Genomic DNA, 55,482 nt, shown 5'->3' with positions numbered 1-55,482 from the left:
AAAGGCACCTCGGCGCGGCTCTTCGTAGGAGCGAGCTCCTACAGGACCAGTGCGACGGCGGGCGCCAGCAGCAGGTTGAACAGCCCGGTGAGGACCATCAACAGCCCCGCCGTGGAGCCCTCCTCGCCGCCGAACTCGTAGGCCCGGCTGGTGCCCGCGCCGTGGGCGCCGACGCCCAGCAGCGCGCCGCGGGCGAGGGTCGAGCGCAGCGGCAGCAGCTTCATCAGCAGACCGCCGGCCAGGGCGCCGAACACCCCGGTGATCATCACGAAGGCGGCGGTCAGCTCCGGCACGCCGCCCAGGTCGTGGGACATCTCCATGGCCAGCGGCGTGGTGATCGAGCGCGGCACCAGCGACAGCGCCACCTGGCCGTCCAGCGCCAGGGCGTTGGCCAGCATCCAGGAACTGCCGATGGCCACCGCGGAGCCGGCGCACATGCCCACCAGCAGCGCCGGCCAGTGCCGCGCCAACAGCGCGCGCTGCTGCCAGATGGGCACGGCGAAGGCCACGGTGGCCGGGCCGAGCAACGCCACCAGCCAGTTGGTGTCGCGCGAGTAGTCGGCGTAATGGGCGTGCAGCGGAATGGCCACGGCGAACAGCAGCGCCGGGACGAACACGATGGGCGCGAAGCCGTACCAGCGCACGCGCTTGTACAGCTGGCGGCTGAACAGGTAGCCGCCGAGGGTCAGGGCCAGCCAGAACAGGGCCTGCTTATCGAGACTCATGGCGCGACCTCCAGCGATACATGCCTTCCACCGACAGCGCGGTGACCAGCATCACCAGCAGGGTGCTGCACATGATCACCAGCAATATCTTCCAGCCCTCGCTGCGCAGCAGCGGGCCATAGTCCAGCAGGCTCATCAGCGCGGGGATGAAGAACAGCAGCATCTCCGCCAGCAGCAGCCCGGCGCCGCCCTGCAGCAGGGCCGGGCGGATCGCCCCGCTGGCGAACAGCGCCAGCAGCAGGCCGAGCCCCACCACCCCACCGGGCAGCGGCAGGCCGGTGGCTTGCGCCAGCCAGCCGCCGAACCACCAGAAGGCGATGAGGACGGCGAGTTCGAAGCCCAGTCGGGCGATGCGGCGGATCATTTCGGGTGCCTGCGTGGCGGTGTGCTGTGGATGGCGCTCAGGTTAAGCCCGGGGCTACTATCGCCAAAGCGAATTGTTCGAATCGAGGCCATTCCAGAATGGAATTCAAGCAACTGCGCAGCTTCGTCGAAGTGGTGCGTCAGGGCAGCTTCACCCAGGCAGCGCAACGCCTGCACGCCAGCCAGTCGGCCATCAGCAAGCAGGTGGCCCAGCTGGAACAGAGCCTGCAGGTGCAACTACTGGAGCGCAGCGGCCCGCACGTGCGCCTGACCGCCGCCGGCGAAGTGGCGCTGCGCCGCGCCGAAGATATGCTGCGCCTGCGCCGCGAACTGCTGATCGAACTGGACGACCTCAGCCAGATGCGCCGCGGCGAACTGCGCCTGGGCCTGCCGCTGCTGGGCGCCGACGCCCTGTTCGCCTGGCGCTTCGCCGAGTACCGCAAGCGCTACCCGCACATCCAGGTGCACCTGGTGGAAGGCGGCAGCAAGAGCCTGGAACAGGCGCTGCACGCCGGCGAACTGGAACTGGCCGGCGCGCTCGCGCCGAACGACCCGGCCTTCGACTGGCAGCCGTTCTGCAACGAGCCGCTGGACGCCCTGCTGCCGGCCGAACACCCGCTGGCCGGGCGCGAAAGCATCGCCCTGGCCGAACTGGCCGACACGCCCTTCCTGCTCTACCAGCAGAGCTTCACCCTCAACGACCGCCTGCTGCGCGCCTGCCGCGAGGCCGGCTTCGAACCCCGCGAAGGCGGGCGCAGCGGCCAGGCCGACTTCCTCGGCGCGCTGGTGGCCGCCGGGCAAGGCGTGGTGCTGCTGCCGCGGGCGGTGGCGCAGGAAGTGGAACGGCCGGGGGTGGCGCGGGTGCTGCTGAGCGAGCCGGACCTGCGCTGGGACATCTGCTTCATCTGGCGCCGCGACGCCTACCTGTCCCACGCGGCCAAGGCGTGGCTGGCACTGCTGGACGAGTTTCCGCTGCATCCGTAGGGCGTATAACCGTTCGCGGTTATACGCCGATACACCGAAGCCACAGCCCACGCCAAGGTCAACCCCGCCGCCGCCGGTAACCAAGGCCAAACGGCGGATAACGTGGAACGTTATCCGCCCTACACCAAACCATGACGTAGGGCGTATAACCGTTCGCGGTTATACGCCGTTTCACCCAGCCCACAACCCACGCCAAGGTCAACCCAGGCGCCGCCGAAAACCAAGGCCAGGCGGCGGATAACGTGGAACGTTATCCGCCCTACACCAAAAATCAACCCTTCAACGCAGCGATGAACTCGGCGATCCAGGGCTCGGCATCGGTCTCCGGGGTGACCGTTTCGCTGGCGTCCAGGCGCAGCATCGGCAGCACCTCGCGCAGGCCCAGTTCGGCGTACAGCTCGCGCACCTGCTCGCCGCCGCCGCAATAGGTGTCGCCGTAGCTGGAGTCGCCCAGGCCGATCACCGCGCCGGGCAGGCCGCGCCAGTTCGGCAGGCGGTCGCGCAGGGCGTAGTACAGCGGCTGGATGTTGTCCGGCAGCTCGCCCAGGCCGGTGGTCGAGGTGACCGTCAGGAAGGCGTCGGGCGCGGCTTCGATCAGCGCGTCCAGGGTGGCGCGCGGCTCGAACCAGGTCTCCAGGCCCGCGGCCTCCAGCAGGCGCCTGGCATGGCGCGCGACCTCTTCGGCGGTGCCGTAGACCGACCCGGACAGAATGGCGACTTTCATGGAAACTCCCGGTTCATGCGACAAACGCCCATTATGCCGCAAGCCGGCCACGGGTGTTCGCCGGCGCCGCCGGGCTGGTATAGTTTTTTCCCACCGCGCCGCTCGGATATGCCTCCGCCGGCGGTTTTCCACCAGCCACGAGGCTCGCATGAGCGCATCCCCGGCCCCCATCCTGATCACCGGCGCCAGCCAGCGCGTCGGCCTGCACTGCGCGCTGCGCCTGCTCGATGCGGGCCAGCCGGTGATCGTCAGCTACCGCAGCGACAAGCCCGGGCTGCAGCAACTGCGCGAGCGCGGCGCGACCTGCCTGTACGGCGACTTCGCCGAGGAGGCCGGCATCCTCGCCTTCATCGAACGGCTCAAGGCGCACACCGACAGCCTGCGCGCCATCGTCCACAACGCCTCGGCGTGGCTCGCCGAGACGCCCGGCCACGAGGCCGAGGCCTTCCGTGCGCTGTTCAGCGTGCACATGCTCGCCCCCTACCTGATCAACCTGCACTGCGCGCCGCTGCTGGAGCGCTCGCAGCCGGCCGACATCATCCACGTCAGCGACGACGTGGTGCGCAAGGGCAGCGCCAAGCACGTCGCCTACTGCGCCAGCAAGGCCGGGCTGGACAGCCTGACGCTGTCCTTCGCCGCGCGCTTCGCGCCGAAGATCAAGGTCAACACCATCGCCCCGGCGCTGGTCATGTTCAACGCCGGGGACGACGCCGACTACCGCGCGCGCACCCTGGCGAAATCCGCCCTGGGCATCGAACCCGGGCCGGACGTCGTCTACCAGGCCATCCGCTACCTGCTGGACACCCCCTACGTCACCGGCACCACCTTGACCGTCAACGGCGGCCGGCACCTCAAATGACCGCCCGGCGTGGCGCGAGGAACCCTGCAATGACCGATTCCCTGTCCGCGAACTACCGCGAGATACTCCTAGGCCTGGGCGAGAACCCCGACCGCGAAGGCCTGCTCGACACCCCCAAGCGCGCCGCCAAGGCCATGCGCTACCTGTGCCACGGCTACGAGCTGAGCCTTGAGGAGATCGTCAACGGCGCGCTGTTCGCCTCGGATAACGACGAGATGGTGATCGTTCGCGACATCGAGCTGTATTCGCTGTGCGAACACCACCTGCTGCCCTTCATCGGCAAGGCCCATGTGGCGTACATTCCCACCGGACGGGTGCTGGGCCTGTCGAAGGTGGCGCGCATCGTCGACATGTTCGCCCGCCGCCTGCAGATCCAGGAGAACCTGACGCGGCAGATCGCCGAGGCGGTCGAGCGCATCACCGGCGCCGCCGGCGTGGCGGTGGTGATCGAGGCCCAGCACATGTGCATGATGATGCGCGGGGTGGAGAAGCAGAACTCGCAGATGTTCACCTCGGTGATGCTCGGCGCCTTCCGCGACTCCAGCAACACCCGCCAGGAATTCCTCCAACTGATCGGACGGAGCAAGTGACAATGACGCAATTGCAGCCGGGCATGGCGCGGATCCGCGTGAAGGATCTGCGCGTGCGCACCTACATCGGCATCAAGGAAGAGGAAATCCTCAACAAGCAGGACGTGCTGATCAACCTGACCATCCTCTACCCCTCGCAGGAGGCGGTGCAGGTCAACGACATCGAGCACGCGCTGAACTACCGCACCATCACCAAAGCGATCATCGCCCACGTCGAGGAAAACCGCTTCGCCCTGCTGGAGCGCCTGACCCAGGAAATCCTCGACCTGGTCATGGCCCACCCGGCGGTGCGCTACGCCGAGGTGGAGGTGGACAAGCCCCACGCCCTGCGCTTCGCCGAGTCGGTGTCGATCGCCCTCGCCGCGCAGCGCTGAGCCGCGCGGCGCCGCCTGGCCAACGGCCATTGCTGGCGCCCGCCGCGGCTCTTATCATCTGCCCAGCCCCGAAGAGCCCCGACGTCCCACGACGACGCGCCACGCGAGAGCCCGCCCCATGAGCAAGCCCGAACACAGCATCCTCGACCTCAGCCAGGAACAACGCACGGAACTGGAAGCCGCGGCGTTCCGCACCCTGGTCCAGCACCTGCGCAACCGCAAGGACGTGCAGAACATCGACCTGATGAACCTCGCCGGCTTCTGCCGCAACTGCCTGTCCAAGTGGTACAAGGCCGCGGCCGACGACATGGGCCTGGAACTGAGCCCGGAACAGGCCCGCGAGGAGATCTACGGCATGCCTTACGCCGAATGGAAGGCGAAATACCAGAAGGAGGCCTCGCCCGAGCAGCAGGCCGCCTTCGACACCGCCAAGAAACACTGACGAGCCCGCCTTGATGACCCTCACCGATTTCCGCGCGCGCCTGCGCAGCGAGCAGCACCTGTTCACCGACACCCTGGCGTTCATCGCCGAGCACTACAGCTACAGCCCCAGCGCCTTCAGCAACGGCCCGGTGGAGAACCCGGCCGGGCAGAACGAGGGCTCCTGCAAGACGCTCGGCTTCGCCATCCTCGAGGGTCTGAGCCTGGAGGAAACCTTGCTGGCCTTCGGTGAGCATTACCGCGCGGTGCGTGACACGCCCGAGGGTACTGATCACGCCAATATCCGGGCGTTGCAGAATACCGGTCTGGCTGGTGTGCGTTTCGAGCGTCAGCCGTTGTCGCGGCGGGGCTGAAGACTCGGAATGTAAAAAAGCCCCGCGATGCGGGGCTTTTTCTTGGGGGGCGTTTTGGGGCAGGGCTCGCTCGAGTGTGAGATTCGGTCCCACGCTCCTTACCCACCCTCGTCATTCCCGCGAACGCGGGAACCCAGTGGCTTCTTGTTTGGGTGTAACGCGCCGCTCCGAGTCTGCGGAGATTTTTTGTTTCGCCCCCTCGGGCGAGTCACTTCTTTCAAACGCCAAAGAAGTAACCAAGAAGGCTTGCCCCGACATACGGGCCCGATGAAGCCGGGCTACCCTCACGAATTCCCCCGCCACGGAGGCCCGCCCCGAGGGTACGTCCCTGTAGCCCATCGGGGCTCTCGCGACATCCATGTCGCATGACCTCCTGAGCGCCGGTTTCGCTCGGCCTTCTGAAGGGGCGTTCCGGTGCGCTCGGATGTTTCTCTGGAAGTCCAAAATCCAGAGCGAGAGCGGACAGCTCTTCGTAGGAGCGAGCTTGCTCGCGAACCGCCCGTCACTGGATTCCCGCGTTCGCGGGAATGACGGGGTTGAAGGATGGTGCCTGCCTCCAACGCCACTCCGAACAGCCCCCTCTCCCTTCAGGGCGGGGCGCGCAGCCGAGGGCTGGGGAGAGGGAAAGGACCTAATCCAAACACCAACAGCCCCAAGTGAACCCCATTCACAAGCAACCCCCTCCCCACAAAGGAAAAAGCCCCGACCAGCGGGGCTCCGTCCTGCACGCCGGCTCTTGGGGCCGTTACAACGAATCCAGGTAACGCTCCACGTCCAGCGCCGCCATGCAGCCGGCGCCGGCCGAAGTGATCGCCTGGCGATAGACATGATCAGCCACATCACCCGCCGCGAACACGCCGGGAATGCTGGTAGCGGTAGCGTTGCCATCACGGCCGCCGTTGACCACCAGGTAGCCGTCCTTCAATTGCAGCTGGCTCTCGAACAACGAGGTGTTCGGCGTATGCCCGATGGCCACGAACAGCCCGTCCACCTTCAATTCCTCGGCGCTGCCATCGTTGTTGCGCAGACGCACACCGGTGACACCCATGTCGTCACCCAGCACCTCTTCCACCCGGGCATTGAGCTTCAGGGCAATTTTCCCCTCGGCGATACGAGCGCGCAGCTTGTCCTGCAGGATCTTCTCGGCACGGAAGGTCTCGCGGCGGTGCACCAGGGTCACCTTGCTGGCGATATTGGCCAGGTACAGCGCCTCCTCCACCGCCGTGTTGCCGCCACCGACCACAGCCACTTCGCGGTTGCGGTAGAAGAAACCATCGCAGGTGGCGCAGGCGGAAACGCCCTTGCCCATGAACGCCTCTTCCGAGGGCAGGCCCAGGTAGCGGGCGCTGGCCCCGGTGGCGATGATCAGCGCGTCGGCCGTGTAGGTGCCGCTGTCGCCCTTGAGCACCAGGGGCTTGCCAGCCAGGTCCACGGCGTTGATGTGGTCGAAGACGATCTCGGTCTCGAAACGCTCGGCGTGCTCCTGCATGCGCTGCATCAGCGCCGGGCCGGTGAGGCCGTGAGGGTCGCCGGGCCAGTTGTCCACCTCGGTGGTGGTGGTCAGTTGGCCGCCGGCCTGCAGGCCGGTGATCAGCAGCGGCCTGAGATTGGCGCGGGCGGCATAGACGGCGGCCGAGTAACCGGCAGGGCCGGAGCCCAGGATGATGACGCGGGCGTGACGAACTTCAGACATGACTGACTCCTCGTCGAACAAGAAAGGGAGCTGCCAAGGTACCTGGGGGAAGGCTGGGAGGAGCGGCAGCTCCCGCTAAACGCACAGATCGCGAGGAAGGCAGGGCCGTCAGGAGCGGGCGGCGCTGCCGTGGAGTCATCCACGGCGTGAAGTCTGTCAGACGTTTCCCAATACCACCTTGAGATAAGTCAGGGACATCCCGCTTCGCCGGCCGGCCGGCCGGTTCGCGACTGGAGATTGCCGCGCAGCGTATAGCCCGCGCGGGCCCAGGCGAAATGCCCAATCTCAATGCCTCCGATAGAGCCCCACTATCTCCCGCGGCGGGCCAACTAGACTCAGGAGGTCCGCCCCTCTCCACCCGCCACCTGCGTGCCCGGCATGACCCTGAGAAACCGCCTGCTCCTGCTGTTCCTGCCGCTGCTCGCCCTCATCCTGCTGGGCATCTGGCAGTTGTCGGAACACATCCTCCTCGCGCGCTTCGACCGCGACGACCGCCAGCGCCTGTATGACGAGGTGCGCGTGCTCGACAGCCGCCTGGCCTTCGAGAAGAAGCGCCACCTGGACCTGCTGCGCAGCTATGCCTGGTGGGACGCCAGCTACCGCTTCGTCCTGCGCCCCACGCCGGGGTTCGTGCGGGAGAACCTGGACATCGACATGCTCGGCAACCTGGGCTTCGACTTCGCGCTCTACCTCGACAGCCAGGGGCGCGTCGTCGCCCAGCGCTGGGAGGAGGCGCGGCTCACAGCGCCCCAGGCGATAGCCGGCGCGCCCAGCCCCGAGCGGCTGCGCCAGGCCCTGCTGCGCAGCGCCCTGGACCTGGGCGTGCTGGACCTGCAGGGCGACCCGTCGCGCAGCCTGGCGCAATGGCTGCTGGTGGACGGCACCCCGCTGCTGCTGCTCAGCCAGCCGATCAGCGATAACCTGGGCCAGGCCGAGCCGGTCGGCGCCATCGTCGCCGGCTACCTGCTCGACCAGCGCCGGGTGAACGCCCTGCAGGAACAGATGGACGCGCGCCTGCAGGTGCAACCCGGGGTGACGCCCGGCGACGGCTGGCGCGCCCTGCACGTGCCGGGGCGCAACGGCGGCGCGTTGCTGAGCCCGCGGCAGGTGCTGGACGCCGACACCCAGCAGGCCACCCTGCTGTTCCTCAGCTCCGCCGACACGCCGCAGTTCAGCCTGGCCATCAGCAAGTCGCGGGTCGCCTACCGCCAGGGCCAGGAGGCCATCCGCCTGTTCCTCGGCATGACCTTGCTGATCACCCTCGCCGGCCTGCTGCTGGCCTACCTCGTCCTGGAATTCTGGGTGATCCGCCGCGTGCAGCGGCTCAACCGCGGGGTGGCGAACATCGGCGCCGACGCCGGCCCCGCCCGCCTGGCCGACATGGGCCGTGACGAAGTCGGCCAGCTGGCCTGCGAGGTCAACCAGATGCTCGAACGCCTGGAACGCAGCGAGGCCCGCGACCGCGCCATCCTCGACAGCATCCGCGACGGCTACTTCGAGATGGACGACAGCGGCGTGGTGCTCACGGTGAACGCCGCCTTCTGCCGCCTGCTCGGCTACACCGCCGAGGAAGTGGAAGGCCACTCCTACCGGGAACTGCTCGACGAACAGGACGTGGCGCGCGCCCGCGGGCTCTACCAGCAGGTGCGCGACGGCGAGCAGGAAACCACCTTCGCCGCGCCCTTCAAGCGCCGCGACGGCCAGCGCATGGTCTTCGAGACGAAGGTCTCGCCGATCGTCGACGCCCAGGGGCAGTTCTGCGGTTTCCGCGGCATCCTCCGCGACATCAGCCTGCAGGTGGCCTACCAGCAGCGCCTGCTGGACCTCGCCTACCGCGACGCGCTGACCGGCCTGGGCAACCGCAAGGCCTTCGGCGAACAGCTGCCCCTAGCCCTGCAGCGCTGCGCCGAAGGCACCGGCCTGGCCCTGCTGTACATCGACCTGGACCACTTCAAGCCGGTCAACGACCGCTATGGCCACGCCGCCGGCGACGCCGTGCTGATCGCCGTCGGCGAACGCCTGCGCAACAACCTGCGCCAGCCGGACATGGCCTTCCGCCTGGGCGGCGACGAGTTCGCCGTGATCCTCGCGGACGTCGACTGCGCCACCGCCGAAGCCCTGGCCGGGCGCCTGCTGGCCAGCCTCAACCAGGACTACCACGCCGGCGAGCAGCGCCTGGAATTTCTCTCCGCCAGCATCGGCATCGCCCTCTACCCGGCCGATGCCGGCGACACCGATGGCCTGCTCCAGGCCGCCGACAGCGCCATGTACCGCGCCAAGCAACAGCGCAACCACTACAGCCGCTACCGCGCCTGAACCCCACACAACAGGCAAAACAGACGGCTCGCGGCCCCGCGTCGGCCCTGCTAAGGTCGCAAGCTGGTTTCCTACGGAGATGTTCCATGCCCACCCTGAGCGGCCCGCAATACCTCGGCGAAGGCCTGAAACTCATGATGCGCCCGGGGCTGCGCCTGTTCGTGCTGCTGCCCCTGACGGTCAACCTGCTGCTGTTCGTCGGCCTGATCGGCTTCGCGGTGAACCAGTTCAGCCACTGGGTCGACTGGCTGATGCCCAGCCTGCCGCAGTGGCTGGACTTCCTGCAGTACATCCTCTGGCCGCTGTTCGTCCTGCTGGTGCTGCTGATCCTGTTCTTCAGCTTCACGATGGTGGCCAACCTGATCGCCTCGCCGTTCAACGGCTTCCTGGCCGAGAAGGTCGAAGTGGTGGTGCGCGGCCAGGACGACTTCCCGGCCTTCAGCTGGGCCGAACTGGCCGCCATGGTGCCCCGCACCATCGCCCGCGAACTGCGCAAGCTCGGCTACTTCCTGCCGCGGGCCATCGCCCTGTTCGTCCTCAGCCTGATCCCCGGCCTGAACATCATCGCCGCGCCGCTGTGGCTGGTGTTCGGCGTGTGGATGATGGCCGTGCAGTACATCGACTACCCGGCGGACAACCACAAGCTCGGCTGGAACGAAATGCTCGCCTGGCTGCGCAGCAAGCGTTGGGCCTGCATGGGCTTCGGCGGCGTGACCTACCTGGCGCTGCTGATCCCGTTGGTCAACCTGGTCGCCATGCCCGCCGCCGTGGCCGGCGCGGTGCTGTTCTGGGTGCGCGAGGACGGCGACAAGGCGCTGGTGAAATAGCGTCGCGATCCAGGTGCCCTTTCCCTGCCGATACACAAGGCAGGTACACAGGGCACCCTGTCCGGCATCCCGTTGGGGCTCGGTCAGCGCATTTCCCACCAGGATTGCCCCTTGCCTCGCCCCCGGGAAGCGCCATAGGAAGCGCCATTGCCGGGCGCAATTGTCACCGAATATTTTCTGACGCCATAAATCTGACAACCATCAAAAAAATACGAAAATTCCTACATAAAGGCGAATAGTCAAAAAATCCGCCTGACCTATATCAAGCGATTCCCCTCCTCCCGCCCCCAAGAATGTCCCCGCACCCCGATGCCGCGAAGGCAGCGGGGCGGCGCGGCCCGGCCGCGCATCCACCAGTGCCTGGCGAGGCCAGGCCACATCGTCCAACGACCGCGGATCGGCATCGGCAGCCCGCGTCTGCCGCGCAGTTTCCCCTCGTGCCCTCACGCCCGTTGGCTCACGCCCCGCCCTTCCACGAAACGGCGGTGCAAGGAGGTGAATCATGCGATTCCAGAAGACGGTCCTGGCGCTTCACATCGCCCTGGCCACGGCCCTGGCTTTGTCCACGCAGGCGGCCAGCGCCGGTTGCAGCGGCGATGCGGCCAGCAGCACGCTGACCTGCGACGTGCCCCTGTACTACGGCAACCCGAACGGTTACGACAACATCGTGATCAACACCACCGCCACCGGCGGCACCTCGCCTTCACTGGCAGGCTTCGGCATCTACGGCAACGGTTCGACCTACAACCTGAACAACGTGGCGATCACCACCAGCGGCAGCAAGGCGGACGCCATCCAGGCCAACAACGGCACCAACAACATCCGTATCGAGACGTTCAGCGTCGTCACCACGGGCTCTTCGGCCGACGGCATCAACGTCACCGAGAACGCGGTCAATTCGACGGTCACCATCGGCGACGACGCCTCCATCAGCGCCGAGGGCGGCGGCATGGGCGTCCGTGCCAATACCTCGAAGAACGGCGGCAAGAACCAGATCGTGCTCGGCGAGAATGCGCACATCACCACCGCCGGCAGCGGCGGCAACTGGCTCGACGGCACCGGCTACGCCGTCTACGCCGGGAACCGCGACCTGAGCAACACCACCTACAGGGGCGACGCCGAAGTCACCCTCGGCGATGGCAGCGTGATCCTCACCAAGGGCAGCTCGGCCCACGCCGTCTACGCCAACCGCGGCGGCGTGATCAACCTCGGCGACACCCGCATCACCACGGAGAAGGCCAACGCCTACGGCATCTACGCCCAGACCTTGAGCGACGCCAATGGCCCGCGCGGCGGCCAGGTCAACCTGGGCGGCGACACCCAGGTGACGGTGACCGACGGCAACCGCGCCCTCTACGCCAGCGGCGCCGGTTCGCACATCAGCAGCAGCGGCGCCGCCGTCTACCGGCTGGACAGCAGCGCCGCGGCCGACCAGGCCGGCCGCCTGGGTGCCGCACTGCTGGCCGACCAGGGTGGCGTCATCGACCTGAAGATGGCCGCCGGCTCCTACTTCAACGGCAGCACCGCCACCGCCAGCGACGGCCAGGTGCACCTGGCCCTGGACGGCGCCAGCAGCTGGGTCATGACCGCCGACTCCAACCTCAGCAGCCTGGTGCTGGGCAGCGGCGCCACCCTGGAGTACGCCCGCAGCGGCGAGGCCGCCGACTACAGCCACAAGACGCTCACCGTGGACGGCGACTTCAGCGGCGGCGGCCGCCTGATCATGAACACCCACCTGGGCGACGACGGCTCGGCCACCGACCAGTTGCTGGTCAAGGGCAGCACCACCGGGCAGACGCAGGTCACGGTGAACAACACCACCGGCGTCGGCGCCGAGACCTGGGAAGGCATCCGCATGATCGAGGTCGCCGGCCTGTCCGAGGGCGAGTTCCGTTCCGACCGGGTCACCGAGGGCGGCTACGAATACGTGCTGCGCCGCGGCGGGACCTTCGTCGGCTCCAGCGGTTCGGAGAAGGACTGGTACCTCACGTCCTACAAGCCCACCGTCGACCCTGATCCGGAACCCGAGCCCGAGCCGGAACCCGGCCCCGGTCCGACGCCCGAGCCGCAGCCGGACCCCGATCCCGAACAGCCGCCGGTACCACCGGTAGCGCCGCCGCCGTCCAGCGACAAGGACCGTATCCGCCAGCCGGAAGGCGGCGCCTACACCGCCAACCTGGCGGCGGCCAACACGCTGTTCCTGCACCGCCTGCACGACCGCACCGGCAACCTGACCTACGTCGACCCGGATACCGGCGAGGCCCGCACCTCGATGCTATGGATGCGCAACGTCGATGGCGCCGGCCGCTGGAACGACAGCACCGGGCAGCTGAAGACCGAGAGCAACCGCTACGTACTGCAGCTCGGCAGCGACCTGCTGCGCTACAGCAACGACAAGGGCGACTGGGTGCTCGGGGTGATGGGCGGCTACGCCAACGGCAACTCCAGCAGCCGCTCGCGGATCACCGGCTTCAGCGCCAAGGGCGAGATCGACGGCTACAGCCTGGGCCTCTACGGCACCTGGTACGAGGACCGAGAAGACGAGAACGGCGCCTACGTCGACACCTGGGTGCTGTACAACCGCTTCGACAACGAGGTGCGCGGCGAGCAACTGGCCAAGGAGCGCTACGACTCCGACGGCATCACCGCCTCCATCGAGACCGGCAAGACCTTCCGCGTGGTGAAGACCGGGAAGGCCAGCGTCTACCTGCAGCCCCAGGCGCAGGTGGTCTACATGGGCGTCAAGGCCGACAGCCACCGCGAGGCCAACGGCACCCGCGTCACCGGCAAAGGCGACGGCAACCTCATGACCCGCCTGGGCGCCCGCGCCGCGCTGCGCAGCAACGACGAAACCGGCTTCGCCAAGCGCTACGCCGTGGAGCCCTACCTGGAAACCAACTGGATCCACAACTCGGACGACTTCGGCGCGAAGATGGGCAGCTCGCGCTTCGAGATGGACGGCGCCAGCGACATCCTCGAGGTCAAGCTGGGCGCCACCAGCAAGGTCAACAGCCGGGTCAACGTATGGGGCGAGGTAGCCCGCCAGCACGGCGACAACGGCTACCGCGACCAGGCCTTCACCCTCGGCCTGAAGATCAACTTCTGAGCCCTGCCCGCGCCCCGGCCTCTGCCGGGGCGCGCTTTCTCAGCCAACGAAACGCAGCGCCGCGGTCAGATCGCCCATGGGCTGCTGGCCGCGGGCGCGCATGGCGTCGTCGCGCAGCTTCAGGCCGTCGAGCTTCTCCAGGTCGAACACCCGGGTGATCAGGCGCAGGATCGAGGCGGTGTCGTAGACGGTGTGGTCCACCGTGCCGTGGCGGGCGAAGGGCGAGACCACCAGCGCCGGGATGCGCGAGCCGGGGCCCCAGCGGTCGCCCCTGGGCGGCGCCACGTGGTCCCACCAGCCGCCGTTTTCGTCCACCGTGATGACGATCACCATGTTCTGCCACTGCGGGCTTTCCATCAGGTGCTTCACGGCGCGCACCATGTGCCGGTCGCCGCTGGCCACGTCGGCGTAGCCGGCGTGCATGTTGAGGTTGCCCTGGGGCTTGTAGAAGCTCACCGCCGGCAGCTTGCCGGCGCGGGCGTCGGCGAAGAAGCGGTTGCTCGATGGGTCGTCGCCCAGGCCACCGTCGCGCAGGCGTCTCGCGCGTTCCTCCGGGTGTTCCGGGCCCTGCTGGACGAAGTAGTTGAACGGCTGGTGGTGGTACTGGAAGTTGGGAATCTTCGGGATGCCGGCGGAGTTCCTGTACTGCTCCAGGGTGGCTTCCCAGGCACCGGCGTACCAGGCCCAGTCCACGCCCTTCCTGCTCAGCTTGTCGCCGATGTGCTCGTGGCGCTGCGGCACCATCACGTTGGGCTGGTCCGGCAGTGCGTAGTCCGGGCGCTTGGGGTCGCGCTGCACGGTCGGCCAGTAAGGCGGCAGCATGGTGTTCACGCCGTAGCCGTCGGGGGTCAGGGCGCTGGGGCCGAATTTCGGCGCGCCGCCGGCGACGCTGGCGGGCGAGTCCTCCAGCGGTTTCAGCCGCGGGTCGGCGGGGTTGTCGCTCATCAGCTGGGCGATCTGCGTGTGCGCCGGCGAGTTGTGCACGTCCGGGTACACCGGCGGGGTCGCCGCCACCAGGTAGTGGTGGTTGAGGAAGGAGCCGCCGAAGGCGCCCTGGAAGAAGTTGTCGCACAGCACGAAGTCCCGGGCCAGGTCCCACAGGCGCAGGCTATACGGGCTCTGCGCGTAGTAGCCCATGGGCAGCGCGCCGGAGTCGGCCCAGGCGACGAACATGTCGTTGCGCCCGCCGTTGATCTGCATCTGGTTCTGGTAGAACACGTGCCACAGGTCGCGGGTCACCAGGCCCAGGGGCAGGTCCTCGCCCTGCGGGCCCTTGAGCGCGAAGGGCGCGTTGGCCAGGTTCTCCTGGTACTGCATGCCCTCGGCGTAGGTCACGCCTTCCAGGGTCTGGCCCAGTTGCAGCACGCCGCCGTATACCGGCGGCAGCTTGTCCAGCAGGCGGCCGTCGCGGTCGCGCTGCTGGTAGTCGGCCGGCTGCAGCGACGACAGCGGCTTCTCCACGCCGGGGAAGTCGCCGAACAGGTTGTTGAAGCTGCGGTTCTCGGCGTAGATCACCACGATGCTCTGCACCTGCTCGCGCAGCGCCCGGTCCAGCTCGGCGCCCTCCAGTTCGCGCACGGCCTCGGCGGCCTGCGCCGTGCCCTCGCCCACCAGGCCGGCCAGCGCGGCGCCGGCGCCCAGGGCCGCGGCGCCGCCAAGGAAGCGGCGGCGGCCGGCGTCCGCCAGTGGCTGGGCATCGTCCTGCCCGGGATTCTGATCGCGCTTGTCGCTCATCGACGGCTCCCCCATGTCGGAAATCGCGGCACTCTAGCAGCCCCGTATGACAGGCGGGCGAAGGCTCTATGACAGGCCTTTCCAAAGCCGCGCGAGAAATGCCCGAATCCCCCGTCACATTTGTGCAACCCCGGCGTCACACGAGCTACACCGGCCAGGCGGAGACTGCCGTTCATGAGCACGACTCCCCTGCGCATCGCGCTGATCAGCGAAACCTTCCCGCCGGAAATCAACGGCGTGGCCAATACCCTCGGGCGCCTCGCCGCCGGGCTGCTGCAGCTCGGCCACCGGGTGCAGGTGGTGCGCCCGCGACAGCACGTCGACGACGGCCGCCACAGCGACGACGAACTGCTGCTCACCCGCGGCTGGCCGCTGCCCGGCTACCCCGGCCTGCAATGGGGCCAGTCGTGCCTGCACAAGCTGCTGCGGCACTGGCGGCGGCTGCGCCCGGACGTGCTCTACATCGCCACCGAGGGCCCGCTCGGGCTGGCCGCCCTGCGCGCCGCGCGACGCCTGCGGATTCCCGCGCTGAGCGGCTTCCACACCAATTTCCAGCAGTACAGCGCGCACTACGGCCTGGGCCCGCTGACGCGCCTGGTGACGGCCTACCTGCGCTGGTTCCACAACCGCACCCAGCGCACCCTGGTGCCCAGCGCCAGCCAGGCGCTGGAGCTGGAGCGCCGCGGCTTCGCCCACCTCGCCCAGCTGGCGCGCGGCGTGGATGGCCAGCTGTTCCAGCCCGGCCGCCGCGACGATGCCTTGCGCCGCGAGTGGGGCCTGGGCGAGCAGGACATCGCCGTGCTGCACGTCGGCCGCCTGGCCGCGGAGAAGAACCTCGGCCTGCTCGGCCGCGCTTTCAATCAACTGCGCGCCGCCCACCCGCAGCTGAAGCTGCGCCTGGTGATCGTCGGCGACGGCCCGCAGCGCGCGCAGCTCGCCCGCGAGCTGCCGGATGCGATCTTCTGCGGCCTGCAACGCGGCGAGGAACTGGCCCGGCACTACGCCAGCGGCGACCTGTTCCTCTTCCCCAGCCTGTCGGAGACCTTCGGCAACGTGGTGCTGGAAGCGCTGGCCTCGGGCCTGGCGGTGGTCGCCTACGACCAGGCCGCCGCGGCCCAGCACATCCGCCACGGCCACGACGGCGCACTGGCGATTCCCGGCGACGAGGCCGATTTCATCGATGCCGCCAGCTGGCTGCTGGAAGACCGCGAGCACCTGCGCCGGGTGCGCCTGAATGCGCGCCAGCACGCCGGGCGCCTGGAATGGCGGAGCATCGTCGAACGCTTCGAGGGCTACCTGCTGGAAGCCATCCGCCAGCCGCTGCCGGCACCGGCCAACGGCACCGACGCGCTGGGCGCCGATACCGTGCGCAAGTGATCAGGCGAAGGGCTTGGGCTCGGCGGCGAACGACAGGCTCATGGCCCCGGCGCCGAGGTTGATGCCCCCGGTCGGGCTGAGCATGCCCAGGTGCATGGCGATGCCGCGCTCGCCGCAGGCCTGTTCCAGGGCCTCGAAGCCCGGCAGGTCGCGCAGCGCCGAGGGGTCGCCGGCGTAGCTCAGGCCGACGTGCGGGGCCAGCAGCTCACCAGCCTCCACCCGCGCGCGGGCGAAGTTGAGCAGGCGCTCGGCGGACTTCTCGTAGTTCGGCGACACCGACACCGGCTTGTCCTCGCCCTGCACCAGGCTCAGCACCGGCTTCATGTCGAGCATCGAGCCGATGCCGAGGAAGGCGCCGCGCAGGCGGTCGCCGATGCTGCTGCGGTCGCCCTTCTGGAAGCCGCGGCGGCGCACGTGGCCGAGGTCGTTGGCGACCAGGAAGGTGTTCATCTGCTGGCTCAGCTGCTCCAGGCGCGTGCGGATGGCGTTGGGGTGCTGGTCCTCGCCGAGCAGGCGCGCGCCTTCGGCGGCCAGCACCGCCAGGCCGGCGAACACCGTCTGGCTGTCCACCACGCGCAGCGCGAAGGGGCCGTTGATGCCGGCCGCGGCGCGTTTCTCGCGGTAGTTCTGCAGCAGGCCGAAGGAGGCCTGGGTGGCGTTCTCGAAGATCGGGCTGCGCGCGCTGCTGACGGTCAGGCAGATGACGTAGTCGAAGTCGGTGACCAACTGTTCCAGGAACCAGGCCTGGGTTTCCGCCGCGGTCAGCGGCTCGCTGCCGTCCTCCGGGGCGACCTTGGGCAGCTCCTCGGCGTAGAAGCGCAGGGTGGTGTCAGGGTCGCGATCGTCGATGATGCGCCGCTGGCCCACCCGGATACCGATGGGCAGGACGCGGATGTTGTTGGCAGCGAGGAATTCGGGGGGCAGGTCGCAGGTCGCATCCACCACCAGGCCGATCCGCATGGCTTAGCTCCTTTGGCCGTGTGCCGGCCTATTGTTGTGTGTTAGCCGCCCTACAATGCCCTTTTCCGACATTCAAGTCAGCATATCGGAAGGCCTGCTTCGGAAAAGATTTGTAAATTTGGCGGAAATGGCCTCAGGAAAAGGACAAAAAGAAACCGCCCGGGGAGCGGCCCCGGGCGGTCTTGTCGGTCCGCGGCGATCAGGCCAGGGACATCAGCGCATCGCGGCTGAACGGCTTGATGTCGGCCAGGCGGCCGTCGCGCACCTTCAGCGCCCAGTCCGGGTCCACCAGCAGCGCACGGCCCACCGCCACCAGGTCGAACTCCTGCTTGCCCAGGCGCTCCAGCAGGCCCTCGATGCCCGAAGGCTGGGCCACTTCGTCGGTCTTGCCGAAGAAGGCCAGGAACTCGCTGCCGTCCAGGCCGACGTTGCCCACGGTGATGGTCGGCTTGCCGGTGAGCTGGCGCGTCCAGCCGGCCAGGTTGAGGTCCGAGCCTTCGAACTCGGGAATCCAGAAGCGGCGGGTCGAGCAGTGGAAGATGTCCACGCCGGCCTCGGACAGCGGCTCGAGGAACGCCGCCAGTTCTTCCGGGGTCTGCACCAGGCGCGCGGCGTAGTCCTGCTGCTTCCACTGCGAGAAGCGGAAGATGATCGGGTAGTCCGGGCCCACCGCCTCGCGCACGGCGCGGATCAGCTCGATGGCGAAGCGCGAGCGATTGGCCAGGCTGCCGCCGTATTCGTCGGTGCGCTTGTTGCTGCCGTCCCAGAAGAACTGGTCGATCAGGTAGCCGTGGGCGCCGTGGATCTCCACGCCGTCCATGCCGATGGCCTTGGCGTCGCGGGCGGCCTGGGCGAAGGCGGCGATGACGTCCTGGATGTCTTCCTTGGTCATTTCATGGACCAGCACCTGGCCGTCCTTGACCTTGCCGCTGGGGCCGTAGCCGGGGACGCTGGCGTCCGGCTCCACGCCCAGGCGGCGCACGGAACCGACGTGCCACAGCTGCGGGACGATCTTGCCGCCTTCGGCGTGCACCGCGTCGACCACCTGCTTCCAGCCGGCCAGGGCGTCCTCGCCGTAGAAGCGCGGCACGTTCGGGTAGCCGTTGGCGGCCTTGTGGCCGACGGTGGTGCCTTCGGTGACGATCAGGCCGACGCCGGCGGCGGCGCGGCGGCGGTAGTACTCCACCACCTGGGCGTGGGGCACGCCGCCCGGGCTGAAGTTGCGGGTCATCGGGGCCATGACCACGCGGGTCGGCAGCTCCAGGTTGCCGAGGCGGAAGGGCTGGAACAGGCTCTCTACGGATGCGCTCACGAAGGTTCTCCAGGGGCGGCCGGGCGGCCCGTCCCGTCAGTGGGTTGCACGATGTTCAGGCCGCCAGCACCCGCTCCAGGCGGGCGATGAAGGCTTCCATGGGTTGCAGCGAGCCGCTCGCCTTCAGCCGCCCCAGCACGCCCTGCCAGGCGTTGGCGATGAAGTTGGCGAGGTTCTCGCAGTCCTCGTCCGCGGCCAACTCGCCGGCGCGCTGCGCCTCGGCCAGGCAGTCGCGGAGGATGTCGGCGCCGCGCTGGAGGATGGCGTCGACCTGGGCGCCGATGGCCGGCGACAGTTCGGCCATCTCGAAGCTGAGGCTGCCGATGAAGCAGTGGTACTCGGCCTTCTCCTGGCGGGTAAAGTGCGCCAGCAGTTCGGCGTAGTAGCCGAGGATGCGCGCGCGCGGGCCCAGCGCCGGGTTGCCCAGGGCCTCGGCGTAGCGCTGCAGGCGCGAGCCGTAGATGTGCTCCAGGGCCTGCAGGGCGAAGTCTTCCTTGCTCTCGAAGTAGTGGTAGAAGGAGCCCTTGGGAATGCCCGTGGCCTGGACGATGTCCTGCACCCCGGTGCCGTGGTAGCCGCAGCGGGTCATGACCGCCGAGCCCTTGGCCAGGATGAGGTCGCGCTTGTCGAGTCGGATGCTGGTGTTCATGGGGCGCAGGATATGACCGGTCGTCTCGCCCTGCCCAGCACTATTGATGGCGGTGATTCTGCGCCACAGGCAGCGGCCTCAGTGCCAGCTGACGTACTGCTCCAGCGGGAAGCGCAGGCGCGGGTTGTACACGCCGCGCTCGGCGGCTCGGCCCACCGCCAGCAGCATGACCGGCACGGCTCGCGGCGGGATGTCCAGCACGCGGCGCAGGCGCACCTCGTCGAAGCCTTCCATGGGGCAGCTGGCGTAGCCGTGGCTCTGTACCGCGAGCATCAGGTTCTGCGCCGCCAGGGCGGTGGACTTGGTCGCCCACAGGCGCATCTGCGCGTGGCTGTTGGGCGTGCGCATCAGCGGCCGGCGCAGGCCGACCAGGCGCACCAGGCAGCGCTTGAACAGGCCGCGCAGGCCGAAGGCGCCCTGGTCGTACTGGAAAGGCGCGGTCTTGGCGTAGAACCTGCGCACCTGCTCCGGCACCTGCGGCTCCGGCCACTGTTCTACCACCTGGCGACAGGCCTCGCGCCAGGTGTCCGGGCGCGCCAGCACGGCGATCAGCACCGGAGCGGTGCGCGCGGCGTTCTGCTTCAGGCAGACCTCGTGCAGGCGCTGGCGCAACACCGGATCGCGGATCACCTGGAAGCTCCAGGGCTGCAGGTTGCAGGAGTTGGGCGCGAGGCTCGCCAGTTCCAGGCAGTCGCGCAGCACCGCGTCCGGCACCGGCTCGTCGGTGAAGCGGCGCACCGAGCGGCGCTGCTCGATGAGCTGGCGCAGCTGGGCCGGCCCGCAGGCCAGGTCGGGGGTTTCGGCGACGAATCGGGTCATGGCGGCGTCCTCGGTCGGTCCGGGGATTAAACCCGGCCCGCGGCGCCGCGCACAGGCGGATGAGAGAAATGCCGGCAGGATTGGCGCAAGCGCCCTCTCCTGCCGGTGCGCAGGCTCAGCCCAGGGCCTTCTCGATGGCCTGCACCAGGGCCGCGTCGTCCGGCGCGGTGCGCGGGCTGAAGCGCGCCAGCACGCGGCCGTCGGGGGCGAGCAGGAACTTCTCGAAGTTCCAGGTGATGTCGCCGGGGAACTCGGCGCCCTCGCCCGCCAGCAGGCGGTACAGCGGATGGCGCTCGGGACCGTTGACCTCGAGCTTGGCCGACATCGGGAAGCTGACGCCGTAGTTCAGCGAGCAGAACGACTGGATGTCCGCCTCGCTGCCCGGCTCCTGGCCGGCGAACTGGTTGCAGGGCAGGCCCAGGACCACGAAGCCGCGGTCGCGGTATTGCTGGTAGAGCTTCTCCAGCCCGGCGTACTGCGGGGTCAGACCACACCTGGAGGCGACGTTCACCACCAGCACCACCTTGCCCTTCAATGGGGAGAGCGGCAGATCCTGGCCATCCAGGCCACGCAGAGTCAGATCGTGAAAAGCGCTCATTGGAGTACTCCTTGAATGAAATAGGCACACGAAGTGCCGTGCGCCCGGCCGGACAAGTCGTCCACGCGGCGCATCCCAGTCGGTTCGGGAAAAAGGCCCAGCATCCGTGCATGCGAAAGGCGCCCTCAGGCGCCTTTCACGGGTACAAGCTTAGCAGCTCCGACCGGGTGTCACCGGGCCATCAATCGGCCCGACGAAACACCTCAGTGGTGGTGGCCGCCCTCGCCATGGATGTGGCCGTGGGCGACTTCCTCGGCGGAAGCCTCGCGCACGTCGACCACCTTGACCTTGAAGTTCAGGCGCTGGCCGGCCAGCGGGTGGTTGCCGTCGACGGTCACGTCGTCGCCGTCGATGTCGCGGATGGTGACGATCTGCATGCCGCCGTCCGGAGCAGATGCGTGGAACTGCATGCCGACCTGCAGCTCGTCGACGCCTTCGAACATTTCGCGGCTCAGGGTGGCGACCAGCTCGGCGCTGTATTCGCCGTAGGCTTCGCCCGGCTCGATGGCCACGTCCAGCTCGTCGCCGACCTGCTTGCCTTCCAGGGCCTTCTCCAGACCGGAGATGATGTTGCCGGCACCATGCAGGTACACCAGCGGAGCGCCGCCGGCGGAACTGTCGATGACCTCACCTGCGTCGTTGGTCAGGGTATAGTCGATGGAAACCGCCTTGTTGGCTGCGATCTGCATGGGGAAGAACCTTTCGGAAAAAGAAGTTGAGCGGACAAGTCTACGCCGGGCCGGGGATGAAAGCGACCCGAAGGCGGACGGATGGCCCGTGCGCGAGCCGCCGCGCCTGCTTGACTTCCATCAGGACGAGGACGGCCACTGGGTGGCAGTGTTGTCCTGCGGCCACACCCAGCACCTGCGCCACCAGCCGCCCTGGCAGTCGCGCCCCTGGGTGCTGGACGCCAAGGCGCGCGCGGCGCTGATCGGCCGGCCCTTCGCCTGCGGCTGGTGCGCCCGGGCAACCCACTCCGACGACAAGGACTGAGACGAGCATGGCGGCACGCAACATCCTGGTAATCAACTGCGGCAGTTCCTCGATCAAGTTCGCCCTGGCCAGCGAGGACCGCGAGGGCTTCGTCCTGCACGGCCTGGCCGAGCGCCTGGGCGAGCCCGGCGCGGTGCTCGGCTGGGTCCGCGGCGGCCAGCGCGACAGCCTGGAGCTGGGCGACGGCGCCGGTCACGAAGTCGCCCTGGCGCGCCTGCTGCCGCTGGTGGAGCAGGCCGTGAAAGGCCCGCTGCACGCCATCGGCCACCGCGTGGTGCACGGCGGCGAGCGCTTCACCCAGGCCTGCCGGATCGACGCCGAGGTGCTCCAGGCGATCCGCGACACCGTGCCCCTGGCGCCGCTGCACAACCCGGCCAACCTGCTGGGCATCGAGGCGGCCATGGCGCTTTATCCACAGCTGCCCCACGTCGCCGTGTTCGACACCGCCTTCCACCAGAGCCTGCCGCCGCGCGCCTACCGCTACGCCCTGCCGGAGCCGCTGTACCGCGAGCAGCACGTGCGCCGCTACGGCTTCCACGGCACCAGCCACCGCTACGTCAGCCACCGCGCCGCCGAGATCAGCGGCCTGGCCCTGGGCGACAGCTACTGGATCTCCGCACACCTGGGCAACGGCAGCTCCACCTGCGCCATCGCCGAGGGCCAGAGCCGCGATACCAGCATGGGCCTGACGCCCCTGGAAGGCCTGGTGATGGGCACCCGCAGCGGCGACGTCGACCCCAACCTGCACAGCCACCTGGCGCGTACCCTGGGCTGGAGCCTGGAGAAGATCGACCACATGCTCAACCACGACAGCGGCCTGCTCGGGCTTTCCGGGCTGTCCAACGACATGCGCACCCTGGAGCACGCCCGCGAGCAGGGCCACGCCAACGCGGCGCTGGCCATCGAGGTGTTCTGCTACCGCCTGGCCAAGTCCCTGGCGGCCATGACCTGCGCCCTGCCGCGCCTGGACGGGCTGATCTTCACCGGCGGCATCGGCGAGAACTCGCCCCTGGTGCGCAACCTCACGGTGCAGCACCTGCACGTGATGAACCTGCAGCTCGACGGCGAGGCCAATGCCCGCTGCGTGCGCGGCGTCGAAGGGCCGATCCACGCCCAGGGCCACCCGCGGGTATTGGTCATCCCGACCAACGAGGAACGCCAGATCGCCCTCGACACCCTGGCCGTGCTCGGCTGAAGATTGCCTCCCCGGCCCCACAAGGGCCGCAGCGAACCCGAACGGCTTAAGGAGCCCGGATGCATACCTTCTTCATCGCCCCGACCGGCTTTGGCGTCGGCCTCACCTCCATCAGCCTCGGGCTGATCCGCGCCCTGCAGCGCGCCGGCCTGAAGGTCGGTTTCTACAAGCCCATCGCCCAGCCGCAGCCCGGCGACGACGGCCCGGAGCGCTCCAGCGAGCTGGTGGCCCGCACCCACGGCCTCAAGCCGCCCACCCCGCTGCCCCTGGGCAAGGTCGAGCGGATGCTCGGCGACGGCCTGCTGGACGACCTGCTCGAAGGCATCATCCACGAGTACCGGGCCGCCGCCGAAGGCCAGGACGTGATGATCATCGAGGGCATGGTCCCCACCCGCCACGTCAGCTACGCCGCGCGCATCAACTTCCACCTGGCCAAGAGCACCGATGCCGAGGTCATCCTCGTCTCGGCGCCGGAGAACGAGACGCTCAACGAGCTGTGCGACCGCCTGGAGATCCAGGCCCAGCTGTTCGGCGGCGCCCACGACCCGAAGCTGCTCGGGGTGATCCTCAACAAGGTCCGCGACGTCGACGGCGAAGGCCGTCCGCTGGAAGGCGAGGCCGCCGCCCAGCGCTTCGCCGCGCGCCTGAGCGAGCACTCGGCGCTGATGCGCGGCGGCGAGTTCCGCCTGCTCGGCTGCATCCCCTGGCAGGACGACCTCAACGCCCCGCGCACCCGCGACGTGGCCGACCTGCTCAATGCCAGCGTGCTCAACGCCGGCGACTACGAGCAGCGCCGGGTGCAGAAGATCATCCTCTGCGCGCCCTCGGCGCCGAACACCGTGCACCTGCTCAAGCCCGGCGTGCTGGTGGTGGTGCCGGGCGACCGCGACGACATCATCCTCGCCGCCTGCCTGGCGGCCATGAACGGCGTGCCCCTGGCCGGCCTGCTGCTGTGCAGCGGCCTGGCGCCGGACGCGCGGATCATGGAACTGTGCCGCAGCGCCCTGCAGAGCGGCCTGCCGGTGCTGACGGTGAACACCGGCTCCTACGACACCGCCGGCGACCTCACGCGGATGAACAAGGAAATCCCCATCGACGACCGCGAGCGCGCCGAGCACGTCACCGAGTACGTCGCCGGGCACATCGACTTCGAATGGCTGCGCGAGCGCTGCGGCGCGCCCCACGAGCCGCGCCTGTCGCCGCCGGTGTTCCGCTACCAGCTGACGCAGCGCGCCGCCCGCGCCGGCAAGCGCATCGTCCTGCCCGAGGGCAGCGAGCCGCGCACCGTGCAGGCGGCAGTGATCTGCCACGCCCGCGGCATCGCCCGCTGCGTGCTGCTGGCCAAGCCCGACGACGTCCAGGCGGTGGCGCAGATGCTCGGCATCGCCCTGCCGGCGGACCTGGAGGTCATCGACCCGGACCTGGTGCGCAGCCGCTACGTCGAGCCCATGGTGACGCTGCGCAAGGGCAAGAACCTCAACGCGCCCATGGCCGAGCAGCAGCTGGAAGACAACGTGGTGCTGGGCACCATGATGCTCGCCCTGGAAGAGGTGGACGGCCTGGTCTCCGGCGCCATCCACACCACCGCCAACACCATCCGCCCGGCGCTGCAGCTGATCAAGACCGCGCCGGGCTACAACCTGGTGTCCTCGGTGTTCTTCATGCTGCTGCCCGACCAGGTGGTGGTCTATGGCGACTGCGCGGTGAATCCCGATCCTTCGGCCAGTGACCTGGCGGAGATCGCCCTGCAGAGTGCCGACTCGGCGCAGGCCTTCGGCATCGTCCCGCGGGTGGCGATGATCAGCTACTCCACGGGGGACTCGGGAACCGGCGCGGATGTCGAGAAAGTGCGGGAAGCGACGCGCATCGCGCAGGAAAAACGCCCCGATCTGTTGATCGACGGGCCCTTGCAGTATGATGCCGCCGCCGTCGCCGGCGTCGGCCGCCAGAAGGCTCCCGACAGCCCGGTGGCCGGCCGCGCCACGGTGTATGTGTTCCCCGACCTGAACACCGGGAACACCACCTACAAGGCGGTGCAGCGCAGCGCCGACTGCATCAGCATCGGCCCCATGCTGCAAGGCTTGCGCAAGCCGGTGAACGACCTGTCGCGCGGCGCCCTGGTGGAAGACATCGTCTACACCATCGCGCTCACCGCGATCCAGGCCGATACGCAACAGACCTGATCCAAGGAGGGCCGCCCAGCGGCGGCCCAGGCCAACGCCGGCACAGGAAGGTGCCACCCGAACAGCGGGGCCGGAACCCCGACCACGCGCCGCCGCCGAGCGTCGCCCATGTACAAGGAACATCCATGCTCAACTTCCTTCCCCATGCCCTGCGCGGCTCGCTCGCCGGCCTGCTGCTGATCCTCAGCACCCTGTGCTGGTGCGTCCCGCTGTTCGGCATGACGCTGTTCAAGCTGCTGCTGCCCTTCGCCCCGGCCCAGGCGGTTTGCCGGCGGATCATGGGGCTGATCGCCGAAGGCTGGATCAGCTGCAACAAGGGCTGGATGAACCTGGTGCAGCGCACCGGCTGGAACGTCCAGGGCCTGGAAGGCCTGGAGTACGACCATTCCTACCTGGTCACCAGCAACCACCAGAGCTGGGTCGACATCCTCGTCCTGCAGTACCAGCTCAACCGGCGCATCCCGCTGCTGCGCTTCTTCCTCAAGCAGCAGCTGATCTGGGTGCCCGTCATCGGCCTGTGCTGGTGGGCGCTGGATTTCCCCTTCATGAAGCGCTACAGCAAGGCCTACCTGGCCAGGCACCCGGAAAAGCAGGGCCAGGACCTGGCCACCACCCGCAGGGCCTGCGCCAAGTTCAAGCGCATCCCGGTGGCCATCTTCAACTTCCTCGAAGGCACCCGCTTCACCCGCGCCAAGCACGACGAGCAGGGCTCGCCGTTCCAGCACCTGCTCAAGCCCAAGGCCGGCGGCATCGCCTTCGTCCTCGACGCCATGGGCGAGCAGTTGCGCACCCTGGTCAACGTGACCATCCACTACCCCGACGGCAGCCCGACCTTCTGGTGCCTGCTGTCCGGGCGCTTGAAGCGCGTGGTGGTGCGCTTCGAGGAGCTGGAGATTCCGCGGCAGTTCATCGGCAAGAGCTACGACCAGGATGCGGATTACCGGGCGGAGTTCCAGCGCTGGGTGAACCAGCTGTGGGAGCGCAAGGACCAGGTGCTAGCGCAGTTGCACCGGGAGTATCCGGCTGGGGCTTGAGGAGGTGCGCTTTTCGGGTGGGGCCGCATACGCCGAGGCGCTTTTCGTAGGATGGGTTGAGCTTGCGATACCCATCGGACCCTGGTGATGGGTATCGCTTCGCTCAACCCATCCTACGGGGCTCGGATGTTTCTCTGGAAATCCGTAGCTCCAGGGAAGCACGGGCGTAGGAGCGGACTCCGTCCGCGATTGGATTCACCAACCACGCCGGGCGCCCCGGTGGCATGACCAAGGCCCAACCACCCAAACGAAAAAGCCCGCCAACCGGCGGGCTTTTTTTCATCCAGGCAACACTTACTGATACTGCTGCCCACCCTGCGGCGCAGTGCCCTGGGCGCCCGGCAGGGCCTTCAGGTTCACCTCGACCCGACGGTTCTGCGCACGACCATCCACCGTGGAGTTGCTCGCGATCGGCTGGTCCGGCCCCATGCCGCGGGTGCTCACGCGAGTACCGTCGACGCCTTGCGAAGTCAGGTAGGTCGCCACACTCTGCGCCCGGCGCTGCGACAGGTCCATGTTGTGCTGGCGGCTGCCGGTGCTGTCGGTATAGCCGACGATCTCGATGCTGTTCTGGTTGAACTGCTTGAAGGAGTTCGCCAGGTTGTTCAGCGGCGCGTAGAAGGACGGGGCGATGTTCGCCGAGTCGGTGGCGAAGGTGATGTTGCCCGGCATGATCAGCTTGATGTCATCGCCCTGGCGCTGCACCTGCACGCCGGTGCCCTGCATCTGCTGGCGCAGCTGGGCTTCCTGCTTGTCGGCGTAGTAGCCGTAGCCGGCGCCGGCCATGCCGGCCACCGCGGCGCCGATCAGCGCGCCCTTGCCGCGGTTGTCGTGGTTGATCGCCGCGCCGGCCACGGCGCCGGCCAGCGCGCCCAGGCCGCCGTACTTGGCGGTCTTGCTCACGCCGCCCTCCTGCGGGACCTGGGTGTTGGGGTCATAGGGATTCTGCGAGGCGCAACCGGCCATGAGAGCGAAGGCGGTGACGGCCGCGACCATGGACAGACGACGTGCGGTGAACATGAAGGAGGACTCCTTGAATAGCGATACGCCCTTTCCCGGGCGGCAAGTTAGAGCTTGGAACGTGCAAAAGATTCCACAACAACCTTAAGCACGAATGAAGGGATTCTCACGCATTTCATCGCCCAGGCGGGTATCCGGGCCGTGGCCGGTGACCACGGTGGCCTCCTCGTCCAGGCTGTACAGGCGCTGTTTGATCGAACGCTCGATGGTGGCGTAGTCGCCGCCCCACAGGTCGGTGCGGCCGATGCCGCGGCGGAACAGGGTGTCGCCGGCGATCAGCAGCCTGGCGCCGGGGAACCAGAAACTCATCGAGCCCGGCGTGTGCCCCGGGGTGTGCAGCGCCACGCCGCAGCCGCAGGCCAGTTCCTCGTCGTCCTGCAGCCACTGGTCCGGCGCCGGCACCGGCTTGTAGGGCACGCCGAACATGCGGCACTGCATCTCCAGGTTGTCCCAGAGGAACTGGTCGCCCTGGTGCAGGTGCAGGGTGGCGCCGGTCTGCTCCTTCATCTGCCCGGAGGCGAGGAAGTGATCCAAGTGCGCGTGGGTGTGGATGATGCTGACGACTTTGAGGCCCAGGGCGTCGAGGCGCTGCAGGATCAGCTCATGGTCGCCGCCCGGGTCGACCACGATGGCCTTCTTCGTCAGCGGGTCGCCGATGATGGTGCAGTTGCACTGCAGGGGGCCGACGGGGAAGGTTTCGCGGATCAGCGCGGGCTGGGCGGCGTCCATGGGGTATTTCCTGGCAGGTTTCGACAAACGCCAAGGGTGACGGCAAAGCCGCCGCGCTTCAACTCCCCGTGTTCAGTCGGCACGGTAGTCGGTGGGCAGCTTGCCGGTCCACTTGCGGAACGCCCGGCGGAAGTTCGACGGGTCGTTGAAGCCCAGCAGCAGGGCGATCTCGTACAGCGGCAGGTGGGTGGTGGTGAGGTACTGCAGGGCCAGGCGCTTGCGCACGTCGTCCAGCACCTGCTGGTAGGTGGTGCCCAGGCTCGACAGGTGCCGGCGCAGGCTGCGGCCGCTGGTGTGCAGCTCGCGGGCGGCGCTGTCCAGGTCGGGGAACTCGCCGGGGCGCGCCAGCAGCAGGCGGCGGATGCGCGTGAGCAGGCCCTCCTGCACGTCCAGGCTGGCCAGCAACGCCTCGCACTGCTGCTCGCACATCTGCACCGTGGCCGGGTTGGCCAGGGCCATGGGGCGGTTGAGGTATTCCCGCGGCAGGCTGATGAAGTGGAACGGCTGATCGAAGGCCGCCGGCATGCCGAACACCTCGGTGTAGCGCTCGGCATAGGGCGGCGCGGGGAAGGCGAAACCGACCTCCACGCCCTGCAATGGCTCGCCGACGAGGAAGCGGGCGATGGTGTACAGGCTGGTCATCAGGCCCTCGCCGGCGAAGCGTTGCATGGGCCCCAGGGGGATCGACTCGCTGGCGCGCAGCTGCGAGCGGTCCTGCTCCTCGACGCGCTCCAGGTCATAGGCCAGGCCCAGCACGCGGTAGTACTTGAGGGCGAAGTCGATGGCCTTTTCCAGGTTGGCGCTGGACAGCACCGCGTAGCCGAGGATGCCGTGGGTGGAGACGTTCAGGCGCTGGCCCAGCAGCAGGCCGAAGGCCGGCTCGCCGCAGTTGGCCAGGGCGGCGCCGGCGAGCAGGTTGAAGTCGACGAAGGACAGGCGCCCGGCCGGGCTTTGCAGCACCTCGGGGCGCACCCGGGCCAGTTCCAACAGGCGCTGGCGCGGCACGCCGAGCTCCTCGGCGAGGTCGAGCAGGGCCTGGGCGTAGGCCACGGGAACCAGTTCGGCGGTGAAGTTGAGCGGTTGCTTCATGGGCTTCTTCTTGTTCTGACCGCTGGCCGGATATGACCGGAAAGTTGGCAGAAGATAACCTTGTGAGCCTTCCCCCGCAAGCCCAAGATCGGTGCCATGGAAACCCACAACAATGGAGCCGTCATGGCCAGCACGACCCCCGCAGGACTGGAAATCAAGCCACGGCACATGGACTTCGAGCTGCCCGATCCGCTGCCGCGCCACTGGCACGGCGGGGACGCCTTCAAGTCGCACCTGTTCGACGCCATGTCGGTGCTCTTCCCCGATGGCGAGCGCTTCTTCATCGACTCGGTGCGCAACTTCCGCGAGCAGATCGCCGACCCGGTGCTCAAGGAGCAGATCCGCGGCTTCATCGGCCAGGAAGGCCACCACAGCCGCGAGCACCTGGTGTACAGCCAGCGCCTGAAGGACCAGGGCTACGACATCACGCGCATCGAAAAGCTGGCCCAGGCGCGCATCCGCTACACCCAGAAGAAGTTCAGCACCCGCCGCCAACTGGCGGCCACCGCGGCGCTGGAGCACATCACCGCGATCATGGCCAACGGTCTGCTCACCAACCCGCGCACCCTGGAGGGCGCCGAGCCGGTGATGCAACGCCTGTGGCGCTGGCACGCGCTGGAGGAAACCGAGCACAAGGCGGTGGCCTTCGACGTCTACAACCAGGTCTGCGGCAGCCGCCGCCTGCTGCGCCGGGCGATGGTGATGGCGACCCTCTTCTTCGTCCTCGACACCTTCCGCGGCCTGGTGCACATGCTCAAGCGCGACGGCCTGCTGTGGAACTGGCGCGTGTGGCGCGACGGCCTGAAATGGAGCTGGGGCAAGGACGGCGTGTTCCGCCCGCTGCTGCGCGAGTACCGCGACTTCTTCCGCAAGGACTTCCACCCGTGGCAGCACGACAACCTCGACCTGCTGTACCAGGTGCGCAAGGAATACGATCCGCAGCCGATGGCGCATGCGGGCTGATTCCGGCTTTTCCACAACGCCCCGCCTCGTCGGGGCGTTGGTGTTTCTGCAAGGGCCGATTGTCCAACCGTAGGGCGGATAACCGTTCGCGGTTATCCGCCGTTGGCCGGAACACTGAAGTCCGGCGATAACGGCACTGGGTTCCCGCGTTCGCGGGAATGACGAGGGTGGGAGGACTGCGCCTGATTCTGACGCCGCTCAGGACAGCCCCCTCTCCCTTCAGGGAGAGGGTTGGGGAGAGGGCGCTCTTGAAACGTCACCGGTAACCACTGTTCGCGAGCAAGCTCGCTCCTACGAAAAGCCGCCCCAACGAAAAAGCCCCGGCGAACCGGGGCTTTTTCATCGCAGGCCCGATCAGGCATGCAGGAAGCGCAACGCATCCGCCGCCGTCTGCTGCGGGATTTCCTCCATCGGAACGTGTCCCACCCCTGGGTAGGTCTTCACCTGGATGCCCGGCAGGTCCCGCTGCCACAGCGGCACGTGCTTCGGCGAGATCCAGCGGTCGCGCTCGCCCCACATCAGCAGCGTCGGCACCTTGATCTGCGCCACCCGCGCCGGGGTGCCCGGCAACTCCTCGCGGTTGGCCTTCACCAGCACGCGGAAGATGTCGATCATGGCGCGGCGGTTGCCCGGGCGGCGGCTGATGTCGTAGTAACGGTCGACCACCCCGGGCTGGATGCGCTGCGGGTTGCCGTAGACCTCCCTGATCCCCTGGGCCACCAGCGCCCGCGGCATCCAGGCCGGCATCAGCACGCCGGCGCCGGGCAGCGCGGCGCTGGCGATCATCAGCGGCACCTTCTGCATGTGGTAGCCGGCCGGGTCGACCAGGATCAGCCGCTCCACCCTGTGCGGCTGGGCCAGGGCGTAGTTCCAGGCGATGTAGCCGCCCAGGGAGTTGCCGGCGATGGACACCCTGTCCAGTCCCAGGCGTTCGAGGAACAGGCCAAACACCTTCACCAGGCGCTCGCCGCTGTAGTCGCGGTCGCGGCCGCCGCCGGTGAGGCCGAAGCCGGGCACGTCGAGGCGGACGATGCGGAAGTGCCGGCCCATCTCGGCCACCCAGCCGTCCCAGGTGTGCAGCGACGCCATCACCCCGTGCACCAGCACCAGCACCGGCTTGTCGCGGCCGCCCTCGTCGCGGTAGTGGATCGGGAAGCCATCCACCTCGATGAAGCGCGAACCGGCCTCGCTCGGGGCGTAGCGGTCGATCAGGGCTTCCAGCGGCAGGGCGCCGAAGCCCAGGCGGGCGAAGCCGGCCGCCAGCGGCGGTTGCAGGCTATAGGTTGCGGACATGGGGCACTCCGGTGCGCGTTGTTGTCGATGCCCGATCAGAGCACAGCGCCCCAACGCGTTGCGCCCAACCTAGGTAGTGCGCTTGCAGAGGCTGTCGACCAGCAGGTCGCCGAGCACCCGCTTGACCTCTTCCAGGTCGGGCCGCACAGCGCCGCCGAGCAGTTCGTGGGAGGCCGCCTCCAGGGCCCAGAGCAGCGCCTGGTAGGTCAAGGGCGCGTGTTGCACGCCCTCGCCGACGAAGCGCTCCTCCAGCAGCGCCTGCAACTCGTGCAGCGCCTGGCGGCGGTGCGCGGCCAGGGGTGAGTCGGAGCGTAACGCTTCCTCGTGCATCAGGCGGATGATCGGCCCCACCGCCTGGTGGTAGTCGAAGAAGCGCGCGACCATGGCGCGCAGCCAGGCCTCGCTGCTGCCGGTGGCGGTGCGCATCTCGCGGAAGCGCATCAGCAGCAGCTGCACGGCGGTGCGGTAGATGCCTTCGAGCACGTCGAGCTTGCCGTCGAAGTACTTGTAGAAGGTGCGCCGCGAGACCTTGGCCGCCGCCAGCAGGTCGTTCACCGTGGTCTCGGCCAGGCCCCTGGCGACGAACACCGGGATGCTCGCCAGCTGGATGTTGGCGCGCTGCAGGTGGTTGACCAGCGGCCCCTCGCCGCTGCCTTCCTGGCGCGCCAGGGCGCCGTAGCCGCCGAGGTCCTCGAACACCGCCAGCACCGCGCCGGATTCCTGGATCGTCATGCCCCCTCCACCCAACCAAGGCGCGGGGTGACGCCGGCCCCGCCCGTCGCTAACCTAGGCCGACCGCTCCCGCGCAAGGAAAGCCCGTTCGTGCCGACCCTAACACGCCGCCTGCTGTGGCCGCTGGCCATCCTTTTGCTGGTCGTCTGCCGCCCCGCCGCAGCCGCCGGCAACGAGCTGTTCTACCTCGGCCAGCGCATCCCGGACATCCAGCGCACCTGGACCAGCGAGGACTACCAGCAACTGATCGACGCGCTGAAGAAGATCGAGGAAACCCAGGCCAACAGCCTGCCGCGGCGCAGCGGCGAATTCACCGGGCCGATCTACCAGCGCATGGTCAGCGAGGAGAACTTCCGCCCGCAGATGAACATCTACGCGCCGCTTGAGCTGCGCCAGAACGAGGCGCGCGAGGTGCTGTTCAAGCTCAAGGAGCTGATGCGCCTGTACTTCGACTTCCGCGCCGCCAAGCAGCCCTACGGCGCAGAAGCCCTGGGCCTGATGAGCTATTCGCTGCGCGAGCAGGCCATCCTGTTCAACCTGACGGTGGAATTCTGGATGACCCTGGCGCAGAGCGAACAGCGCAACCCGGTGCGCCTGAAGGGCATGCAGGAAGCCAAGGCCGCGGCGGCGATGCTGACCAGCAGCGCCCTGGACTACCTGGACCTGACCGCGCAGTTCGAGCGCCAGGACCTGGTGCTGTACAGCGCCGAACTGGCCAAGCAGTTGCCGGAGCTGTTCATCCACCTGCCCGGCGAAACCCGCGGCCAGCTGCTGGCGCGGGTGCAGGCGTTCGCCGACAAGCATCCCTACCCGGAAGTGCGGGAAAACATGCGCGAGCTGCTGCCGGTACTGCAGGGCATCCAGGCCGACGTGCAGCGCCAGCTGGCCAAGCCGGCGAAGGGCGCGCCGGCGCCGAAGGCGTTGGATTTGAGTCCGCCGAAGGAATAAATAGCGCGGATCGCAGCTCTTCGTAGGAGCGAGCTTGCTCGCGAACGGGATTTACCGGCAGCAGCTGTGTTTCGGATCGACTCCGGACCCTCTCCCCAGCCCTCTCCCTGAAGGGAGAGGGGGCTTGTCCGTGCCGGCTGAAAGCAAGGCTTCAGCAGGGTGTCACAGCATCCGGCGAACTCCAGAGCATCCAGGCACTCCGAACGGTCCCCTCTCCCTTCAGGGAGAGGGTTAGGGAGAGGGCGCTCTTCAAGGCCAGCACCGAAGCCAACGGCAGAACACGTTCGCGAGCAAGCTCGCTCCTACGAAGAGCCAAGCAACCAAGCTAACGCAACAACCCCAACACCTTCGCCCGGGCCACCGCCTGGGTGCGCCTTTCCACCCCGAGCTTGTCGTTGATGTGCCGCGCATGGCTCTTCACGGTATGCAGCGAGATGAACAGGCGCTCGCTGATTTCCTGGTTGGACAGGCCCTGGGCGATCAGCTCCAGCACCGCCAGTTCGCGGCCGCTGAGGCCGTCGGCGAGGGTGGCCGGGCGTTCCGCCTGGGCCGGCAGGCGTTGCAGCAGCAGGCGTTGCAATGGACAGGGCGCGCGCTGCTCCAGTTGCTCGCGCAGCCAGTCCGGCTCCTGGGCCAGCAGCTCCTGCAAGGGCAGCAGCGCCCCGCCGACGGCGCCTTGCAGGCAGGCGTCCAGCGCTTCGCGGGCCTCGCGTTCGCGGCCTTGCTGCAGCAGCAGGCCGGCCAGTTGCGCCTGGGCCAGGCGCGCCGGCATCTGCGCCCCGGCCGGCTGGGCCGCGGCGATCAGCGTGCGCAGGCGGCGCTCGGCCTCGGCCGGGCGCTCCTCGCGGCGGGCCAGTTGCGCTTGCAGCAGTTCGATGTAGTACGGCAGTTGTGGGTGGCACTCCGGCGGTGTCGCCGGGTTCACTCCCGAATAGGTTTCGCCCAGGCGCTCCAGCCAGGCCGCGGCCAGTTCCAGTTGCCCCTGGGCCAGCCACAGCTCGCATTTGACCAGGGTGATGACCGACAGGTAGTAGACCGGCGGCACGTCCCACACGTGCATCAGCCGTTCGGCCTCGGCCAGTTGGGCGAAGGCCTGGGTGTAGTTGCCCTGGCGCCCTTCCAGGCCGGCCAGCGCGCAGTAGCCGATCACCAGGCTGACGTCACGGCAGGCGCGCGCCTCCTCGATGCCGGCGCGCAGTTTCTGCCGCGCCTCGTCGCCCTGCAGGCCCAGGCCGCGCAGGTAGCCCTGGTAGATCAGCAGCCGGCCGCGCACGGCGTAGCGCCGGTGCGCCGGTTGCCCGGCCAGGCGCGCCAGGCCCTGTTCCAGCTCCTCGCTGGCGCGCAGGACTTCGCCGCGGGCCTGCAGGCCGCGGGCGCGGTCGTAGTGCACCAGCGCTTCCAGCAAGGGGTTGCCGAAGCGCTGCGCCAGCTCCAGGGCCTCGCGGTTGAGGCCGCGGGCGCCCCAGGAATCGCCGCGCACGATGGCCAGGTTGGCCAGGCTCGACAGGCACATCAGGCGCGGCCCGGAGCGTTCCGCCGGGAGCTGCGCCAAGGCCTCGGTGCAATGCCGCTCGGCGCCTTCGATGTCGCCACGGCCGCGGGCGATGATGCCGGCCAGGGCCTGCCACTGGGCCAGCAGGTCGGCCTGGGTGGCGGCGTCGGCGGCCGGCAGGAAGCGCGCCAGCTGGGCGCCCAGTTCCTCGGCGGCGTCCAGCTGGCAGGCCAGGGCCAGGGCCCAGCTGTACAGCACGATCAGCCGCGGGGTGCTGGCCAGCAGGCTGTCGGGCAGGTCCATCTTCCAGCGCAGCAGGGTGGCGACGTTCTGCTCGGCCAGCAGCTGTTCTTCCGACAGGCTCTGCACCAGGCTGGCCGCCACTTCCGGGTGGCCGGCGCGCAGGGCCTGGTCCACCGCCTCGTCGAGCAGCCCGCGGGAGCTGAACCAGCGGCAGGCGCGCAGGTGCAGCGAGCCCGCCGAGGGGCCGTCGGCCGGCAGTTCGCGGGCCAGCAGCAGGTCGGAGAACAGGTGGTGGTAGCGGAACCACTGGCCCTGCTCGTCCAGCGGCACCAGGAACACCTGGTGCCGCTGCAGGTGGCGCAGGATGGCGGCGCTGTCGTGGCTGTCGCGCAGGGCGTCGCACAGCTCGCCGCAGAAGCGCTCGAAGCGCGCCGTCTGCAGCAGGAAGGCCTGGACCTCCGGCGGCTGCTTGTCGATCACCTCTTCCAGCAAATAGTCGCGGATCAGTTCCTCGGTGCCGTTCAGCGGCGCATCGCAGCCCTGCCCGCCGAGGCCCTCGGGATGGGCCAGCAGCCACAGGCGCAGGCCGGCGATCCAGCCTTCGCTGCGTTCGATCAGGCGCTCGACCAGCGCTTCGCTGGCCGGGGTGCCGCTGGCCGAGACCAGCGCGGCGGTTTCCTCGGCGGTCAGGCGCAGGTCCTGCTCGCTGAGCTCCAGCAACTGGCGCGACAGGCGCAGGCGCGCCAGGTGCCAGTCCGGGCGCTGGCGGCTGGTGACCAGCAGCACCAGGCCGGGCGGCTGGTGGTTGAGGAGGAATTGCAGGCAGCGGTCGAGCACCGCGCCCTGGGCCAGGTGGTAGTCGTCCAGCACCAGCAGCAGCGGCGCCTCGGCGGACAGGCGCTCGGCCAGTTCGTCGAGCAGGTCGTCGAGCCAGGCCTCGAAGGCGAACGGCTGGTGGCGCTGGCGCATCTTCAGCACCGCCATGGCGTCGTCGCCGAGGCCCGGGAGGTACAGGCGCAGCCCTTCGAGCAGGCGTTCGAGGAAGCGCCCCGGGTCGCTGTCCCGCACGCTCAGGCCCAGCCACAGGCTGCGCCAGTGCGGCGCCAGGGATTCGCAGAACTCGATGGCCAGGGAACTCTTGCCGAACCCGGCCGGGGCCGAAAGCAACAGCAGGCGCCCACCCAGGCCCGCGCCCATGCGCTGGCACAGCCGCGCGCGGCTGACGTAGCCGGCGGGCAGCGGCGGCCGATAGAAGCGGCTGCCGCCTGGCGGCGGGCTGCTGGCCTCCGGCGGGGGTGGCAGAGTCGAGAAGTCGGTCATGCCCTGGCTCTTGCTCTAGCTCTTATGAGAGATCCTTCGTAGCCGAGCCTAGTAGCTCGACCGGGCTATTTGAAGCCGAATTTGTTACATAATCCGGCGTTTTGCCACTAAATAATTCAGCATTCTCAGATAAATACGACATATTCCGACGGAACATCCTCTTCTGTATCGACAGCGGATTCCGTATTCACAGCCGGAATATCCGCCAATCATCGGAAAGGTAACGTGGTTCGCGGTTTGCTGAGGGTTGGGATGCCTATGGGCTGGCCACGCCGGGGTGCTCTTCGTAGGAGCGGACCTTGTCCGCGATGGCCGGGCATATCGGCGCGGTTCGCGGATGAGATCCGCTCCTACGCTGCCCCACCTGCGCCGCGCCCCTGTAGGAGCGCGCCCTGCGCGCGAATCGCGGGCAGGGCCCGCTCCTACGGTTCCAGGGAAGCACGGGCGTAGGAGCGGACCTTGTCCGCGATGGCCGGGCATATCGGCGCGGTTCGCGGATGAGATCCGCTCCTACGCTGCCCCACCTACGCCGTTCCCCTGTAGGAGCGCGCCCTGCGCGCGAATCGCGGGCAGGGCCCGCTCCTACGGTTCCAGGGAAGCACGGGCGTAGGAGCGGACCTTGTCCGCGATGGCCGGGCATATCGGCGCGGTTCGCGGATGAGATCCGCTCCTACGCTGCCCACCTACGCCGTTCCCCTGTAGGAGCGCGCCCTGCGCGCGATTTCGTGGGCAGGGCCCGCGAGGTCAAGACATGGACAAAAAAAGGGCCGCAACGCGGCCCTGGAGGAAAGCCGGCCCGCAGGCCGGCGCGTGGGTTCAGCTGGCCCGGGCTAGGCCCACGGCCTGCAGGCGGGCGGCGATTTCGTCGAGGATGGCCGGGTCGTCGATGGTGGACGGCGGCGCGTAGTCCTCGCCGTCGGCGATCTTGCGCAGCACGGCGCGGAGGATCTTGCCCGAGCGCGTCTTGGGCAGGCGCTTGACCACCACCGCGCGCTGGAAGCAGGCCAGCGCGCCGATGCGCTCGCGGACCAGCGCCACCAGCTCGCGCTGCAGTTGCTCCTCGGTGATGCGCGCGTCGTCCTTGAGCACCACCAGGCCCAGCGGCACGTGGCCCTTGAGCGGGTCCTGCACGGCGATCACCGCGCATTCGGCCACCGCTTCGTGCAGCGCCAGCAGCTCTTCCATCTCGCCGGTGGACAGGCGGTGGCCGGAGACGTTTATCACGTCGTCGGTGCGGCCCATGATGTGGACGAAGCCGTCCTCGTCGATGAAGCCGCCGTCGCCGGTGTGGTAGTAGCCGGGGAAGGCCCGCAGGTAGGCGCTGAGGTAGCGCGGGTGGTCGTTCCAGAGGGTCTGCGCGCAGCCGGGCGGCAGCGGCAGACCGATGACGATCGAGCCGGTCTGTCCCGGCGCCAGCAGGCGCCCCTCCTCGTCCACCACCTGCACGTCGTAGCCGGGCACCGCCAGGTTGCTGGAGCCGGCGCGCTGCTCCTGGCAGCCCAGCCCGGTGCAGGGCGCGGTCACCGGCCAGCCGGTCTCGGTCTGCCACCAGTGGTCGAACACCGGCTTGTCGGTCAGCTCCTCCAGCCACTGGTGGGTGCTGCTGTCGAGCTTCTCGCCGGCGAGGAACAGCTGGCGCAGCGAACCCAGGTCGTACTGCCTGAGCAACTCGCCGTTGGGGTCTTCCTTGCGGATCGCGCGGATCGCCGTGGGCGCGCAGAACAGCGCGTTGACCTGGTGTTCCTCGATCACCCGCCAGTAGCTGCCGGCGTCCGGCGTGCGCACCGGCTTGCCCTCGTAGAACAGCGTGGTGCAGCCGTTCATCAGCGGGCCGTAGACGATCAGCGAATGGCCGACCACCCAGCCGACGTCGGAGATGCCCCACCAGACGTCGCCCGGCTGCATGCCGAAGATGGTCGGCAGCGTGTAGTGCAGGGCCACCGCATGGCCGCCGTTGTCGCGCACTATGCCCTTGGGCTTACCGGTGGTGCCGGAGGTGTACATGATGTACAGCGGGTCGCCGCTGGCCACCTCCACCGGGTCGGCCGGCTCGGCGTGGGCCACCGTCTCGCGCCAGTCGAGGTCGCGCCCGGCGTGCAGCTCGGCCATCGCCTGCGGGCGCTGCCAGACCAGCACCTGGGCCGGCTGGTGCAGGGCCAGTTCCAGGGCCTTGTCCACCAGCGGCTTGTATTCGATGACGCGCTCGAACTCCAGGCCGCAGGAGGCGGTGAGAATCAGCTTGGGCTTGGCGTCGTCGATGCGCAGCGCCAGCTCGTAGGGGGCGAAGCCGCCGAACACCACCGAGTGCACCGCGCCGATGCGCGCGCAGGCCAGCATGGCCATGGCCGCCTGCGGCACCATCGGCATGTAGATGATCACCCCGTCGCCCTTGCCCACGCCCAGGGCGCGCAGGGCGCCGGCCAGGCGCGCCACTTCGTCGCGCAGCTCGCGGAAGCTGTAGCGCTGCTGCACGCCGGTGACCGGGGAGTCGTAGATCAGCGCCGCCTGCTCGCCGCGGCCCAGGGCGATCTGCCGGTCCAGGGCCAGGTAGCAGCTGTTCAGGCGGCCATCGGCGAACCAGCGGTGGCTGCCGTCGGGGAGAGTTTCGAGGATGTTGCGCGGGCGCTGGTACCAGGCCACGGCCTCGGCCTGTTCGGCCCAGAAGGCGGCAGGGTCCGCAATGGAGCGGGCATGGGATTGCCGGTAATTCATCATCTGACCCTCTGAATTGTTTTTATCGAGGTCGAATAACGAGTATGGACAGGCCGCGGGGGGCCGCCATCAACCTTTGGTCGTAAGCCGGCGGAGCCTTCCTGGGAGACCGCGCCCCTCGGCCGAACCGGCTGCCCTGGGGACCAACCGGCTTTTATTGCGGGAGGCCATCACGCACCCTCCTTCCCGGGCAAAGCTATCACCGGCATGCAGGCGCCAAGATCGACTAAATTGTGTTCTTGATGGATTAAATTGCTGAGCCTGCTACCCAGATGTCGAGAACCTCGGATTGGCCCCTGCCCGCCGACAGCCTGCGCCTGCTGCTGCCGTCCACGCTGCTCGGCAAGCTGGCCGCGCACCCGCTCAGCCGCGACCTCTACCCCACCTCCCTGGGCCATTACCGGCGCGCCCGCGACCACCAGATGAGCCGCGAGCGCCACGACGACCACCTGCTGATCTACTGCAGCGAAGGCCTCGGTCACCTGCTGGTCGAAGGCCCCGGCGGGCCCCTGGCGCTGACCATCGGCTGCGGCGACCTGGTCTGGCTGCCGCCGGGCATGGCCCACGCCTACCGCGCCGATGACTCGCAGCCCTGGACCATTTCCTGGGTGCACCTGCGCGGCGACGGCGCCGCCTGGCTGCGCCAGGCCGCCGGCTACGGGGCCTCGCCGGTGCGCCACTGGGGCGTGCAGCATGCCCTGCTCGGCGGCTTCGCCCAGTTGCTGGAGGCGCGCCACAGCGGCTACCGCTTCCAGCCCTTCCTGCTCGCCGCCAGCCGCCTGCGCGCCCTGCTCTGCCAGTTGCCGCTGCTGCGCCCGCTGCGCGAGGGCGGGCTGGACCTGGACGGCCTGCACGCTTATATGCGCGAGAACCTGCACCAGCGCCTGGACCTGGCCCGGCTGGCGGCCTTCTGCAACCTGTCGAAGTTCCACTTCGTCAACCGCTACCGGGCGCTGACCGGGCGCACGCCGGTGCAGCACTTCCTGCACCTGAAGATCGAATACGCCTGCCAGTTGCTGGACAGCAGCGGGCACAGCGTCGCCCAGGTCAGCGAGGCCCTGGGGTATGACGACAGCTATTATTTTTCAAGACTTTTCAGCAAGGTCATGGGGCTCTCGCCCAGCGCCTACCGGGCCCGCCTGGGCGAGGGCCGCGGCGGCGCCTGAGGCCCCCGGCGCCGATTGTCGAGTCGCCCCGGACAGCCCGGCTGGCGGAACTACACTCAGCTTCCCCCCAACACAGACACGGGTGTCGCGCCATGCACATACTCGTTCGTCCGTCGGCCGGCGCCCAGGGCAAGCGCTGGCAGGTCTGCCTCGATCAGTTCGCCGTGGACTTCCGCAACGAGCAGGAGGCGCGGCACTTCGTCAGCACCCTGGAGGCCCGCCTGCGCGCGCCCCACGCGCTGCCGCGCAGGGAGCAGCCACTGACCGGCTGAAGCGCCTCAGACGCTGCGCTCGCTGATCTGCCCCGTGTACCAGCCCAGCAGCGCCGCGCAGCCGCCGCAGGTCGTGATCACCAGCGCCATGGGCAGCGCGCTGCCGTCGTGCAGCGCGCCGACCAGGGCCGAGGCCAGCGCCGCCACAGTGAACTGCAAGCTGCCCATCAGCGCCGAGGCGCTGCCGGCGTGGCTGCCCTGCCCGGCCATGGCGCAGGCCGAGGAGTTGGGCAGCAGGAAACCCAGGCTGGCGATGGCGCCGAACAGCGGTAGCAGCAGCGGCCACAGGTGCGCCGGGCGGTACAGGGTGACCGCCAGCAGCGCCAGGCCGCAGAAGAAGTACACCCACACCGCGCGGCGCAGCCAGAACCCCGGCCCGCGGTAGCGCAGCAGCCGCGCGTTGACCTGGGCCATGAGGATGAAGCCGGCGGCGTTGCTGCCGAAGATCCAGCCGTAGTGTTCCGCCGGCACCTGGTAGAGCTGGATGAACACGAAGGGCGAGCCGGCGATGTAGGCGAACATCCCGGCGATGGCCACGCCGCCGGTCAGCGCGTAGCAGAGGAAGGCGCGCTCGCCCAGCAGCCGGCGGTATTCCCTCAGGGCGCCGGACAGCGGCGGCCGCGGGCCGGCGGGGATGGTCTCGGGCAGCCACAGGGCGATGGCGCTGCCGGCCACGGCGCTGAACACCACCAGGCAGAGGAAGATCGACTGCCAGCCGAACAGCCCCAGCAGCGCGCCGCCGCCCAGGGGCGCGAGGATCGGCGCCAGGCCCATCACCAGCATCAGCTGCGAGAAGGCCTTGGCCGCCGCCACCGCATCGCACAGGTCGCGCACCACCGCCCGCGAGATGACCATGCCGGCGCAGCCGCCCAGGGCCTGGACGAAGCGCGCGCCGATCAGCCAGTGCAGGTCCGGCGCGAAGGCGCAGGCCAGCGAGGCCGCGGTGAAGATGATCACCCCCAGCAGCAGCGGCAGGCGCCGTCCGTAGCGGTCGGCCAGCGGGCCATAGAGCAGTTGGCCCATGGCCAGGCCGGCGAAGTAGGCCGACAGGCTCAGCTGGATGTGCTCGACGTCGGTGCCGAAGGCCGCGGCCAGCGCCGGGAAGCTGGGCAGGTAGAAGTCGATGGCCATGGGGCCGAAGGCGCTCAGCGCGCCGAGGATCAGCAGGATGCGAAAGGTCATGGAACACCGTGGGCGCCGTCGCCGGCGGACGGGGCCTGGAAAGGTTCGGGCAAGAATTGCAAGCAGGCTAACGATACGCCGGCAAGCATATCAATTCGCCGGCCCCGGGACAGGGCCGGAAGAGGAAATTTGCGAGCCGGCTTCAGGCCCCGGCCAGGCGGCCGGCGCCCGTGCCCGTCAGTGCGCTGGCCCCTCCCCCTGGGCCGCTTCGGCCGCGGGCCGGGTCTTGGTCTTGCGCTTGCCCAGGCGTTCGGCGGCCGATTCCACCAGCATGTAGAACATCGGGATGAGGAAGGTCGCCAGCACGGTGGCCGCGAGCATGCCGCCGATCACCCCGGTGCCGATCGAATGGCGGCTGGCCGAGCCGGCGCCGCTGCTGATGGCCAGCGGCACCACGCCGAGGATGAACGCCAGGGAGGTCATGACGATCGGCCGGAAGCGCAGCTTGGCCGCCTCCAGCGCCGCCTGCAGCGGGCTCAGCCCCTGCTCCTCGCGGACCATCACGGCGAACTCGATGATCAGGATGGCGTTCTTCGCCGCCAGGCCGATCAGCGTCACCAGGCCGACCTGGAAGTACACGTCGTTGCTCAGCCCGCGCAGCCAGATGGCGAGGATGGCGCCGAACACCGCGAAGGGCACCGCGGTGACCACCGCCAGCGGCAGGGTCCAGCGCTCGTACTGGGCGGCGAGGATGAGGAACACCAGGATCAGGCCGAAGACGAACGCCGTGCTGCCCGAGCCCTGGGTCTCCAGCTCCTGATAGGCCGAGCCGATCCAGGTGAGGAAGTAGCTGTCGCCGAGGGTCTGGTCGGCCACTTCCTGCATCGCCGCCAGGGCCTGGCCGGAGCTGTAGCCCAGCGCCGGGCCGCCGAGCAGCTTGGCCGCGGGGAACACGTTGAAGCGCGCGTAGGAATCCGGGCCGAGGGTGCGCTGCACGCTGACCAGGGCCGACAGCGGCACCAGGTCGCCGCTGGAGGAGCGCACGTACACCTGGGTCAGGTCCTCGGGCTTGCGGCGGAAGTCCGACTCGGACTGCAGGTTGACCTTCCAGGTCCGCCCGTAGAGGGTGAAGTCGTTGACGTAGTAGGCGCCGAAGGTCGCCTGCATGGCGGTGAACACATCGTTGATGGCCACCCCCAGCGAACGCGCCTTGGTGCGGTCGAGGTTGATGAAGTACTGCGGCACGTTGGCGTTGAAGGTGCTGGTCACCCCAGCCAGTTCCGGGCGCTTGGCCGCCGCCGCCATGAACTTCTGCACCATCTGTTCGAGCTGCGCGGAGGTGCCGCCGCTACGGTCCTGGATGTACGCCTCGAAGCCGCCGGTGGTGCTCATGCCGGTGATCGGCGGGGGGTTGAAGCTCATCACCACGCCATCCTGCTGCCTGGCGCCCATGGCCATGAAGGTGCGCGTGAGGTTGCGCGCGTCCAGCTCGGGGGTCTCGCGCTCCTTCCAGTCCTTGAGGGTGACGAAGGACACCCCGGCGCTGGTGGTGTTGGCGTTGGTGAGGATGTTCAGGCCGGCGAAGGTCAGCACGTCCTGCACCGCCGGGTGCTTCTCCAGCTGCTGCGAGACGGCGTCGGTGACCGCCTCGGTGCGCGACAGCGAGGCCGCCGGCGGCAGCATGTAGGCGTTGATCACGTAGCCCTGGTCCTCGTCGGGCACCAGCGAGCCGGGCACCCGGCCGAACAGCAGCAGCATCAGCGCGATCATCCCGCCGAACACCAGCAGGCCGATGAGCACGCGCCTGAGGAAGAACTGCACGCCGGCGCCGTAGGCCGAGGTGGCCGAGTCGAACATGCGGTTGAACCAGCGGAACGGCGCCGCCGGCTCCTTGTGCTCGGGCTTGAGGATCAGCGCGCAGAGCGCCGGCGAGAGGGTCAGCGCGACTATCCCGGAGATCACCACCGAGACCGCGATGGTGATCGCGAACTGCTGGTACATCTGCCCGGCCAGGCCGCCGAGGAAGCCCACGGGGACGAACACCGCGCAGAGCACCAGGACGATGGCGACGATCGGCCCGGTCACCTCCTCCATGGCCTTGATCGCCGCCTCCCGCGGCGGCAGCTTCTCGGTGCGCATCACCCGCTCGACGTTCTCCAGCACCACGATGGCGTCGTCCACCACGATGCCGATGGCCAGCACCATGCCGAACAGCGTCAGCAGGTTGATGGAGAAGCCCAGTAGGTACATGCCGGCGAAGGTGCCGACCAGCGACACCGGGATGGCCAGCACCGGGATCAGCGTGGCGCGCAGGTTCTGCAGGAAGATGTAGACCACCAGCATCACCAGCACCAGGGCCTCGAAGAAGGTGTGCACCACCTCCTCGATGGATACCTTGACGAAGGTGGTGGTGTCGTAGGGGATCTTGTAGACGACGCCTTCGGGGAAGCGCTTGGCCAGCCGCTCCATGGTGGTTTCCACGGCCTCGGCGGTGTCCAGGGCGTTGGCCCCCGGCTGCAGGTAGACGCCGAAGGAAGCGTTGAGCCGCCCGTTCAGCGTGGTCTTCATCGAGTAGTCCTGGGCGCCCAGCTCGATGCGCGCGACGTCCTTCAGGCGCAGGCTGGCGCCGGTGCTGTCGGTGCGCAGGATGACGCCCTCGAACTCCTTCGGGTCGGTGAAGCGGCCCTGGGTGCTCACCGTGTAGGTGAAGTCCTGCGGGGTGTTCAGCGGCTCCTTGCCGAAGTTGCCGGCGGCGAACTGCGAGTTCTGCTCGCGGATGGCGTCGACCACGTCGCTGGGGGTGAGGTTGTACTGCGCCAGCTTGTCCGGGCGCAGCCAGATGCGCATGGCGTAGTCCTTGGAGCCGAACTGGGTGACGTCGCCCACGCCGGGGAGGCGCTTGAGCTCGTCGATGACGTTGATCAGCGCGTAGTTGCTGATGAACACCGGGTCGCGCGAGCCGTCCGGGGAGAACAGCGTCACCACCTGGAGGATGTCGGCAGACTTCTTCTGCACCTTCACGCCCTGCCGGCGCACTTCCTCCGGCAGCTTGGCCAGGGCGGCCTGGACCTTGTTGTTGACGTTGATGGTGGCCTGGTCCGGGTCGGTGCCGACCTTGAAGTACACGGTCAGGCTCATGGCGCCGCTGCTGTCGGAGTTGGACAGCTGGTAGATCATGCCCTCGACGCCGTTGATCTCCTGTTCCAGCGGCGCCGCCACGGTCTCGGCGATGACCTGCGAGCTGGCGCCGGGGTAGGAGGCGGTCACCGAGACCTGCGGCGGCAGGATCTCCGGGTACTGCGCCACCGGCAGCGCGCGCAGGGCCGCCAGGCCCGCGAGCAGGATGACGATGGAGATCACCATGGCGAACACGGGGCGGTCGATGAAGAAGCGCGAGATCACGATGGCCGCTCCTTCAGGACTGGGCTGGCTGGGCGGGGGCCTGCTGCGCCGGCGCGGCCGGCGCCTCGACGGCCTTCACCGGCTGGTCCGGGCGGACCTTGGGCAGGCCGTCGACGATCACCCTGTCGCCGTCGTCGACGCCGGAATCGACTATCCAGCGCTGGTTGACCACCTGCGAGGTGGTCACCTGGCGCACGCGGGCGAAGCCGTCCTTGTCCACCACGTAGACGAAGGTGCCGCGCGGCCCCTGGGCCAGGGCGCGCTCGGGCACGGTCACCGCGGCCTTGCGGACGATGCCGGTGACCACCACGCGGACGAACTGGCCGGGGATCAGGTGGGTTTCCGGGTTGGGCACCACGGCGCGGGCGTTGATGGTGCCGGTGCCGGTGTTGACGAAGCTGTCGGTGAAGTCCACCACGCCGTCGATGGGGTAGCGGCTGCCGTCGCCGAAGAAGATCTGCGCGTTCAGCTTGCCGTGCTCGGGCAGCACCAGGCGGCCCTGCTGCACGCCCTCGCGCAGGCGCGCGGCCTCGGTGTCGGAATAGGCGAAGTTGACGTAGATGGGGTCGAGCTGGGTCAGCTCGGTGAGCAGGCTGGTGTTGGGGTCGCTGGCGGTGACCAGGCTGCCCTCGGAGCGGGTCTCCTTGCTGGCCATGCCGGAGATCGGCGCCTTCACCGTGGTGTAGTCCAGGTCGATCTGCTTGGCGTCGACGTTGGCCTTGGCCGCCTCGACGTCGGCCTTGGCCTGCTCGTAGTCGGAGGTGTAGCGATCCAGCTCGCTGGCGCTGGCGAAGCCCTTGCGCTGCAGCTCGCGGATGCGCCTGAGGTCGCGGTCGGTCTGGCGGTAGCGCGCCTGGGCCTGGGCCAGCGCGCCCTTGGCCTGGCCGAGGGCGGCCTGGTAGGGGCGCGGGTCGATCTGGAACAGCACCTGGCCCTGCTTCACCGGCCGGCCTTCCTCGTAGGTGCGCTTCTGCAGGATGCCGCTGACCTGGGCGCGCACCTCCACCTCGCGGTAGCCGGCCGCCCGCGCCGAATATTCGAGGTTCAGCGGCAGGCTGGCGCTCCTGGCCACTTCCACCGTGACCTCCGGGGCCGGTGGCGCCGCGCTCCCCTCGTCCGCCAGGGCCGGCAGGACAGACTGCGCGGCGACCAGGGCACACAGGGTCAGGGCGGCGGGCAAGCGCGGGGTGAACGGCATAGAACCTCTCCATGGAAAATGTCGGCTAGGACGATTCGGCACGCTGTCGGGGGAAAACTGCCATCCGCCAGTAACTCACGGTTCCCGCTCGAAATTTCAGTAAACTGCGGGAACACCAGTGAGCCTAGCCCGTATAGCAAACCGCGCCATGAGAAGAACTAAAGAAGATTCGGAACGGACCCGCCAGACGATCCTCGACTCGGCGGAGGCGCTGTTCCTGGAAAACGGCGTTTCCAGCACCAGCCTCGAGGAGATCGCCCGCAACGCCGGGGTCACCCGCGGGGCGGTGTACTGGCACTTCGAGAACAAGGCCCACCTGTTCAACGAACTGCTCGCCCAGGTGCGCCTGCCGCCGGAGCAACTGGCCTTGCGCCTGTCCGGCTGCGACGGGGTGGACCCGCTGCAATCGCTGTTCGACCTGTGCGTGGAAGTGGTGCACAGCCTGGCGCAGAACGCGCAGAAGCGCCGCGTGCTGACCATCCTGATGCAGCGCTGCGAGTTCACCGAGGAACTGCGCGAGGCGATCCTCCGCCACAACGCCTTCATCCGCCAGTTCATCGACCTTTGCGAGCAACTCTTCGCCCGCGACAAATGCCGGGTGCGGCTGCTGCCCGGGGTGACGCCGAAGACCGCCTCGCGGGCGGTCCACGGCCTGATCCACGGGCTGATCAACGACTGGCTGCGCGACCCGCAGCTGTTCGATCCGCTGGAGGACGCCGAAGCGCTGTTCGAGCCGCTGTTCCGCGGCCTGATCCGCGACTGGAGCCGGGCCGGCGCGGCTCAGGCCAGCGCGGCCTCGTAGCCCTCCTCGCGGATCGCCGCCAGCACCTCTTCGGCCGCCAGGCGGCTGGCCACCCGCACCTCGCCGCCGGCCAGGTCCACCTGGACCTCGGCGGCGCCGTCGCGGGCCTGGATCGCCTGGGTGATGGCCCGCACGCAGTGGCCGCAGGACATGCCTTTCACGCTGAACGCTTGCATGGTCGAACTCCTCGGGTTCGCTTGACGATGGGCGCAGTGTCGACCTTGCCACCGTGGCAAGGTCAAGCCCCCTGCGGCGCCACGCCGCGGGCTTGCCCCCGGCGCCGCCCTCGGCCAAGCTCTGCGCATCCGAGTCCTGCCGGGAGCCCCCTCATGCGCCGCCTGCTCCGCGCCCTGCCCTGCCTGCTCTGGCCCGCCCTGGCCCTGGCCGCCGACCCGCCGACGGTGCAGGCCTGGCCGCAGCAGGAGCCGCCGCCGCCCGGCTACGCCGTGCTCAACATCAGCCGCCAGGGCCTGCAGAGCGGCAGCGCCTGCGACATCGACCTCTACGTGCGCGGCGAACTGCTGGCGCGCCTGCAGCCCGAGGGCACGGTGGCGCTGAACCTGTCCCCCGGCGAGGTGCCCATCCGCCTCGCCGTCTCCGCCACCGGCGCCTGCCGCGACGGCATGCAGCAACTGCAGGCGCAGACCCTGCGCCTGCGCGCCGGGGAGATCCGCAGCTACCGCATCGGCTACCGCGAGGGCGGGCTGTTCCTGACCCCGGTCAACGATCCCTGAGCGAGGGCTTGACCTTGCCCTCGTGGCAAGGTTCATCCTCGCAGCATCGTCGGATCGTGGCCGTCGCACCCGCCGGAAGCGGGCGGCGGACATCAGGAGGATCGTCCATGAACAGCCCCATCGAGCTCGACCTGCCGGTGACCGGCATGACCTGCGCATCCTGCGTCGGCCGCGTCGAACGGGCCCTGAAGAAGGTGCCCGGGGTGCTCGCCGCCAGCGTCAACCTGGCCAGCGAGCAGGCGCGGGTGAGCGTCGACTCGCCCGAACAACTGCCAGCCCTGGTGGCAGCGGTAGAGAACGCCGGCTACCAGGTGCCCAGCCACAGCCTGGAGCTGGCCATCGACGGCATGACCTGCGCCAGCTGCGTGGGCCGCGTGGAGCGCGCGCTGAAGAAGGTCCCCGGGGTGCGCGAGGCCAGCGTCAACCTGGCCAGCGAGCGCGCCCGCCTGGACCTGCTCGGCCCGGTGGACCCGGCCACGCTCATCGCCGCGGTGGACAAGGCCGGCTACCACGCCCGCCTGCTGCAGGCCGAACGCCCGGCCGAGGACCCGGCCCTGGCGCGCCTGGCCCGCGAGCGCTGGTTCCTGCTGGCGGCCATCGTCCTGGCCGTGCCCCTGGTGCTGCCGATGTTCGCCGAATGGGCCGGGCTGCACTGGATGCTGCCGGCCTGGGTGCAGTTCGCCCTGGCCACCCCGGTGCAATTCATCATCGGCGCGCGCTTCTACGTCTCGGCGTGGAAGGCGGTGCGCGCCCGCAGCGGCAACATGGACCTGCTGGTGGCCCTGGGCACCAGCGCCGGCTACGGCCTGAGCCTGTACCTGTGGCTGAGCGCCGCCCCCGGCGCCATGCCGCACCTTTATTTCGAGGCCAGCGCCGTGGTGATCGCCCTGATCCTCCTCGGCAAGTACCTGGAAAGCCGCGCCAAGCGCCAGACCGCCACGGCCATCCGCGCCCTGGAGGCGCTGCGCCCGGAACGCGCCACGCGTATCCGCGACGGCCGCGAGGAAGACGTCGCCATCGCCGAGCTGAGCCTGGGCGACGAACTGCTGGTGCGCCCCGGCGAGCGCTTCCCGGTGGATGGCAAGGTGCTCGACGGCCGCAGCCACGCCGACGAGGCGCTGATCACCGGGGAAAGCCTGCCGGTGCCCAAGGCCCCGGGTGACAAGGTGACCGGCGGGGCCATCAACGGCGAGGGCCTGCTGACCATCCGCGCCACCGCCCTGGGCGGGGAAACCGTGCTGGCGCGCATCATCCGCCTGGTGGAAGACGCCCAGGCGGCCAAGGCGCCGATCCAGAAGCTGGTGGACAAGGTCAGCAACGTCTTCGTCCCGGTGGTGATCGGCATCGCCCTGGTCACCCTGGCCGGCTGGCTGCTGGCCGGCGCCGGCGTGGAAACCGCACTGATCAACGCGGTGGCCGTGCTGGTCATCGCCTGCCCCTGCGCCCTGGGCCTGGCGACGCCGACGGCGATCATGGCCGGCACCGGCGTGGCCGCGCGCCACGGCATCCTGATCAAGGACGCCGAGGCCCTGGAAGTCGCCCACGCGGTGAGCGCCGTGGCCTTCGACAAGACCGGCACCCTCACCTCGGGCACGCCCAGCCTGGTCCACTTCGCCGTGGCCGAAGGCGAACCCGACGCCGCCCTGGCCCTGGCCGGCGCCCTGCAGCGCGGCAGCGAGCACCCGCTGGCCAAGGCGGTGCTCAGCGCCTGCGCCGAGCAGCACCTGCGCGTCCCCATCGTGAGCCACAGCCAGGCCCTGGCCGGGCGCGGCATCCAGGGCCAGGTCGGCGAGCGCCTGCTGGCCCTGGGCAACCGCCGCCTGCTCGACGAACAGGGCCTGGCCGCCGGCGAACTGCAAGACAAGGCCACGGAATGGGAAGGCCAGGGCCGCACCCTGTCCTGGCTGCTCGAACTGAAGCCGCAACCGCGCCTGCTCGGCCTGTTCGCCTTCGGCGACAGCCTCAAGCCCGGCGCCGCCGAGGCGGTGCGGGCGCTGCGCGAGCGCGGCATCGGCAGCCACCTGATCACCGGCGACAACCGCGGCAGCGCGCGGGTGGTCGCCGAAGCGCTGGGCCTGGACGACGTCCACGCCGAAGTGCTGCCGGCGGACAAGGCCGCGGTGGTGGCGCAGCTCAAGAGCGGCGGCAAGGTGGTGGCGATGGTCGGCGACGGCATCAACGACGCCCCGGCGCTGGCCGCGGCGGACGTCGGCATCGCCATGGGCGGCGGCACCGACGTGGCCATGCACGCCGCCGGCATCACCCTGATGCGCGGCGACCCGCGGCTGGTCCCCGAAGCCCTGGACATCGCCCGGCGCACCTACGCGAAGATCCGCCAGAACCTGTTCTGGGCCTTCATCTACAACCTGGTCGGCGTGCCCCTGGCCGCCTTCGGCCTGCTCAACCCGATGGTCGCTGGCGCCGCCATGGCCGCCTCCAGCGTCAGCGTGGTGAGCAACGCGCTGCTGCTCAAGCGCTGGAAGCCGGCGCACGGCGCGAACGCAAAGGGAGATGGCGATGAACATCGGTGAAGCGGCGAAGAAGAGCGGCCTGTCGGCGAAGATGATCCGCTACTACGAATCCATCGGCCTGCTCGCCCCGGCCGGCCGCAGCGCCAGCGGCTACCGCCACTACAGCGAGCAGGACCTGCACCGCCTGGCCTTCATCCGCCGTTCGCGGGACTTCGGCTTCTCCCTGGAAGAAGTCGGCCGCCTGCTAGCCCTCTGGCAGGACCACCAGCGCGCCAGCGCCGACGTCAAGGCCCTGACCGGCCAGCACATCGCCGAACTGGAACGCAAGATCGCCGAACTCACCGCCCTGCGCGACACCCTGCAGGAACTCCACGACCACTGCCAGGGCGACCACCGCCCGGACTGCCCGATCCTCAAGGACCTGGAGTCGGGGAGTTGCTGTCACTGAGCGCAGCGAGTCTTTCGTAGGAGCGAGCTTGCTCGCGAATGGTGTTTACCGGCAGTCATGGCGATGGGTATCGCTTCGCTCAACCCATCCTACGACGGCAGTTCTCCTACGGTTGAGCAGTAGTCCGATCGGCGGATAACACCGTTGGCGTTATGCGCCCTACGAAACATCCCACACCCTGTCGGGAAAGCTCATTCGGCTGGCAAAACGCCTACGACGGTATCATAATCCGATACCAACAAGAGGCATCACGGATGAATAGCCGGCAGCGGGCGACCCTGGAAGCGCTCTACGCGGTCCCTACGCCATGCAACCTGGAATGGGCACGCATTGAATCCCTGCTGCTCTCGCTGGGCGCCAGGCTTATCGAAGGCAACGGCTCGCGCGTGCGCTTCGATCTGAATGGCGTCATCGCCAGCTTCCACCGCCCGCACCCGGCCAAGGAAGCCAAACCCTATCAGGTCCGCGATGCGCGGGCCTTCATCGAACGAGCGGGATACGCACCATGAGCCCGATGAAATACAAAGGCTATGTCGCACGCATCGAGTACAGCGACGACGACGGGCTGTTCATCGGCCATATCGCCGGCATCCAGGACGTCATCGGTTTCCATGGCGAGTCGGTGAGCGAACTGCGCCAGTTGTTCCATGAGGCCGTCGACGACTACCTCGACACCTGCGCCAAGCTCGGCCGCGAGCCACAGAAGCCCTACTCCGGCAAGCTCAGCCTGCGCCTGGACCCGGCACTGCATGCCCGCGTCGCGCTCAAGGCGGAGCTGAGCAACAAGAGCATCAACCAGTGGGTGGCGGAGCGGCTGAGCGAAGCGGTGTGATTAGTCACGGCTATGGGTATCGCTCCGCTCCACCCATCCTACGACGGCGTTTCTCCTGTGGTTGATCGGCGGTAGGGCGTAATTCGCCCTACGCGCCCGTGAAGCACGGCACTTCCCTGTAGGAGCGAGCTTGCTCGCGAACGGTGTTTACCGGCAGCAGCTGTGTTTCGGATTGACTCCGCACCCTCTCCCCAGCCCTCGGCTGCGCGCCCCGCCCTGAAGGGAGAGGGGGCTAGACCGTGCCGGCTGATATCAAGGTTTCAGCTGGACACCACAGCAGGAATGTCCGGCTGACTGCAAAACATCCAACTCTGCCCAACAGTCCCCTCTCCCTTCAGGGAGAGGGTTAGGGAGAGGGCGCTCTTCAGGGCCAGCACCAGAGCAACCTCACCACACCATCACCATAAGGACTGGCCCTGAACCAAGGTCAGCCACGCACCTGCGCCACCGCCCCGCGCCGCCACAACGATGCCGGCAACACCGTCACCGCCAGCCCTACGAAGACCAGCGCGCAGGCCAGCCAGTCCTGGGCGGTGAGTCGTTCGCCCAGCAGCAGCCAGCCGGACAGCAGGCCGGAGACCGGCACCGCCAGGGCGAAGGGGGTGACCTGGCTGGCCGGGTAGCGGCGCAGCAGGAAGCTCCACAGGCCGAAGCCCACGGTGGTGGCGAGGAAGGCGATGTACAACAGCGCGCCCATGCCTTCCCAGCTGATGCCGGTCAGCGCCGTCGAGATGGCTTCCGGGCCCTCGAAAATCCACGACAGGACCAGCAGCGGCAACGGCGGGATCAGGCTCACCCAACTGATCAGGCGCAGCATGTCGCTGGCCCCGGAGCGCTTGGTGGCGATGTTGGAGAAGGCCCAGGCCAGGGCCGCGGCCATCACCAGGGCGAAGGCCAGCAGGCTGTCGCCCAGGGGGCGTTCCAGGCCGATCAGCAGCAGGCCGCCGGCGGCCAGGGCGAGGCCGGCCAGGGCGCGGGCGCTGGGGCGTTCGCCGAGGAAGGCGGCGGCGATCAGCACGGTGAAGAACACCTGGCTCTGCAGCACCAGGGACGACAACCCGGCGGGCATGCCCAGGTGCATGCCGACGAACAGCAGGCCGAACTTGACCACCCCCAGCAGCACGCCGATCTGCACGATGCGCCAGAACGGCGCCGGCAGCGGCCCGCGCAGGAACACCAGCGGCAGCGCCGCCAGGGCGAAGCGCAGGGCGCAGAACAGCAGCGGCGGGAAGTCGTGCAGGCCGACCTTGATGATGACGAAGTTGACGCCCCAGATCAGCGTGACCAGCAGGGCGAGGAGGATGTGCGGCAAGGGCATGGCGGTGCTTCCGGGTGGGATCGGGCCACGCTAGCAGGGCCGCGGCGGGCTGTATGTACACAGTTGCCGCGCAAATGGCGCATACAGCGTCAGGGCAGTTCGATGCGCAGCTGCGGCCAGCGCCGTGTCCAGTCCTTGCCCCGCAGGCGCTGGCGGTAGACCTCGGGCTTGCCGCGGAAATGTTCGGTGGGGCGAACGCGCAGTTCGAACAGGTCGTCCAGGCCCAGCGGCGCCAGCAGCTCCAGGCCCTGGTCGGCGAGGCGCACTGCCACCGCGGTGCAGACTTCCGGCCAGTGGCGCATGGCGTCGGCGACGTCCGCATAGGGCGCATCGCCGTTGCGCAGGTGCATGCGCGCCTGGTTGCGCACCGACCAGGGCACCTGCGGGCAGGCCCGGGCCAGGCGTCGCTCGAAGGCTTCGTCGGCCTCGGCTTGCAAGCAGCGGGCGTCGAAGTACAACACGTCCACGTCCGCCAGCGCGCCGGGGACGAGCTCGTGCAGATGGTCCCAGACGGCGTTGCGCACGAAGCCGGCGCCGATCCAGGCGCCGGGCGGGCCGTACTCGCGCAGGGCGCGCAGCAGGCCCAGGCGTTGCGGGCAGGCGGCGAGCAGAGCGATCAGGCGCGCCGCCTGCGGGCTCACTGCAGCCACGGCGGTGGTGGCGGCTCCTCGGCGCGCGGCGGGCCATCCTGCTCGGCGCGGGCCGCCTCGCGGCGCTCCTGCTCGCGCAGGGCGGCGGCGATCTCGCGCATCACCGCATCGACGTCGGCTTCCTCTTCCGGCTCGTCGAAGAGGCCGGTCAGCGGGGTGTCCGGCTGCAGCTTGCCGTCCTCGTACAGCGCCCAAATTTCCTTGGCGTAGCGGGTGTCCTTGAGCTCCGGGGCGAACTGGCCGAAGTAGGCGGCCATGTTGCCGACGTCGCGTTCGAGCATGCGGAAGGCGTGGTTGTTGGCCGCCGCGTCCACCGCCTGGGGCAGGTCGATGATCACCGGGCCGTCGGGGCCGAGCAGCACGTTGAACTCCGAGAGGTCGCCGTGCACCAGCCCGGCGCAGAGCATCATGACGATCTGGCGGATGAGGAAGTCGTGGTATTCGCGCGCCTGCTCCGGCTCCAGCACCACGTCGTTGAGGCGCGGCGCGGCGTCACCGTCTTCGTCGGCGACCATTTCCATCAGCAGCACGCCGTCGAGGAAGTCGTAGGGCTTGGGTACCCGCACCCCGGCATTGGCCAGGCGGAACAGCGCCGCCACCTCGGCGTTCTGCCAGGCCTCCTCCTGCTCGCGCCGGCCATAGCGCGAGCCCTTGGCCATGGCCCGGGCCTGGCGGCTGTTGCGCACCTTGCGGCCCTCCTGGTATTCCGCGGCCTGGCGGAAACTGCGTTTGTTGGCCTCCTTGTAGACCTTGGCGCAGCGCAGCTGCTCGCCGCAGCGCACCACGTAGACCGCCGCTTCCTTGCCGCTCATCAGCGGGCGCAGCACTTCGTCGACCAGGCCGTCCTCGATCAGCGGCTCTATGCGTTTGGGTGTCTTCATCAGGCTCCGTCGTCGTTCTTATCCGGCCCATGCGGCCGCAGCCGCTCCTTATACGACATGCGCCGGGTGACGCCCAGCACCGACCGCCGGAATCATGGTGGCGTCGTGGTCATTTCGATGCTTTCGCCCAGGGCGTCGGCCATGCGTTCGATCTCGCTGCCCAGGGCCTGGGCGTCGTCGGCGTAGCGGATGGCGATGGCGGCGAAGCCGTCGGCGACCTCGCCGAAGGCCTCCACCACCTGCGGGTCGAAGTGGCTGCCGCTGGCGGCGAGGATCTGCTGGCGGGCCTCGTCCGGCGCAAGGGTCGCGTGGTAGGGATGGCGGCTGGTCAGCTCGTCGTAGCAGTCGATCAGCGCCAGCAGCCGTGCCGACAGCGGAATCTGCTCGCCGCGCAGGCCCCGTGGATAACCGCTGCCGTCCCAGCGTTCGTGGTGGCCGTAGGCGATCTCCTTGGCGTAGCGCAGGAATTCCGCCGGGCTGCCCAGGCGGCGTTCGGCGGCGGCCAGGGCATCGTGGCCGATGCGCGTGTGGCTCTGCATCAGCAACTGGTCCTCGGGGCTGAGCTGGCCGGGGTTGAGCAGCACGCGGTCGGGCACCGCCACCTTGCCGATGTCGTGCAGCTGCGCCGAGCGCGCCAGCAGCTCGATCTGCTCCAGGTCCAGGCCGCCGGCCTCGCCTTCGCGCCGGGCCAGGGCGTCGGCGAGCAGGCGCATGTACTGCTCGATGCGCAGCAGGTGGCGGCTGTGCGGGTTGTCGCGCAGGTCGCAGAGGGTGGCCATGGCCTCCAGGGTGGCGTCCTGGGCGGCCTGCAGTTCGCGGCTGCGGCGGCGCACTTCCAGCTCCAGGTATTCGCTCTTGTCGCGCAGGAAGTCGGCGTTGGCCTTGAGCTTGAGGTGCGCGCGGATGCGCGCCAGGGTCACCGGCGGGCTGATCGGCTTGGTGATGTAGTCCACCGCGCCCAGGTCCAGGCCGCGCTGTTCGTCGGCGGTGCTGACCATGCCGGTGAGGAAGATCACCGGGATCTCGGCGGTCAGCGGGTCGGCCTTGAGCTGGCGGCAGACTTCGTAGCCGTCCATCTCCGGCATCATGATGTCGAGCAGCACCAGGTCCGGCCGCGGCTCGCTGGCGGCCAGGCGCAGGGCCTTGGCGCCGCTGCCGGCGACGCGCACCTGGTACTGGCCCATGAGCAGCTCGCTCATGAGCATGAGGTTGTCCGGTTGGTCGTCGACCACCAGGATCACTTCCTGGTCCGGTCGGTCCAGCATGCTGTCCAAGGTTCCACCCCTCTTGCGCTCAGATGCGGATGTCGCGCTCGCGCGACAACACCAGCAGTTTTTCCAGGGCCCGCTCGAACTCGAAGCGGCGGATGCTCGCCGCGACTTCGTCGTACCCGTCATTGAAGATACTGCGCAGCAGGCCCGCGCGCTCGCCGACCA

The 55,482-nt window shown here is 68.8% G+C and carries 51 protein-coding genes (1 of these 51 running past the window's edge); 24 read left to right on the top strand and 27 right to left on the bottom strand.

Annotated features, from left to right (window positions below):
- Positions 1–38: 38 nt before the first annotated feature.
- Together M8R19_RS22355 and M8R19_RS22350 are read right to left on the bottom strand one after the other, a co-directional pair.
- Entirely contained in the window at positions 39–725 is a 687-nt protein-coding gene (locus tag M8R19_RS22355) for an LrgB family protein (RefSeq protein ID WP_249918951.1), read from the bottom strand.
- Positions 712–1,089 (bottom strand): CidA/LrgA family protein, encoded by a 378-nt coding sequence (locus tag M8R19_RS22350; protein ID WP_009616050.1) that lies wholly within the window; start codon positions 1,087–1,089, stop codon positions 712–714. Before M8R19_RS22350 ends, M8R19_RS22355 begins: the two co-directional genes overlap by 14 nt.
- 98 nt (positions 1,090–1,187) lie before the next feature.
- On the opposite strand from M8R19_RS22350, the gene M8R19_RS22345 reads away from it, so the two are divergent.
- Positions 1,188–2,072: a LysR family transcriptional regulator gene (locus tag M8R19_RS22345; protein ID WP_249918950.1), complete on the top strand. Its 885-nt coding sequence runs from the start codon at positions 1,188–1,190 to the stop codon at positions 2,070–2,072.
- Between the two features lie 271 nt (positions 2,073–2,343).
- Here the strand turns inward: M8R19_RS22345 and M8R19_RS22340 are convergent, their stop codons facing one another.
- Positions 2,344–2,796, bottom strand: coding sequence for a flavodoxin (locus M8R19_RS22340; RefSeq protein ID WP_009616048.1), 453 nt, complete (start codon positions 2,794–2,796; stop codon positions 2,344–2,346).
- Between the two features lie 148 nt (positions 2,797–2,944).
- On the opposite strand from M8R19_RS22340, the gene folM reads away from it, so the two are divergent.
- The 5 genes from folM to M8R19_RS22315 all read left to right on the top strand — a co-directional run bounded on the left by folM (position 2,945) and on the right by M8R19_RS22315 (position 5,413).
- A complete protein-coding gene (gene folM, locus M8R19_RS22335; RefSeq protein ID WP_249918949.1) occupies positions 2,945–3,655 on the top strand; it encodes a dihydromonapterin reductase in 711 nt (236 codons plus the stop codon).
- A 29-nt stretch (positions 3,656–3,684) separates the two neighbouring features.
- On the top strand, positions 3,685–4,245 hold the full coding sequence (gene folE, locus M8R19_RS22330) for a GTP cyclohydrolase I FolE (protein WP_210147067.1): 561 nt from the start codon (positions 3,685–3,687) through the stop codon (positions 4,243–4,245).
- A 2-nt stretch (positions 4,246–4,247) separates the two neighbouring features.
- On the top strand, positions 4,248–4,619 hold the full coding sequence (gene folX / locus M8R19_RS22325) for a dihydroneopterin triphosphate 2'-epimerase (protein ID WP_009616045.1): 372 nt from the start codon (positions 4,248–4,250) through the stop codon (positions 4,617–4,619).
- Positions 4,620–4,737: 118 nt separating this feature from the next.
- Positions 4,738–5,061: a DUF1244 domain-containing protein gene (locus M8R19_RS22320; protein ID WP_009616044.1), complete on the top strand. Its 324-nt coding sequence runs from the start codon at positions 4,738–4,740 to the stop codon at positions 5,059–5,061.
- A gap of 13 nt (positions 5,062–5,074) precedes the next feature.
- Entirely contained in the window at positions 5,075–5,413 is a 339-nt protein-coding gene (locus M8R19_RS22315; RefSeq protein ID WP_009616043.1) for a HopJ type III effector protein, read from the top strand.
- A 745-nt stretch (positions 5,414–6,158) separates the two neighbouring features.
- Here the strand turns inward: M8R19_RS22315 and trxB are convergent.
- A complete protein-coding gene (gene trxB, locus M8R19_RS22310; protein ID WP_249918948.1) occupies positions 6,159–7,106 on the bottom strand; it encodes a thioredoxin-disulfide reductase in 948 nt (315 codons plus the stop codon).
- Positions 7,107–7,484: 378 nt separating this feature from the next.
- Here trxB and M8R19_RS22305 point away from each other — a divergent pair, with 378 nt between their 5' ends.
- The 3 genes from M8R19_RS22305 (at position 7,485) to M8R19_RS22295 (ending at position 13,355) form a co-directional block, all read left to right on the top strand.
- Positions 7,485–9,422, top strand: a complete 1,938-nt coding sequence (locus M8R19_RS22305; RefSeq protein ID WP_249918947.1) for a sensor domain-containing diguanylate cyclase — start codon at positions 7,485–7,487, stop codon at positions 9,420–9,422.
- A gap of 86 nt (positions 9,423–9,508) precedes the next feature.
- On the top strand, positions 9,509–10,249 hold the full coding sequence (gene cysZ, locus M8R19_RS22300; protein WP_249918946.1) for a sulfate transporter CysZ: 741 nt from the start codon (positions 9,509–9,511) through the stop codon (positions 10,247–10,249).
- 502 nt (positions 10,250–10,751) lie between these two features.
- Positions 10,752–13,355, top strand: coding sequence for an autotransporter outer membrane beta-barrel domain-containing protein (locus tag M8R19_RS22295; protein WP_249918945.1), 2,604 nt, complete (start codon positions 10,752–10,754; stop codon positions 13,353–13,355).
- Between the two features lie 39 nt (positions 13,356–13,394).
- On the opposite strand, the gene M8R19_RS22290 is transcribed toward M8R19_RS22295, so the two are convergent.
- Entirely contained in the window at positions 13,395–15,089 is a 1,695-nt protein-coding gene (locus M8R19_RS22290) for an acid phosphatase (protein ID WP_249918944.1), read from the bottom strand.
- Between the two features lie 174 nt (positions 15,090–15,263).
- On the opposite strand from M8R19_RS22290, the gene M8R19_RS22285 reads away from it, so the two are divergent.
- Positions 15,264–16,466 (top strand): glycosyltransferase family 4 protein, encoded by a 1,203-nt coding sequence (locus M8R19_RS22285; RefSeq protein ID WP_074984660.1) that lies wholly within the window; start codon positions 15,264–15,266, stop codon positions 16,464–16,466.
- Here the strand turns inward: M8R19_RS22285 and M8R19_RS22280 are convergent, their stop codons facing one another.
- The 6 genes from M8R19_RS22280 to M8R19_RS22255 all read right to left on the bottom strand — a co-directional run bounded on the left by M8R19_RS22280 (position 16,467) and on the right by M8R19_RS22255 (position 21,493).
- On the bottom strand, positions 16,467–17,426 hold the full coding sequence (locus M8R19_RS22280; protein ID WP_249918943.1) for a DegV family protein: 960 nt from the start codon (positions 17,424–17,426) through the stop codon (positions 16,467–16,469).
- A 199-nt stretch (positions 17,427–17,625) separates the two neighbouring features.
- Positions 17,626–18,738, bottom strand: coding sequence for an NADH:flavin oxidoreductase (locus M8R19_RS22275; RefSeq protein ID WP_116425543.1), 1,113 nt, complete (start codon positions 18,736–18,738; stop codon positions 17,626–17,628).
- Between the two features lie 55 nt (positions 18,739–18,793).
- On the bottom strand, positions 18,794–19,387 hold the full coding sequence (locus tag M8R19_RS22270) for a TetR/AcrR family transcriptional regulator (protein ID WP_249918942.1): 594 nt from the start codon (positions 19,385–19,387) through the stop codon (positions 18,794–18,796).
- A 78-nt stretch (positions 19,388–19,465) separates the two neighbouring features.
- Entirely contained in the window at positions 19,466–20,206 is a 741-nt protein-coding gene (locus M8R19_RS22265; RefSeq protein ID WP_249918941.1) for a nitroreductase family protein, read from the bottom strand.
- A gap of 115 nt (positions 20,207–20,321) precedes the next feature.
- Entirely contained in the window at positions 20,322–20,804 is a 483-nt protein-coding gene (locus M8R19_RS22260; RefSeq protein ID WP_009616034.1) for a glutathione peroxidase, read from the bottom strand.
- A 203-nt stretch (positions 20,805–21,007) separates the two neighbouring features.
- Positions 21,008–21,493 carry an FKBP-type peptidyl-prolyl cis-trans isomerase gene (locus M8R19_RS22255; RefSeq protein WP_249918940.1) on the bottom strand — a complete coding sequence of 162 codons (486 nt, stop codon included), beginning with the start codon at positions 21,491–21,493 and terminating at the stop codon, positions 21,008–21,010.
- Between M8R19_RS22255 and M8R19_RS22250 the strand changes: the two genes are divergently transcribed.
- From M8R19_RS22250 to yihG, 4 genes are all read left to right on the top strand, one after another.
- Positions 21,462–21,797 (top strand): DUF3565 domain-containing protein, encoded by a 336-nt coding sequence (locus tag M8R19_RS22250; protein WP_081884745.1) that lies wholly within the window; start codon positions 21,462–21,464, stop codon positions 21,795–21,797. The two genes, M8R19_RS22255 and M8R19_RS22250, sit on opposite strands and share 32 nt — an antisense overlap.
- A gap of 7 nt (positions 21,798–21,804) precedes the next feature.
- Complete coding sequence (locus M8R19_RS22245; protein ID WP_116425546.1) at positions 21,805–22,992, top strand: acetate kinase; 1,188 nt, start codon at positions 21,805–21,807, stop codon at positions 22,990–22,992.
- A gap of 59 nt (positions 22,993–23,051) precedes the next feature.
- On the top strand, positions 23,052–25,175 hold the full coding sequence (gene pta, locus M8R19_RS22240; protein ID WP_249918939.1) for a phosphate acetyltransferase: 2,124 nt from the start codon (positions 23,052–23,054) through the stop codon (positions 25,173–25,175).
- Positions 25,176–25,300: 125 nt separating this feature from the next.
- Positions 25,301–26,209: a 1-acylglycerol-3-phosphate O-acyltransferase, YihG family gene (yihG, locus tag M8R19_RS22235; RefSeq protein ID WP_116425547.1), complete on the top strand. Its 909-nt coding sequence runs from the start codon at positions 25,301–25,303 to the stop codon at positions 26,207–26,209.
- A 294-nt stretch (positions 26,210–26,503) separates the two neighbouring features.
- Here the strand turns inward: yihG and M8R19_RS22230 are convergent, their stop codons facing one another.
- The 3 genes from M8R19_RS22230 to M8R19_RS22220 form a co-directional block, all read right to left on the bottom strand.
- Positions 26,504–27,229, bottom strand: a complete 726-nt coding sequence (locus M8R19_RS22230; RefSeq protein ID WP_249918938.1) for a YiaD family glycine zipper/OmpA-like lipoprotein — start codon at positions 27,227–27,229, stop codon at positions 26,504–26,506.
- Positions 27,230–27,313: 84 nt separating this feature from the next.
- Entirely contained in the window at positions 27,314–27,958 is a 645-nt protein-coding gene (locus M8R19_RS22225; protein WP_249918937.1) for an MBL fold metallo-hydrolase, read from the bottom strand.
- Between the two features lie 72 nt (positions 27,959–28,030).
- A complete protein-coding gene (locus tag M8R19_RS22220) occupies positions 28,031–29,047 on the bottom strand; it encodes an AraC family transcriptional regulator (protein ID WP_249918936.1) in 1,017 nt (338 codons plus the stop codon).
- A 123-nt stretch (positions 29,048–29,170) separates the two neighbouring features.
- Between M8R19_RS22220 and M8R19_RS22215 the strand changes: the two genes are divergently transcribed.
- Positions 29,171–30,010, top strand: coding sequence for a metal-dependent hydrolase (locus M8R19_RS22215; RefSeq protein ID WP_249918935.1), 840 nt, complete (start codon positions 29,171–29,173; stop codon positions 30,008–30,010).
- A 354-nt stretch (positions 30,011–30,364) separates the two neighbouring features.
- Here M8R19_RS22215 and M8R19_RS22210 read toward each other — a convergent pair whose 3' ends face one another.
- Positions 30,365–31,303, bottom strand: coding sequence for an alpha/beta fold hydrolase (locus M8R19_RS22210; protein ID WP_249918934.1), 939 nt, complete (start codon positions 31,301–31,303; stop codon positions 30,365–30,367).
- A 69-nt stretch (positions 31,304–31,372) separates the two neighbouring features.
- On the bottom strand, positions 31,373–32,035 hold the full coding sequence (locus tag M8R19_RS22205; protein ID WP_249918933.1) for a TetR/AcrR family transcriptional regulator: 663 nt from the start codon (positions 32,033–32,035) through the stop codon (positions 31,373–31,375).
- 90 nt (positions 32,036–32,125) lie between these two features.
- Here M8R19_RS22205 and M8R19_RS22200 point away from each other — a divergent pair, with 90 nt between their 5' ends.
- The gene (locus M8R19_RS22200) at positions 32,126–32,983 is read left to right on the top strand and encodes a hypothetical protein (protein WP_009616021.1); all 858 of its coding nucleotides are present in this window, start codon (positions 32,126–32,128) and stop codon (positions 32,981–32,983) included.
- A gap of 325 nt (positions 32,984–33,308) precedes the next feature.
- Here the strand turns inward: M8R19_RS22200 and M8R19_RS22195 are convergent, their stop codons facing one another.
- Together M8R19_RS22195 and M8R19_RS22190 are read right to left on the bottom strand one after the other, a co-directional pair.
- The gene (locus tag M8R19_RS22195; RefSeq protein WP_249918932.1) at positions 33,309–36,038 is read right to left on the bottom strand and encodes a winged helix-turn-helix domain-containing protein; all 2,730 of its coding nucleotides are present in this window, start codon (positions 36,036–36,038) and stop codon (positions 33,309–33,311) included.
- 816 nt (positions 36,039–36,854) lie between these two features.
- Positions 36,855–38,750 carry a propionyl-CoA synthetase gene (locus M8R19_RS22190; RefSeq protein WP_249920210.1) on the bottom strand — a complete coding sequence of 632 codons (1,896 nt, stop codon included), beginning with the start codon at positions 38,748–38,750 and terminating at the stop codon, positions 36,855–36,857.
- Positions 38,751–39,022: 272 nt separating this feature from the next.
- Here M8R19_RS22190 and M8R19_RS22185 point away from each other — a divergent pair, with 272 nt between their 5' ends.
- A complete protein-coding gene (locus M8R19_RS22185; RefSeq protein WP_249918931.1) occupies positions 39,023–39,916 on the top strand; it encodes an AraC family transcriptional regulator in 894 nt (297 codons plus the stop codon).
- Positions 39,917–40,008: 92 nt separating this feature from the next.
- The gene (locus M8R19_RS22180; RefSeq protein ID WP_249918930.1) at positions 40,009–40,188 is read left to right on the top strand and encodes a hypothetical protein; all 180 of its coding nucleotides are present in this window, start codon (positions 40,009–40,011) and stop codon (positions 40,186–40,188) included.
- Positions 40,189–40,194: 6 nt separating this feature from the next.
- Here the strand turns inward: M8R19_RS22180 and M8R19_RS22175 are convergent, their stop codons facing one another.
- The 3 genes from M8R19_RS22175 to M8R19_RS22165 all read right to left on the bottom strand — a co-directional run bounded on the left by M8R19_RS22175 (position 40,195) and on the right by M8R19_RS22165 (position 45,910).
- Positions 40,195–41,370: a multidrug effflux MFS transporter gene (locus M8R19_RS22175; protein ID WP_249918929.1), complete on the bottom strand. Its 1,176-nt coding sequence runs from the start codon at positions 41,368–41,370 to the stop codon at positions 40,195–40,197.
- Between the two features lie 177 nt (positions 41,371–41,547).
- Positions 41,548–44,712, bottom strand: coding sequence for an efflux RND transporter permease subunit (locus tag M8R19_RS22170; RefSeq protein WP_349654701.1), 3,165 nt, complete (start codon positions 44,710–44,712; stop codon positions 41,548–41,550).
- Between the two features lie 13 nt (positions 44,713–44,725).
- Complete coding sequence (locus M8R19_RS22165) at positions 44,726–45,910, bottom strand: efflux RND transporter periplasmic adaptor subunit (RefSeq protein WP_116425554.1); 1,185 nt, start codon at positions 45,908–45,910, stop codon at positions 44,726–44,728.
- 148 nt (positions 45,911–46,058) lie between these two features.
- Here M8R19_RS22165 and M8R19_RS22160 point away from each other — a divergent pair, with 148 nt between their 5' ends.
- Positions 46,059–46,712, top strand: coding sequence for a TetR family transcriptional regulator (locus tag M8R19_RS22160; RefSeq protein WP_116425555.1), 654 nt, complete (start codon positions 46,059–46,061; stop codon positions 46,710–46,712).
- Here M8R19_RS22160 and M8R19_RS22155 read toward each other — a convergent pair.
- Positions 46,691–46,888 carry a heavy-metal-associated domain-containing protein gene (locus M8R19_RS22155; RefSeq protein WP_009616013.1) on the bottom strand — a complete coding sequence of 66 codons (198 nt, stop codon included), beginning with the start codon at positions 46,886–46,888 and terminating at the stop codon, positions 46,691–46,693. The two genes, M8R19_RS22160 and M8R19_RS22155, sit on opposite strands and share 22 nt — an antisense overlap.
- A gap of 153 nt (positions 46,889–47,041) precedes the next feature.
- Here M8R19_RS22155 and M8R19_RS22150 point away from each other — a divergent pair, with 153 nt between their 5' ends.
- The 5 genes from M8R19_RS22150 (at position 47,042) to M8R19_RS22130 (ending at position 51,197) form a co-directional block, all read left to right on the top strand.
- Positions 47,042–47,446 (top strand): hypothetical protein, encoded by a 405-nt coding sequence (locus M8R19_RS22150; protein ID WP_058070664.1) that lies wholly within the window; start codon positions 47,042–47,044, stop codon positions 47,444–47,446.
- Positions 47,447–47,553: 107 nt separating this feature from the next.
- On the top strand, positions 47,554–49,977 hold the full coding sequence (locus M8R19_RS22145; protein ID WP_249918928.1) for a heavy metal translocating P-type ATPase: 2,424 nt from the start codon (positions 47,554–47,556) through the stop codon (positions 49,975–49,977).
- Positions 49,964–50,365: a Cu(I)-responsive transcriptional regulator gene (gene cueR, locus M8R19_RS22140; protein WP_074985000.1), complete on the top strand. Its 402-nt coding sequence runs from the start codon at positions 49,964–49,966 to the stop codon at positions 50,363–50,365. The genes M8R19_RS22145 and cueR overlap by 14 nt, the downstream gene beginning before the upstream one ends.
- 254 nt (positions 50,366–50,619) lie before the next feature.
- Positions 50,620–50,874, top strand: a complete 255-nt coding sequence (locus tag M8R19_RS22135) for a type II toxin-antitoxin system HicA family toxin (protein ID WP_249918927.1) — start codon at positions 50,620–50,622, stop codon at positions 50,872–50,874.
- A complete protein-coding gene (locus tag M8R19_RS22130) occupies positions 50,871–51,197 on the top strand; it encodes a type II toxin-antitoxin system HicB family antitoxin (RefSeq protein WP_074984995.1) in 327 nt (108 codons plus the stop codon). Before M8R19_RS22135 ends, M8R19_RS22130 begins: the two co-directional genes overlap by 4 nt.
- A 427-nt stretch (positions 51,198–51,624) precedes the next feature.
- Here the strand turns inward: M8R19_RS22130 and M8R19_RS22125 are convergent, their stop codons facing one another.
- The 5 genes from M8R19_RS22125 to M8R19_RS22105 all read right to left on the bottom strand — a co-directional run.
- The gene (locus M8R19_RS22125; RefSeq protein WP_249918926.1) at positions 51,625–52,515 is read right to left on the bottom strand and encodes an EamA family transporter; all 891 of its coding nucleotides are present in this window, start codon (positions 52,513–52,515) and stop codon (positions 51,625–51,627) included.
- Positions 52,516–52,604: 89 nt separating this feature from the next.
- The gene (locus M8R19_RS22120) at positions 52,605–53,156 is read right to left on the bottom strand and encodes a nucleotidyltransferase family protein (protein WP_249920208.1); all 552 of its coding nucleotides are present in this window, start codon (positions 53,154–53,156) and stop codon (positions 52,605–52,607) included.
- Positions 53,153–54,046, bottom strand: a complete 894-nt coding sequence (locus M8R19_RS22115; protein WP_249918925.1) for a PA4780 family RIO1-like protein kinase — start codon at positions 54,044–54,046, stop codon at positions 53,153–53,155. The genes M8R19_RS22120 and M8R19_RS22115 overlap by 4 nt, the downstream gene beginning before the upstream one ends.
- 92 nt (positions 54,047–54,138) lie before the next feature.
- Positions 54,139–55,320, bottom strand: coding sequence for a response regulator (locus M8R19_RS22110; RefSeq protein WP_249918924.1), 1,182 nt, complete (start codon positions 55,318–55,320; stop codon positions 54,139–54,141).
- A 19-nt stretch (positions 55,321–55,339) separates the two neighbouring features.
- Positions 55,340–55,482 carry the end of an ATP-binding protein gene (locus M8R19_RS22105; RefSeq protein WP_249918923.1) on the bottom strand. 2,221 nt of this gene lie beyond the right edge of the window, so only the last 143 of its 2,364 coding nucleotides appear in the window; the start codon falls outside the window, past its right edge; its stop codon occupies positions 55,340–55,342.

It is taken from the genome of Pseudomonas sp. R3.Fl, from assembly GCF_023516765.1.
In the GTDB taxonomy this organism is placed as follows: domain Bacteria; phylum Pseudomonadota; class Gammaproteobacteria; order Pseudomonadales; family Pseudomonadaceae; genus Pseudomonas; species Pseudomonas citronellolis.
The sequence above is the reverse complement of the archived record's forward strand: the minus strand, read 5'-3'. Positions and strand labels throughout refer to the sequence as shown.

Excerpts from the sequence above, each read along its gene's own strand:
- M8R19_RS22295 (WP_249918945.1), top strand. The coding sequence starts at position 10,752 with ATGCGATTCCAGAAGACGGTCCTGGCGCTTCACATCGCCCTGGCCACG.
- M8R19_RS22350 (WP_009616050.1), bottom strand. The coding sequence starts at position 1,089 with ATGATCCGCCGCATCGCCCGACTGGGCTTCGAACTCGCCGTCCTCATC.
- trxB (WP_249918948.1), bottom strand. The coding sequence starts at position 7,106 with ATGTCTGAAGTTCGTCACGCCCGCGTCATCATCCTGGGCTCCGGCCCT.
- M8R19_RS22305 (WP_249918947.1), top strand. The coding sequence starts at position 7,485 with ATGACCCTGAGAAACCGCCTGCTCCTGCTGTTCCTGCCGCTGCTCGCC.
- M8R19_RS22270 (WP_249918942.1), bottom strand. The coding sequence starts at position 19,387 with ATGAACACCAGCATCCGACTCGACAAGCGCGACCTCATCCTGGCCAAG.
- M8R19_RS22250 (WP_081884745.1), top strand. The coding sequence starts at position 21,462 with ATGGAAACCGCCTTGTTGGCTGCGATCTGCATGGGGAAGAACCTTTCG.
- cysZ (WP_249918946.1), top strand. The coding sequence starts at position 9,509 with ATGCCCACCCTGAGCGGCCCGCAATACCTCGGCGAAGGCCTGAAACTC.
- cueR (WP_074985000.1), top strand. The coding sequence starts at position 49,964 with ATGAACATCGGTGAAGCGGCGAAGAAGAGCGGCCTGTCGGCGAAGATG.
- M8R19_RS22125 (WP_249918926.1), bottom strand. The coding sequence starts at position 52,515 with ATGCCCTTGCCGCACATCCTCCTCGCCCTGCTGGTCACGCTGATCTGG.
- M8R19_RS22210 (WP_249918934.1), bottom strand. The coding sequence starts at position 31,303 with ATGTCCGCAACCTATAGCCTGCAACCGCCGCTGGCGGCCGGCTTCGCC.
- M8R19_RS22115 (WP_249918925.1), bottom strand. The coding sequence starts at position 54,046 with ATGAAGACACCCAAACGCATAGAGCCGCTGATCGAGGACGGCCTGGTC.
- M8R19_RS22135 (WP_249918927.1), top strand. The coding sequence starts at position 50,620 with ATGAATAGCCGGCAGCGGGCGACCCTGGAAGCGCTCTACGCGGTCCCT.
- M8R19_RS22265 (WP_249918941.1), bottom strand. The coding sequence starts at position 20,206 with ATGACCCGATTCGTCGCCGAAACCCCCGACCTGGCCTGCGGGCCGGCC.
- M8R19_RS22245 (WP_116425546.1), top strand. The coding sequence starts at position 21,805 with ATGGCGGCACGCAACATCCTGGTAATCAACTGCGGCAGTTCCTCGATC.
- M8R19_RS22205 (WP_249918933.1), bottom strand. The coding sequence starts at position 32,035 with ATGACGATCCAGGAATCCGGCGCGGTGCTGGCGGTGTTCGAGGACCTC.
- folM (WP_249918949.1), top strand. The coding sequence starts at position 2,945 with ATGAGCGCATCCCCGGCCCCCATCCTGATCACCGGCGCCAGCCAGCGC.
- M8R19_RS22320 (WP_009616044.1), top strand. The coding sequence starts at position 4,738 with ATGAGCAAGCCCGAACACAGCATCCTCGACCTCAGCCAGGAACAACGC.
- M8R19_RS22155 (WP_009616013.1), bottom strand. The coding sequence starts at position 46,888 with ATGCAAGCGTTCAGCGTGAAAGGCATGTCCTGCGGCCACTGCGTGCGG.
- M8R19_RS22345 (WP_249918950.1), top strand. The coding sequence starts at position 1,188 with ATGGAATTCAAGCAACTGCGCAGCTTCGTCGAAGTGGTGCGTCAGGGC.
- M8R19_RS22220 (WP_249918936.1), bottom strand. The coding sequence starts at position 29,047 with ATGAAGCAACCGCTCAACTTCACCGCCGAACTGGTTCCCGTGGCCTAC.
- M8R19_RS22290 (WP_249918944.1), bottom strand. The coding sequence starts at position 15,089 with ATGAGCGACAAGCGCGATCAGAATCCCGGGCAGGACGATGCCCAGCCA.
- M8R19_RS22185 (WP_249918931.1), top strand. The coding sequence starts at position 39,023 with ATGTCGAGAACCTCGGATTGGCCCCTGCCCGCCGACAGCCTGCGCCTG.
- M8R19_RS22255 (WP_249918940.1), bottom strand. The coding sequence starts at position 21,493 with ATGCAGATCGCAGCCAACAAGGCGGTTTCCATCGACTATACCCTGACC.
- M8R19_RS22285 (WP_074984660.1), top strand. The coding sequence starts at position 15,264 with ATGAGCACGACTCCCCTGCGCATCGCGCTGATCAGCGAAACCTTCCCG.
- M8R19_RS22215 (WP_249918935.1), top strand. The coding sequence starts at position 29,171 with ATGGCCAGCACGACCCCCGCAGGACTGGAAATCAAGCCACGGCACATG.
- M8R19_RS22165 (WP_116425554.1), bottom strand. The coding sequence starts at position 45,910 with ATGCCGTTCACCCCGCGCTTGCCCGCCGCCCTGACCCTGTGTGCCCTG.
- yihG (WP_116425547.1), top strand. The coding sequence starts at position 25,301 with ATGCTCAACTTCCTTCCCCATGCCCTGCGCGGCTCGCTCGCCGGCCTG.
- M8R19_RS22260 (WP_009616034.1), bottom strand. The coding sequence starts at position 20,804 with ATGAGCGCTTTTCACGATCTGACTCTGCGTGGCCTGGATGGCCAGGAT.
- M8R19_RS22190 (WP_249920210.1), bottom strand. The coding sequence starts at position 38,750 with ATGAATTACCGGCAATCCCATGCCCGCTCCATTGCGGACCCTGCCGCC.
- M8R19_RS22145 (WP_249918928.1), top strand. The coding sequence starts at position 47,554 with ATGAACAGCCCCATCGAGCTCGACCTGCCGGTGACCGGCATGACCTGC.
- M8R19_RS22130 (WP_074984995.1), top strand. The coding sequence starts at position 50,871 with ATGAGCCCGATGAAATACAAAGGCTATGTCGCACGCATCGAGTACAGC.
- M8R19_RS22225 (WP_249918937.1), bottom strand. The coding sequence starts at position 27,958 with ATGGACGCCGCCCAGCCCGCGCTGATCCGCGAAACCTTCCCCGTCGGC.
- pta (WP_249918939.1), top strand. The coding sequence starts at position 23,052 with ATGCATACCTTCTTCATCGCCCCGACCGGCTTTGGCGTCGGCCTCACC.
- M8R19_RS22355 (WP_249918951.1), bottom strand. The coding sequence starts at position 725 with ATGAGTCTCGATAAGCAGGCCCTGTTCTGGCTGGCCCTGACCCTCGGC.
- M8R19_RS22230 (WP_249918938.1), bottom strand. The coding sequence starts at position 27,229 with ATGTTCACCGCACGTCGTCTGTCCATGGTCGCGGCCGTCACCGCCTTC.
- M8R19_RS22150 (WP_058070664.1), top strand. The coding sequence starts at position 47,042 with ATGCGCCGCCTGCTCCGCGCCCTGCCCTGCCTGCTCTGGCCCGCCCTG.
- M8R19_RS22160 (WP_116425555.1), top strand. The coding sequence starts at position 46,059 with ATGAGAAGAACTAAAGAAGATTCGGAACGGACCCGCCAGACGATCCTC.
- M8R19_RS22315 (WP_009616043.1), top strand. The coding sequence starts at position 5,075 with ATGACCCTCACCGATTTCCGCGCGCGCCTGCGCAGCGAGCAGCACCTG.
- folX (WP_009616045.1), top strand. The coding sequence starts at position 4,248 with ATGACGCAATTGCAGCCGGGCATGGCGCGGATCCGCGTGAAGGATCTG.
- folE (WP_210147067.1), top strand. The coding sequence starts at position 3,685 with ATGACCGATTCCCTGTCCGCGAACTACCGCGAGATACTCCTAGGCCTG.
- M8R19_RS22340 (WP_009616048.1), bottom strand. The coding sequence starts at position 2,796 with ATGAAAGTCGCCATTCTGTCCGGGTCGGTCTACGGCACCGCCGAAGAG.
- M8R19_RS22195 (WP_249918932.1), bottom strand. The coding sequence starts at position 36,038 with ATGACCGACTTCTCGACTCTGCCACCCCCGCCGGAGGCCAGCAGCCCG.
- M8R19_RS22280 (WP_249918943.1), bottom strand. The coding sequence starts at position 17,426 with ATGCGGATCGGCCTGGTGGTGGATGCGACCTGCGACCTGCCCCCCGAA.
- M8R19_RS22180 (WP_249918930.1), top strand. The coding sequence starts at position 40,009 with ATGCACATACTCGTTCGTCCGTCGGCCGGCGCCCAGGGCAAGCGCTGG.
- M8R19_RS22175 (WP_249918929.1), bottom strand. The coding sequence starts at position 41,370 with ATGACCTTTCGCATCCTGCTGATCCTCGGCGCGCTGAGCGCCTTCGGC.